Below are 54,258 nucleotides of genomic sequence, written 5' to 3' on the forward strand. Positions count from 1 at the left end.
CGACGGATACCGGCGCACCCGGTCAGGATGATCGGCCGCGTTGCCGTACACGTGCGCGAGGCAATCACACGATGGTGCAGCCGAGTTGAACTGGACGGGCTCGGACGCGTACAACAACGACACCAGGGCCTCCCGGCACTGCTCGGTCAGATTCGCATCTCCGAGCTACCGAGAGGCCCTGTCTTCATGAGCGCACAACGGGAAGATCACCCCGGCGGGAAACGTGTTCGACCCGCACGTTCCATGATCGGTTGAGATACGGCTTCTCAGGGCTGGTACCACGCTGTTGGCCGTTGTTGTGGGTCCGCCTCGCGTACGCGACTGGGGCTGCCCTGTCCGTAAAACTCCCAGGGTGCCGAGCACCCAGGCGATAGGGTTACGCATGTTGATGGCTCCTTGGTTGGCTGTTGACACTCCGCCCCGCGACGGCCCGCGATGCCGTTTGCGGGGCACTCTGGTCCACTCCCTGAAATCCTTCTCGGACCACACGGTTTTCCCGACCCTCTCGGGTCGCACGCCCCAGTCATCGGACAGCGAATCGACCAGTAAGGGGCCCCTTCCCCCTTCCCCCATCTCCCAGGCCGCCGACGCCGTTTCGGCCGTCCGAATGGCGATCCGTGAACTCGACCGGAGTGTCCGGCGCTGGACGCTCTCCGCGCAGCTCTCTGAGGCCCCGCACGGTGATAGACACTTCTCACTGGACTGGACCTTCAGCGAGTGGAGCCCAGGAGAACAGGACACGGACGCCGTTCTCCTGGAGCGCGGCGATCTCGGTGTAGCGGGTCTCGTGGTCGGGGCTGATCGCCGAGGGCCAGCGCACGATCACGGTGCAGATTTCCCTGCGTACGGCCATGCGCCGTACCTTCTGCCAACCCATGCGCGCCTGCGGGTCCACTTCGCCGTACGGGTCGCGGATCGTCTCGACGACGCCCAGGTTCCGGGCCTCGGCGAACTCCTTGCCCTCCTGCTCCGCACGCTCTGCGGCGACGCCGGGGTTGCCCGGGGACCGTTCGGCGCAGACGTACAGCACTGCCGTGTCCCGGGCGGTGCTCATCGGGCGCTCCGGTGGTGGGGGCAGCGGCACACGGGCCAGACCGAGGAGGTTTCCGGTACGTCGACCGGGGCGACGGGGTGTTTGTCGCGGAGAGTCGTGCGGGTGCCGTCGGTTGCGATGCGGTAGACGCCGAGGGGCATACGGGAAGTGCTCTGTGCCGCTTGTGTGGTCATGGCTGCCGCCCTAGGCCTGAGGTCCGTGGGAGGAGCCGCGGGCATCCCCGCTAGGCAGGGATACGGCCGCAGCCCGAACAGGCATGTAACTACGCTCAGTTGATCATTAACTGACATCGCGTTACTGCCTCTCGCAGGATGGCTGATTGCAGGAGAGGTGACAAGTCGTGGCACCTAAATCGCAGAAAGCCGCACCTCTGTGCCCATCGACGCGGCACCCAAGGTGCGGCACACTGCACCTCACGCACCAAAACCGCACCCTGGGTGCTCACTTGGACCCCTGCGAGACGGAGGCCGACCATGCCGAATGTGCGAGCAAAACCGACCTTGCGCAGACGGCGCCTCGGAGGAGCGCTCAAGGGGTTCCGGGCAGCCTCCGGGCTCACCCTCGAAGCGGCAGCCGTCGAAATGGGTTGGGACAGCGGCAAGCTCAGCCGAATCGAAAACGCCAAGGCTCACATCTGGCCGAAGGAGATCCCGAAGCTTCTGGGCCTGTACGGCATCGAAGACCTGAAGGTCATCAGCGCCCTCGAAGAACTCGCCCGAGACGCAGGGAAACAGGGCTGGTGGCAGACCTACGGCAACATCATCGGCGGCGGGTACCAGGACTACATGTTCTTGGAGTCCGACGCTGTTGGCATCCGTGTCTACTGCCCCGGTCTCGTCCATGGACTCTTGCAGACAGTTGCCTACGCACGCGAGGTCATCGCAGCCACAGCGATCACACGCAGTTCCGACGAGGTGGCGGCCCTCACCGAGGTACGGCAGGCCCGTCAGGCCGTCCTCACTCGCCCAGGAAGGCCCCTGAAGATCTGGGCGGTCATCCATGAGGCGGCACTACGCCAGCAGTTCCCCACGCAGCCGAACGTGATGACGCACCAGCTTCAACGTCTGCTCGATCTCAGCGAGATGCCCACCATCGACGTCCAGGTCATGCCGATCGGCGCCAGCCCTCACCCCGGCATGACCGGCCCGTTCGACATCGTCTCCTTCGGCGGCCCTTGGCCGACCGTCGTAAATCTGGAGAACCTTCGGGGCGGGTTCTTCATGGAAGGAGAAGATGTCGCGGTGTTCGAGGCGGCCTTTGAACGCACGGTCGCCGCAGCGCTTCCCGTGGACGTGTCCCGGGAGGCCATTAAGAAAATCATGGATGAAGGAGCACACCAGTGACCAACACCAGCCACAGGGCTGAAGTCCGCGCATCCGAGCTGACCGACGCGTGGTTCAAGTCCTCGTACTCAAGCGGAGGAGAGCAGTGCTTCGAGGTCGCCGACCTCCGCCGTACGGCGTACGCATCCATTGCTGTGAGGGACAGCAAGGCCCCCGACGGCCCCGCGCTCCTCTTCGGGCCCGAACAGTTCGCTACATTCGCAGAGTTCGCCGCCCGCTTCGAGGTCTGACCCGCACCTACGGCATACAACGGCGCCCGCCCCTCGGGCAGTTGTGGCGGGCGCCTACCCCGTCACGTCCTCGCGTCCGCGATGTGGCGCATCGAAGGGGGAGCAGCTCGGCGGCGGGGGAGCTGCCGAAGGTCGACGCTGTGAACAGCTCCGTACAGCTGGCGGGAGGCGCCACAAGAGCTTCGGACGTCAAGGGCGCACAGTCCTCGGACGGTGGCTATGTGACCGGCCTGAACCAGGCCGGTGCTTCGATCACCTGGACCTTCGACGGTATCCCCAAGGCCGGCAAATACAGCGTTTACGTCGGCTACAGCGTGCCGGGCAAGGACGGTAATGCCACCCTCACGTTCAACGGCACGCCCTCCACGTATCCGGTCAAACTGAAGAACTGGACAGGGGCCACCGCGGGCGACTACGAGAAGGGCTGGACGACGACCTACAACTACGTCGAGCTCAAGCAGGGCCCGAACACCGTCTCTGTCTCCTGTGGGCAGGGGAACCAATGTGACGCCCTCATCGACCGGCTGTGGCTGGTGGAGGGATGGGCCGGGCGGAGCTGAGCCGGGCCAGGCTTGCGGTGACTCGCCGAGTCACCGCAAGCCGACCCCCCAGTGCTCGCTAAGCGACGCGGCCGAAGTCCACACACTCGTCAGCGACCCACACCTTGCGCCCGCCCCAGTCGAGTGGTGTCCAGGTGTTGTGCTGGGCTCCCCCGCTGGTGCACCGGTACGTGCCCCCCTTCTTCTTGCCCTCGCAAAGTTCTCCCCAGCAAATTATGCGGTCAGGCGTACCCTTGTCGAGCGCGTGGACGTGAACGACGACGGCCGAGGTGACCGAAGCGGACGCGCGTGCGTTCCAATCGTGACCGGCATATGCACCGGCGCTATCGGCATACGCTGCAGGTGCAGCCGCAAGGATCAAACCGGTCACCAACGCACCCGAGAGCGATGCGATACGTGCGGCGCGCTTTGCCATGAGTTCCCTCCGTTTTGTATGTCTCGCCACTGGTCATTGAGGCGAGAGCTATGGCCGCGCCAGTATATGTAAGATAAAAGCCTTATCCTAGCTCGCCGTTGGATGCATCACAGTTGCAGACTGATGCGCCTGATGTGGCCCTGGCGCTGGGAAGCATGAACTACTCACGCAGCAGTCTTTAACCCCGGTCACCGCCACCCGTTCCACCAGCTTCTCGTACGCGCCCCGCTCGAACTGCCCCGCCGCAGCCGCCAACCACGCGATCGCGCAAGCCAGCGCTCCGGCCAGGGCAGCCGATCCACCAGCCCCGAAAGCAGGCCCGAGACCGCCGAGTCGCCTGCGCCTGTCGGGTTGCCGTAGACGCAGGCCGGAGGGTGACGCTCCAGTGGCCCTCGGGGGCATGGCGAGCGTGCCCTCTGCGCCTAGCGAGGCCATCACCGCTTGGCGCCACGCTCGTCCTGCCATGGCCGTTGCGACGCGTGTCGCCCCTCGTCATCGGGTCCTAGCCTCGGCGTTTCAGTTGAGGCTGCCGGGTTGTTGAACAGAGTCGTTTGGGGCGGTGCTACACGATCTCGGGTGAACTCTTTGATCGCGTTGGTCCTGGCGGATCGTAAGCCTTTCACAAAGAGATCACGCCGCGCTGACCTCCCCGGTCACCGCCACCCGCCCCGCCAGCTCCTCGTAGGCCACGCGGTCGAACTCCCCCGCCGCCGGCGCCAGTACGGTCGCCGCCGACAACGCCACCGCCCGGGACAGCCGTTCCGGCCACGGGAGTTGTTCCGCGAGCCCCGACAGCAGGCCCGCCGCCGCCGAGTCGCCCGCGCCTGTCGGGTTGCCGTGGAAGCGGGCCGGCGGGGTGGCGCGCCAGCGGCCCTCGGGGGTGACCGCCAGGAGGCCGTCCGTTCCGAGGGAGACGACGACCGCCTGGGCGCCCCGGCGGCGGGCGTCCTGGGCGCCGCGCAGGGGCTCGTGGGAGCCGGTGAGTTCGGCCAGTTCTTCGGCGTTCGGTTTGACGAGGTCCGGGCGGGCGGCGACCCCGCGGCGCAGGGGTTCGCCGCTCGTGTCGAGGAGTACGGGGACCCCGGCGGCCTTCGCGAGTCGTATCAGCCCGGCGTACGCGCCCACCGGCACGCCCGGTGGCAGGCTGCCGCACAGCGCCACCGCGGACGCGGGGGCGAGCAGGCCCTCGTAGGCGTCCTGGAAGGCGGACCACTCGGCGGGCGTGATGGTGGGGCCGGGTTCGTTGAGCTGTGTGGTGTCGCCTGTCTGATCGTCCACCAGCGCGATCGTGCGCCGTGTCGGACCGGCTATCGGGACGAGGGCGTCCACCAGGCCGGGAGCGGCGGTCAGCCGGTCCTGGACGATGCGGCCCGTGGCGCCGCCCGTGAAGCCGGTGACCGTCACCTCGTGGCCGAGGGCCGCGAGTACGCGCGCCACGTTCACGCCCTTGCCGCCGGCCCGTTCGGTCACCTCGCTGATCCGGTGCGAGGCGTGCGGCTTGAGCGCCGGTACGCGGTACGTGAGGTCGAGAGCGGTGTTCAGCGTGACCGTGAGGATCACCTGGGCCGACCTCCCCCGAAGACGAATGCTGTGCGCGCGCCGAAACGGACGGCGGTCGTCCCAGTTTCGCAGGACAACCGCCGCCTCCAACAGCGGGACACTTCAGCCCAGTTGGGGATCGACCACCCATTCACCGCGGCGCATCACACCCTTGAGGGCGAATTGATGGTCAAGAACCACCAGGTCGGCGTCCTTTCCGGGCTCCAGGGAGCCGACCCTGTCGTACATGCCGAGCAGCTTGGCGGGGTTGGCCGATACCGCGGCCACGACGTCCTCCACGGGCAGCCGGTCCACCGTCACCGCCCGCTGGAACGCGCGGTCGAGCGTGAGCGTCGACCCCGCGATCGAGCCGCCCTCCACCAGCCGCGCCACACCCCCGGTGACCTCGACCTCCAGGGGGCCCAGCAGGTAGCGGCCGTCGCCGAAGCCGGCCGCGTCCATCGCGTCCGTGATGAAGGCGACGCGGGCCGCGCCGGCGTGATGGAACGCCAGCTGGAGGGCGGCCGGGTGCAGATGCGTGCCGTCGTTGATGAGCTCGACGGTGATGCGGTCGTCTTCGAGGAGGGCGGTGATCGGGCCGGGGGACCGGTGGCCGATCTGCGGCATCGCGTTGAACAGGTGGGTCGCGACCGTCGCGCCCGCGTCGATCGCCTCCACCGTCTGCTCGTACGTCGCGTCGGTGTGGCCGATCGCCGCGATGACGCCGTGCTCGGCGAGGAGGCGTACGGAGTCGAGGCCGCCCGGCAGTTCGGTGGCGAGGGTGACCATCTTGGCCTTGCCGCGCGCCGCGTCGATCAGTTTGCGGACCTCCGCGGGGTCCGGGTCGTGCAGCAGCTTCTCGGAGTGCGCGCCCTTGCGGCACGGGGAGATGAACGGGCCCTCGAAGTGGATGCCGGCGACGTCGCCCTGCTCGGCGAGTTCGCTCAGCAGGCCCGCCCGCTGGGCGAGGAGGTCCATGTCGTCGGTGACCGTCGAGGCGACCAGGGTGGTCGTGCCGTGCAGACGGTGGGTGTGGATGCCCTTGAGGACGTCCTCGACCGTGCCCGAGGTGAAGGAGGCTCCGCCGCCGCCGTGGTTGTGGATGTCGACGAAGCCGGGCACCACGTGGTGCCCGGTGAGGTCGATCAACCGGGCGGTGCCCTGCGGGGCTCCGGCGCTGATTCGGGTGCCGTCGATGGTGAGGGTGCCGTTGGGCACGGGGCCGGTGGGGAGGACCACGGTTGCGCCGGTGAGCACCAGGGGGGTGCCGGTCGTCGCGGGCTGCGGGTGCGTTGTGGCCGGTCGCGCCCACGCGGCGGTAGCCGCAGATTCAATGGGGTCCCGCGCCCCTGAGGGGGGTGTCATCAGGGCGTTACCTCCGTGCCGTCAGTTGTAGTGAGGAGATCCCAGGCCAGCAGCCCGGCACCGAGACAACCCGCCGTGTCCCCCAGCGCCGCGGGGACGATCGACGGCAGTTTCTGGAAGGTGACCCGGCGCCGGACGGCCTCCCGCAGCGGTGTGAACAGGGCTTCCCCGGCCTCTGCCAGGCCGCCGCCGATGATCAGGGTGCGGGGGTCCAGCAGGGTGAGGGCGGTGACCAGGCCGTCGGCCAGGGCGTCGACCGCGTTCTGCCACACCCGGACGGCGTTCGGGTCGCCGGACGCGACGGACTTGGCGCAGTCGGCGGCGTCCGCGTCGGGGTCGCCCGTGGCCGCCGCCCATGCCTCGCTGACCGCCGCCGCGGAGGCGTAGCGCTCCAGGCAGCCTTGCTGCCCGCAGGGACAGGGGCTGCCCCCAGGCCGTACGACGATGTGGCCGATCTCGCCCGCGAAGCCGTGCGCGCCCGCCTCCACCCGGCCCGCGATGCCGATCGCGCCCGCGATACCGGTGCCGAGGGGGACGAAGAGGAAGCGGTCGGCGCCCTGGCCGGCGCCGATGCGGCCCTCCGCAAGACCGCCGGTGCGTACGTCGTGGCCGAGGGCGACCGGGATGCCCAGTCGCTTTGCGAGCAGGTCGCGCAGGGGTACGTCGCGCCAGCCGAGGTTGGCCGCGTAGCAGGCGATGCCCCGGTCGGCGTCGACGATGCCGGGGACGGCGACGCCGGCGGCGGACGCGGGCTCGCCGAAGTGCTCGGCGCCGTGGGCGCTGAGCACGGCGGCGAAGTCGAGGATGCCCTCGACGACCGCGTCCGGCCCGCGTTCACGGCCGGTCGCCAGGCGGGCCTGGTGGAGAAGGGTGCCGTCCTGCGCGACCAGCGCGGCCTTCATCCCGGTGCCGCCCACATCCAGGGCGATGACATGTCTCACGGGGGACAGTGTGGCCCCAGGACCCGCAAGAGGTCTAGTCCACTTACGTGGTGTAGACCTATCGTGTCCACATGTTGAACAGCGAGACAGTAGGGTTGGGGTCGGAAGCAGTGCAGCGGCGGGGTAGGACAGGAACGATCGCGGCGGTGTCCGCACTGGGCATGACGGCGGTCCTCGGCGGCTGCGGACTGACCGGCGGCGGCTCGGGGGACGTCACCCTGAAGCTCGTCGCCGCGGACTACGGCGACTCCGCCGACAACAGCTCCCGCAAGTACTGGGACCAGCTGGTCAAGGAGTACGAGAGCAAGCACTCCGGCGTGAAGGTCGACGTCACCGTCTACTCCTGGAACGACGTGGACCGCAAGGTCAAGGAACTCGTCGACGCCGGCAAGGCGCCCGACATGGCGCAGATAGGCGCGTACGCCGACTACGCGAACAAGGGCCTGCTCTACTCGGCCGACGACATGCTCTCCATCAGCACCCAGGCCGACTTCGCCTCGCAGCTGGCCACCGCCGGGCAGGTGAAGGGCGTGCAGTACGGGCTGCCGTTCGCAGCCTCCACGCGGCTGCTCTTCTACAACAAGACCCTCTTCAAGGACGCCGGTCTCACCCCGCCGAAGACCTGGAACCAGCTCGCCGCCGACGCCAGGGCGCTCAAGGCGCGCGGCGTGAAGTACCCGTACGCGCTGCCGCTCGGCCCGGAGGAGGCGCAGGCCGAGACCATGCAGTGGCTGCTCAGCGGCGGCGGCGGATACACCGACACCGTCGGCACCTACGGCTTCGACTCCGCGCAGAACGTCAACACCTTCACCTGGCTCAAGGACGACCTGGTCGGCAAGGGCCTCACCGGTCCCGTCGCGCCCGGCAGCCTCAACCGCGCCGCCGCCTTCGCCGCGTTCGCCAAGGGCGACGTCGGCATGCTCAACGGGCACCCCTCGCTGATGAAGATCGCCGCGAAGCAGGGCGTGAAGTACGGCATGGTGCCGATGCCCGGCGTGGACGGCGCGAGCAAGAGCGCCATGGGCGTCGCGGACTGGATGATGGCCTTCAAGAAGAACGGCCACGCCGAGCAGGTCGGCAAGTTCCTCGACTACGTCTACAGCGAGAAGAACGTGCTCGCCTTCTCCCGCCAGTACGACCTGCTGCCGGTCACCACCTCCGCCTCCGACGTCATGAGCACGGACAGGCGGGACGCCGCCCTGGAGCCGTTCCTGAAGCAGCTGCCGCTGTCCGAGCTCTACCCGGTCGACAAGACCTCCTGGGCCTCGGTCGCCGCCGCCGTCAAGAAGCGCATAGGCAACGCCGTGTCCGCCGACGGCAACCCCGCGGCCACCCTCGCGCAGCTGGAGTCGACGGCGTCCATGGCGGAGAACGCCCAGTAGGCATCGCAGGCCGGATGTGACTGTCGGTGGCGGGCGCTACGGTTCGCCACATGGATCAGGAACAGCAGCTGGGCGACCGTGAGCAGGCCATCCTCGCTCTCGAACGCCGGGGCTTCCCGGGCCCCGGCGCCAAGGAGCGCGCCATACGCGAGGAGCTGGGCCTGGCCCCCGTCCGCTACTACCAGCTGCTGAACGCCCTGCTGGACGACGAGCGGGCCCTCGCCCACGACCCGGTGACGGTGAACAGGTTGCGCAGGGTGCGGGAGACACGGCGAGCGGAACGCTGACGGCCGGCGCTCCCCTGAGCCATGGGTGCGCCCTGCCTCCCGCGGTTATGGTCACCGTATGGGCACCCATACGGACACGGACTCGACGCACTCCACGGACCCCCTGCCGACGCCCGCCACGCAGGCAGGCCGGGACGGGCTGGCCGCGATCCTCGCGAACCCCGCGAAATCGGTGGTCGGCCTGGACTTCGACGGCACCCTCGCCCCGATCGTGCCGGACCCCGAGCAGGCCCGCGCCCACCCGGAGGCGGTGCCCGCGCTGGCCGCCCTCGCCCCGAGGATCGCCTCCGTCGCGGTGGTCACCGGCCGCCCGGCCGGCGTCGCCGTCCGGCACGGCGGCTTCGCGGGCGTCCCCGGCCTGGAGCACCTGGTCGTCCTCGGCCACTACGGCGCCGAACGCTGGGACGCGGTCAGCGGCAACGTCAGCGCGCCCGCCCCCCACCCCGGTGTCGCCGCCGTCCGCGCCGAACTACCCGGCTTCCTCGACCGCATCGGCGCCTGGCAGGGAACCTGGATCGAGGAGAAGGGCCGCGCCCTCGCGGTCCACACCCGGCGCGCCCGCGACCCCCAGGCCGCCTTCGAGGCCCTGCGCGCACCCCTCACCGACCTCGCCGGCCGCCACGGCCTGATCGTCGAACCCGGCCGCCTGGTCCTCGAACTGCGCCCACCGGGCATGGACAAGGGCGTGGCCCTCCTGGAGTACGTACGCGAGATCGACGCCGCAGCGGTCCTCTACGCCGGCGACGACCTCGGCGACCTCCCCGCCTTCGCCGCCGTCGACAAACTCCGCTCGGACGGCGTCCCCGGCCTCCTGGTCTGCAGCGGCAGCGACGAGGTGACGGAACTGCGGGAGCGGGCGGACGTGGTCGTGGACGGGCCGGAGGGCGTTGTGCGGCTGCTGCGGGGCCTGGCGGAACAACTTGGCTGACGTCAGCATCATCAGCCCGTCCGGCGTTTGAGGACGAAGCCCCTCAAGGGCCGAAAGAGGGGGTCTGGGGCGGCAGCCCCCAGACCCCACCCCCACACCTCAGCCCCGCAAAGCCTCCAGCTGGTCGACAAACCACTGCGCCGGCGGCAACGCCGTGGCCGCTGCAGCAAGCCGCTTACTGCGCTCGGCCCGCTCAGCCGCCGGCAGGCACAACGCGGCGTGCAGCGCGTCCGCCGTCCCGATCACGTCGTACGGGTTCACCGTGATCGCGTCGTCGCCCAGCTCGGCGTGGGCACCTGCCTCCCGCGACAGCACCAGCACGCACCCGTCGTCGGAGACGACCGGCACCTCCTTCGCGACCAGGTTCATGCCGTCCCGGATCGGGTTGACGAGGGCCACGTCGGCCAGCCGGTAGGCGGCCAGCGAGCGCGCGAAGTCGTCCTTGACGTGCAGGACGACCGGGGTCCAACCCGGCGTCCCGAAGCGGGAGTTGATCTCCTGAGCCACCCGCTGCACCTCGGCCGTGTAGTCGCGGTACACGGCGAGGTCCTGCCGGGAGGGGTAGGCGAACGCGACGTGCACGACCCGCTCCCGCCACTCGGGGCGGCCCTCCAGCAGCTGCCGGTACGCCAGCAGCCCGCGCACGATGTTCTTCGACAGCTCGGTGCGGTCGACCCGCACGACCGTCCTGCGGCCGGCGCCGATCTCCTCCCGCAGCGCGGCCATCCGCTCGGCCACATCGGCCTCGTGCGACCGCTTGCGCAGGAAGTCCGCGTCCGCGCCGAGGCCGTGCACGCCGATCTCCGTGCCTCCGGGGCCGCCCACCACCGCCGTACAGCACGCCGTGAAGGCGTCCGCCCAGCGCCGGGTCAGGAAGCCCAGCCGGTCGGCGCCCAGCATGCCGTGCAGAAGCTGCTCGGCGATGTCGTCCGGCAGCATCCGGAAATAGTCCACCGGCGCCCACGGCGTGTGCGAGAAGTGCCCGATGCGCAGGTCGGGACGGAGCTCGCGGAGCATGCCGGGCACCAGACACAGGTGGTAGTCCTGCACCAGCACCGCCGCGCCCTCGGCCGCCTCCTGGGCCAGCGCCTCGGCGAAGGCGCGGTTGTAGGTCTCGTACGACGCCCACTGCCGCCGGAACTCCGCGTCGAAGACCGGCTCCAGGGGCGTCTGGTACAGCATGTGGTGCACGAACCAGAGCACGGAGTTCGCGATGCCGTTGTACGCGTCGGCGTGCACGTCGGCCGGGATGTCCAGCATCCGCACGCCGTCCTCGCCGACTCCGCGCCGGACCGCCTCGCGGTCGCCGTCGGACAGCGCCGAGCACACCCACAGGGCGTCCGAGTCGGGCCCGATCGCGGACAGGCCGGAGACCAGCCCGCCGCCGCCGCGCCTGGCGGCCAGCGAGCCGTCCTCCTGCACCTCGTACGAGACCGGGCCGCGGTTGGACGCGACGAGCACCTGATGACCAGCGTGATGACCTGCGCCGTGCGTGGAAGCCATACGCCTCAACCTAGCCCGGCCCGGAAACGCTCAAACGTACGTCTGCGCTCTGCGGGTGGACCGTATACACCGCGCGGACCGCGTAACGCGCCGCCTCAGGCGACCTTGCGCGAGGCGTACTCGGCGATCTCCGCCATCGGCGGCCGCTCCTCCGTGTCCACGGAGTAGGTGCGCGGCTCGAAGCCGTCCTCGCCCCGTTCGAACTGGGTGAGGGAGGGACGGATGAGGTGGCCGCGGGCCAGCCTCAGCTGTGCCGTGCGGTAGATCGCGGCGGACATCCGGCCCAGCGCCTGCCCGTCCTGGTGCCGGTGCTTGCGCACCCCGACGTCGACCTGGGCCAGCGCGTCGAGGCCCACCAGGTGCAGGGCGTCGACCAGCATGCCCAGCTCGACGCCGTACCCCACGGGGAACGGCAGCTGTTCCAGCAGGCTGCGCCGGGCCGCGTACTCGCCGCCGAGCGGCTGCACGAAGCCCGCCAGTTGCGGCCAGTGCATGTTCAGCAGCGGGCGCGCCATCAGCTCGGTGACCCGGCCGCCCTGGCCCTGGGCGCCGCCCAGCGGACGGTCGTACATCCCCTTGACCAGGTCGATCCCCGGGTCGGTGAGCAGCGGGCCGACGATCCCGGAGACGAAGTCGGAGGAGAACTCCTTCAGGTCGGCGTCGATGAAGCAGACGATGTCCCCGCCGGTGACGAGGAGCGAGCGCCACAGCACCTCGCCCTTGCCGGGGACGGTCGGGATGCGGGGCAGGATCTCGTCACGGTGGACGACCCTGGCCCCGGCCGCCGAGGCGACCTCGGACGTGCGGTCGGTGGACCCGGAGTCGACGACGACGATCTCGTCGACGAGCGGGACCTGCTGCATGAGGTCGTGACGGATGATCGCGACGATGTCGCCGACCGTCTCCTCCTCGTTCAGCGCGGGCAGCACGACACTGACCGACTGGCCCGTGCGCTGCTTGGCGGCGAGTATCTGGTGGAGAGGGCGGTCGGTCAGGGACCAGGAGCGGGTGCTCAGCCAGCGCTCGACTTCTTCCAGCACGTAGGCGGCTCCTCACTTGTGTCTCGCGGTTCGGACGACTCTCTCAACTGTCCTGGCCTTCGGTTACAGTCTTGAACAACGTCAATGACCATCGCATGTCCGAGGTCGTCGACCGACAACCGAATACCGCTCATCCAGAGGGGCAGAGGGATACGGCCCGATGAAGCCCCGGCAACCCTCCAGCCGGTCTCGTAGATCAATGTTGATCATTCCGCGAGGCTCCCGGCTAGGGAAGGTGCCAAATCCGTCTCACGGCGAGATGCGTCGTGAGGAAGATGAGGAGAAAGGGCCTCGCCTCACATGGCTGCGCAGACTGTTGCAAGCACCACCGACTCCACGACCGTCGACCTCGGTCCCGCCACGGCGTTGAGCTGCCGCGAGTGCGGTCACCGGGTACCCCTCGGTCCGGTCTTCGCCTGCGAGGAGTGTTTCGGCCCGCTCGAGATCGCGTACGACTTCTCGGCCTACGACACCGAGGAGCTCCGCAAGCAGATCGAGGCGGGTCCCGCGAACATCTGGCGTTACGCGCCCCTGCTGCCCGTCCCGGCGGACGTGGCGGACAAGCCCAACATCAACCCCGGCTGGACCAAGCTCGTCAAGGCCGACAACCTCGCCGGCGAGCTGGGCGTCGACGCCGGCAAGCTCTTCGTGAAGGACGACTCCGGCAACCCGACGCACTCCTTCAAGGACCGGGTCGTCGCGCAGGCCATCGAGGCCGCGCGCGCCTTCGACTTCACCACCCTGTCCTGCTCGTCCACCGGCAACCTGGCCGGTGCGGTGGGTGCCGCGGCCGCCCGCGCCGGCTTCCGTTCCTGCGTGTTCATCCCGCACGACCTGGAGCAGGGCAAGGTCGTCATGGCCGCGGTCTACGGCGGCGAGCTCGTCGGCATCGACGGCAACTACGACGACGTGAACCGGTTCTGCTCCGAGCTGATCGGCGACCCGGCCGGCGAGGGCTGGGGCTTCGTCAACGTCAACCTGCGGCCCTACTACGCGGAGGGCTCCAAGACCCTGGCGTACGAGATCTGCGAGCAGCTCGGCTGGCAGCTGCCGGACCAGCTGGTCGTGCCGATCGCCTCCGGCTCGCAGCTCACGAAGATCGACAAGGGTCTGCAGGAGCTGATCAAGCTCGGGCTCGTCGAGGACAAGCCGTACAAGATCTTCGGCGCGCAGGCCGAGGGGTGTTCGCCGGTCTCGGTGGCCTACAAGGCCGGGCACGACGTGGTGCGGCCGCAGAAGCCGAACACGATCGCCAAGTCGCTGGCGATCGGTAACCCGGCGGACGGTCCCTATGTCCTCGACATCGCTCGCCGTACCGGCGGGGCGGTGGAGGACGTGAACGACGAGCAGGTCGTCGACGCGATTCGGCTGCTCGCCCGGACCGAGGGCATCTTCGCCGAGACGGCGGGTGGTGTGACCGTCGGCGTGACGAAGAAGCTGATCGAGAACGGGCTGCTGGATCCGACGAAGTCGACCGTTGTGCTCAACACCGGTGACGGTCTCAAGACGTTGGACGCGGTGGCGGGTACGGGTCTTACGGCGACGATCCGTCCCAACCTCGAGTCGTTCCGCGAGGCCGGGCTCGGCTGAGAGGCAGTTGTTCAGCTGCGGGCCGGTGGGGGCTGGTCGTGCCCCGCGGCGGAGCCGCAAATGGACACAGCCCCGCGCCCCTGAAGACAAAGCCCCGTTTCCCTGACCGGAGGTTTCACCGTGAGCGTCAACGTTCGTATCCCTACCATCCTGCGTACCTACACCGGCGGGCAGGCCGAGGTCACCGCTGAAGGTGGGACCCTCGGCGAGGTCATCGCCGATCTGGAGAAGAACCACACCGGGATCGCCGCGCGTGTTCTCGACGACCAGGGCAAGCTGCGGCGGTTCGTCAACGTGTACGTGAACGACGACGACGTGCGGTTCGAGCAGGGGCTGGAGACGGCGACTCCGGACGGTGCGGGCGTCTCGATCATCCCGGCCGTGGCCGGAGGCTGACCGAAACAGGTCGGACGGCCGATTATTACCGTCGGTAACGTCGGTTACGAAGAGTTCATCGAATTGCCCCCTCCGCGAGAGAAACGGAGGGGGCAATTCTGCATGGTTGAGCACGGTACAGTTGGGGAACCTGCTCGACTCCGCATGCCGGATGCATATGAGTTCTCGCTTCTCGGGCAGCGAGAAGCAGCCAAAGTGTGCAGGTTTTTTGCGTCTTATGTTCCATTTATGGGGCCCGACTTGCCCTGAATTCAGGCGAATTCTCCGTAAATTCCCGACCGGTCGTGCCCGGAATTCTCGTCCGATTGACCTGTTGCAGACGGCAGTTGGACAGATACATTCAGCCGCGGTCGACGCGTTCCGGCGCACGCCCCCAAGCGTGGGGGGTGAGGTCTGACCCGGATCCGCGAAGTGTGGATCTGTGCAAGGGCCAGTAATAGGGGAGTTAGGCATGGCTCAGGGCACCGTCAAGTGGTTCAACGCGGAGAAGGGGTACGGCTTCATCGCGGTCGACGGTGGTGCGGATGTTTTCGTCCACTACAGTGCGATTCAGATGGACGGCTACCGCACCCTGGAAGAGGGTCAGCGGGTCGATTTCGAGATCTCGCAGGGCCAGAAGGGGCCGCAGGCGGACATGGTCCGACTGGCGGCCGGCTGAAGCACGCGCCGGGTTAACTGCAGCGACGTTCTTCTTTTCTTGATCGAAGGGTCCGCACCTGAGGGGGCGGGCCCTTCGGCATGTCCGGGAGCGGCCACGAGATGGGGCCCGCCTCCGAGAGGCGCTCGCGCCCACCCGTCACCCGACCACCACCCCTCAACGAGCCCGCTGCGCGGGCGCACCTTGCGCCCACCCGTCACCCGACCACCACCCCTCAACGAGCCCGCTGCGCGGGCGCACCTTGCGCCCACCCGTCACCCGACCACCACCCCTCAACGAGCCCGCTGCGCGGGCGCACCTTGCACTCGACGGGGGCGAGTGCTAATCATTGGCGTTAGCACTCTGAAGGTGAGAGTGACAACGAAGGACCGGGTCGGTGAGGCCCGCAGGCCGGGTGGGGAAGGACCCGCAAGGCAGGCGAGCCGTCCGTCGCGGGCGCGGGCGCGGTCCGAAGGAATCACCCCCAGTCCTGGAGGGACCACTTCACATGGCCAAGATCATCGCGTTCGACGAGGAGGCGCGGCGCGGCCTCGAGCGCGGCATGAACCAGCTCGCGGACGCCGTGAAGGTGACGCTCGGCCCCAAGGGCCGCAACGTCGTCCTCGAGAAGAAGTGGGGCGCCCCCACGATCACCAACGATGGTGTCTCCATCGCCAAGGAGATCGAGCTCGAGGACCCGTACGAGAAGATCGGCGCCGAGCTGGTCAAGGAAGTCGCCAAGAAGACGGACGACGTCGCCGGTGACGGTACGACCACCGCGACCGTTCTCGCCCAGGCCCTCGTCAAGGAAGGCCTGCGCAACGTAGCCGCCGGCGCCAACCCGATGGCCCTCAAGCGCGGTATCGAGAAGGCCGTCGAGGCCGTCTCCGGCGCCCTCCTTGAGCAGGCGAAGGATGTCGAGACCAAGGAGCAGATCGCTTCGACGGCCTCCATCTCCGCCGCCGACACCCAGATCGGCGAGCTCATCGCCGAGGCCATGGACAAGGTCGGCAAGGAAGGCGTCATCACCGTCGAGGAGTCCCAGACCTTCGGTCTGGAGCTGGAGCTCACCGAGGGTATGCGCTTCGACAAGGGCTACATCTCGGCGTACTTCGCCACCGACATGGAGCGGATGGAGGCGTCGCTCGACGACCCGTACATCCTGATCGCCAACTCCAAGATCGGCTCCGTCAAGGACCTGCTCCCGCTCCTGGAGAAGGTCATGCAGTCGGGCAAGCCGCTGCTGATCATCGCCGAGGACGTCGAGGGCGAGGCCCTGTCGACCCTGGTCGTCAACAAGATCCGCGGCACGTTCAAGTCCGTCGCCGTCAAGGCCCCGGGCTTCGGTGACCGCCGCAAGGCGATGCTGAACGACATCGCCATCCTCACCGGTGGCGAGGTCATCTCCGAGGAGGTCGGTCTCAAGCTCGAGAACACCTCCCTCGACCTGCTGGGCCGTGCCCGCAAGGTGGTCATCACCAAGGACGAGACCACCATCGTCGACGGCGCCGGCTCCACGGAGCAGGTGCAGGGCCGGGTCAACCAGATCCGCGCCGAGATCGAGAACAGCGACTCGGACTACGACCGCGAGAAGCTGCAGGAGCGCCTGGCGAAGCTCGCCGGCGGTGTCGCGGTCATCAAGGCCGGTGCCGCCACCGAGGTGGAGCTCAAGGAGCGCAAGCACCGCATCGAGGACGCCGTCCGCAACGCCAAGGCCGCCGTCGAGGAGGGCATCGTCGCCGGTGGTGGCGTGGCCCTCATCCAGGCCTCCTCGGTCTTCGAGAAGCTGGACCTCGAGGGTGACGAGCTGACCGGCGCCAACGCCGTGAAGCTCGCGCTGGAGGCCCCGCTCAAGCAGATCGCCGTCAACGGTGGTCTCGAGGGTGGCGTCATCGTCGAGAAGGTGCGCAACCTGCCCGTCGGCCACGGCCTGAACGCCGCGACCGGTGAGTACGTCGACATGATCAAGGAAGGCATCATCGACCCGGCGAAGGTCACGCGCTCTGCCCTGCAGAACGCCGCCTCCATCGCCGCGCTCTTCCTCACCACCGAGGCTGTCATCGCCGACAAGCCGGAGAAGTCCGCCGCGCCTGCCGGTGGCGGTATGCCGGGCGGTGACATGGACTTCTGATCCGCCTCGGGGCTTCGGCCCCCGGTTGGTCAACGTCCTTACGGAGGGCGGCACTTCCTGCTCCGGCAGGGGGTGCCGCCCTTCGGCGTGTCAGGGAGTGTGAGGCAGCACATAGGCGATTGCTTAAGGTGGTGCAACAATGCGTGTGCACATACCCAGTGGTTGACCCAGCCCCGTTCTGCACCGTTCCGAGGAGTCCCCCGCGTGACTGCCCCCGCCACATCCCGCGCCGCCGAGATTCTTTCCCGCCCCACCACGATCAACGGACTGACCGTCCCCAACCGGATCGTGATGGCGCCGATGACCCGCATGTTCTCCCCGGGCGGCATCCCCGGCGAGGACGTGGTGTCGTACTACGCCCGCCGGGCCGCCGCCGGTGTCGGGCTGATCGTCACCGAGGGCACCTACGTCGGCCACGAGTCGGCCGGAAACAGCGCCCGCGTCCCCCGGTTCCACGGCGAGGACCAGCTCGCGGGCTGGCAGAAGGTCGCCGAGGCGGTGCACGCGGCGGGCGGCACGATCGTCCCGCAGCTGTGGCACATCGGCACGGTCCGCAACCAGGGCGACGCCCCCTACCCGGACGCGCCCTCGCACGGTCCCTCCGGTCTGCGTGTCACCGGCGTCGAGGACGCGACCCCCATGACCCAGGCCGACATCGACGCCGTCATCGGCGCGTTCGTCGAGTCCGCGGTCGCCGCCGAGCGCATCGGCTTCGACGGCATCGAGCTGCACGGCGCGCACGGCTACCTCCTCGACCAGTTCCTGTGGGCCGGCACCAACCGTCGTACGGACGCGTACGGCGGCGACCCGGTGGCCCGTACGCAGTTCGCGGCGGAGATCGTGGCGGCCGTACGGGAGGCTGTCTCGCCCGAGTTCCCGGTGCTGTTCCGGTACTCGCAGTGGAAGCAGGAGGCGTACGACGCGCGTCTCGCCGAGACGCCGGAGGAGTTGGAGGCCATCCTCGCGCCGCTGGCTGCCGCCGGCGTGGATGCGTTCCATGCCTCCACGCGGCGGTACTGGCTGCCGGAGTTCGACGGCTCCGACCTCAATCTGGCGGGGTGGACGAAGAAGCTGACGGGGCGGCCGACCATCACCGTCGGGTCGGTCGGGCTCGACGGGGACTTCATCCGGGGGTTCGCCGGGGAGGGGTCGCCGATCCGGGGGATCGATGATCTGCTGGATCGGCTGGAGCGGGAGGAGTACGACTTCGTCGCCGTCGGGCGGGCGTTGCTGCAGGATCCCGAGTGGGCGGCGAAGGTGTTGGCTGGGCGGAGCGATGAGCTTGAGCCGTACTCGGCCAGTGCGTTGAAGACGCTGAGCTGAGCTGAGCGGTTCGGTGGGGGGCGGTGCGGGTGTGCGGCCCTGGGGGGCCGCGCACCCAGACCCCCATCGGCCCTCTCGGCCTCGTCCTCGAACGCCGGACGGGCTGAAAACAGCGGCCCGGCGGCCGGCATCGGTGATCGGACGGGCTGAAAAAACAGTGAGCCGAGCCGCCGGGCGGGCTGAAGATAGGCGTATGACGCACACCCCGGCCCGTCTCGCCACGCCCGCCGATATCGACGCCGTCGTCTCCGTCTTCACCTCCGCCTTCTTCCGTGACCCGGTGTGGGGGCCCGCCTTTCCCGACGAGGGGCGGCGGGCCGGGCAGGCCGCGGTCATGTGGCGGGTCTATGCGGCCTCCGCTTTGCGCTACCCGTGGACGCTGGTGACGCCGGGCGTCGAGGCCGCCGCCGTGTGGATTCCGCCGGGCGGGGTCGAGCTCACGCCCGAGGAGGCGGAGGGGCTGGAGGGGCGGCTTGCCCGGGTCACGGGTCGTGTCGCGGCTCGGGCGATCATGAGGGTGGGGGAGCAGTTCGAGGCGGCTCGCCCCAGCGAGCCGTTCTTCTACCTGACCGTCCTCGGCACGCACACCGATCACCGCGGCAAGGGGCTCGGCATGGCTCTGCTCGCCGAGAGTCTCGCCCGGATCGACGCCGTCGGCGCCCCCGCCTACCTGGAGTCGACCAACCCTGCCAACCTCAAGCGGTACGAGAGCGTCGGATTTACGGTTAGGGACGAGATCACCGTTGCCACCGGCCAGGTCGTGACGACCATGTGGCGGCCCGCAGCAATCCAGACCAGGAGTTGATGATGACGACCACTGTCGTGCGTACGGTCGCCGGAGCGGTGCGTGGGCGCCGTGAGGACGGGCTGACCGTGTTCCGGGGCATCCCGTTCGCCGAACCGCCCGTCGGGGAGGCCCGGTTCGGGGCGCCGCGCCCGGTGCAGGCCTGGGAGGGGACCCGGGACGCGTACGACTTCGGGCCGCCGCCCCCACAGGAGTCCGGGTTCCAGGGACGCAGGGCTGTGCTGAACGCTCCCGAGGGCGACGACTGGCTGACCGTCAATGTCTGGACCCCGGAGCCGGATTCCGCCGGGCTGCGGCCGGTGATGGTCTGGATCTACGGCGGGGCCTACAAGCTCGGTCACTCCGGCAGTCCCGGCTACGACGCCCAACACATCGCGCGCGACGGTGACGTGGTCGTCGTGACACTCAACTACCGGGTGGGGATAGAGGGTTTCGCGCTCATCGAGGGTGCGCCGGCCAACCGGGGACTGCTCGATCAGGTGGCCGCCCTGGAGTGGGTGCGGGACAACATCACGGAGTTCGGCGGGGATCCCGGGCAGGTGACCGTCTTCGGTGAGTCGGCGGGTGCGGGGTCGGTGGCTTCTCTGCTGGCCATGCCGAGCGCGCGGGGGCTCTTCCGGCGGGCGGTCGCGCAGAGCGTGCCGGGGACCTACTTCTCCGGCGAGCTGGCCCGTGACATCGCGTCCGCCATCGCGGCGGAGGCGGGGCTGCGGCCGACGGTGGCCGACCTCGCGACCGTCGATCCCCGCCAACTGACCTCGGTGGGCGAGGCGTTGAGCGCGAAGATGACGGCGTACGCGGATCGCTGGGGGCAGGTGGTCCCCACGGCCACGCCCTTCTCCCCGGTGGTCGACGGCGAGGTACTGCCGTGCACGCCCTGGCAGGCGCTGAAGGAGGGTGCGGGGAGGGACGTCGACCTGCTCGTCGGGCACAACCGGGACGAGTTCCGGCTGTTCCTCGCCATCGGCGGGATGCTGGGCAAGATCGGGGAGGAGCAGGCCGACTGGGCACTGCGGACGTTCGGGCCGGGGCCGGACGGGGACCGGGCGTACCGCGCGGCCTTCCCGGAGGCCACGCCGGGTGAGCTGTTCGAGCGGGTGCAGACGGACTGGCTGTTCAACATGCCTTCCCTGCGCCTGGCCGAGGCACAGGTCGCGGGCGGCGGTCGCGCTCACCTCTACGAGCTGACCTGGGCGGCCCCGGGAGGCGGGGGCGGTCTCGGCGCGTGCCACGGACTGGACATCCCGCTGCTGTTCGGCACGTTCGAGGCGGACCTGGGGCAGCTGCTGTTCGCGGGTACGGGCGCCACCGCGGAGGGGGAGGGGCTGTCCTCCCGTTTCCGGGAGTCCTGGACGGCGTTCGCGCGCACGGGGGATCCGGGCTGGCCGGCGTTCGAGACGGAGGAGCGCCTGGTCCAGGTGCTGGATGCGGAGCCGAAGGCGCAGGCGGGGCCGTATCCGGAGGAGGCGTCGCGGCGGCTGTGGGAGGGGTACGAGTTCGTGCCGCTCCCGCTGCTCAAGTAGTTCCGCGGGCAGGAGGCGCTACAGGTTGCCCAACGGCTCGATGTCGACCTTCACCGGTGTGCCCCAGACGCGCAGCACCTCGTAGTCGGTGAACTCGTGCACCAGCCGGTACGCCATCGCGGGGCGGGGCCCGCGGCGCTGAGCGGCCAGATACAGCTCGGCCTCGCGCCGGTCCCGCCTCGGCGTCCCGCACAGGTGCCAGGTCTGGCCGTTCCACGCCTCCGCCAGCCAGCGCTGCTGGGGCTGCGGGCGGTCGGCGCTGACGCCGTAGCGGGAGGGGGCGGACTCGGTGGCGTGCGCGGGCACGGGACCGCCGTTGAACTCGACGCGGCGGGCCGCCCTGCGCCGGGTCTCGCAGAGCAGGCAGAGGTCGTGGGCGTTCTCGTCGACCGGGCCGTTCGGGTGCTCGGGGCAGCGGGTGGTGGGCGCTGCGCCCGTGACGCTCTCGTCGAGGAGGTCCAGGGCACGGCGGAGGTCGGCCTTGACCTCGTGGAGCTTGGCGTCCTGGGTGTCGCCGGTGAGGGATTCGCCGTGTTCGCCCAGGAGGCGGAGGGCGCGGCCGAGGGCGGTGAGCTGGGCGTGGTTCATGGGGCGGCCCTCCGGGGTGGTCAGTCGGCGTAGTCCTTGAGTGCTTCGGTTTCGAGCGTGAAGCCGACGGGGTCGGGGAGCTCTACGGACGCTCCCCAAGGATAGGAGAGGGACTGCTGGTAGCGGCCGTCCTTCGGCTCGCTGTGGACGGTGACGGTGCTGTTGTCGCGGTCGATGCGGAGGTGGACGGGGATGTCGGCCCCGGCGTGACCGATGGGCTTGTCGATGCGGTCGCGCTGGTCGGGGTGGTGACGTCGGACCGTGGGAGCTGTCATGCGGGTGTCCCTTCGCGTCGTCGTTGATCCATTGCGGCACGGATCTCTGCCGCGCGGGTCTGGACTGCGGAGGCCGGAAGAGGCGTGTGGTGGCGACCGGGGGCGCGTTCGCCCCGGCAGGTGCCGCACACGCCGCCCGGCAGGGCTTCCGGGCGGCCCGGGGCGCCGCACTTCGCGCACTCCAGGACGCGGAGGGGCGGCCGTGTCTCTCGTACGGGTTCGGGTGGGAGCTTGTCGGTCAGGCGGCGGTGCAGCAGGGCCGCCGCATGGTGGACCGGGGTGGGCAGGCCGTTGGTCAGGGCGTGGAGTACGGCCTGGTCCGTGGCCCCTCGCGCGAACCACTCCGTCAGCAGCGGAGCGAGCGTCGCGCACTCTGCCTGCGAGAGCGACAGGGCGGGGGCCGTGCGGCCGAGGGCGGCGAGGAGGATGTGGGCGCGGCTGCGGGCGGGGCGGGCTCGTTCCGGTGGTTCCTGCGGTACGTCGCCTCGGGTGAAGGTCGCCCACCAGACGTCGTCGCGTGCGGTTCGGGTGAACCACGTTCGGGTGATCCAACGGGGGCTCTTCGAGTCCGTCAGGTGTTCGCGGCCTCGGCGCAAGTGGCCTGCGCGTTGGAGGTTGTTGAGGGCCGTGCGGAGGGCGCACTGTCCGTACGGCAGCGTCTTGGCCAGGGTCTTTACGGAGATGTCGGCGCCGTCGGAGAGGCGGTCGATGTACGCGGCGACTGCGGCTTCGCGGGGTGGAAGGTGGGCGAAGTCGTGAGCGGTGCGGGGTTGTTGGTCGGGCGCCGACCGTTTGCCGTAACCCGGATTGGCCATCGGGTGCGGGGTCGCGTGCGCGGACAGGGAGACAGCACTAAACTCGGCGGCAGCCATGGGATCGAACTCTTCCTTCGATCTTGTAGGTCAAGCCCCCGCAGGTGTTGGTAGCACCTGGCGGGGGCTGTTCGTTATGCGGGCACGCTAGACGATCGTCACTGTGCGTGGCAAGTCGAACGCGTCAAGTCAACTCGCCGGGTGGGAGGGTGGGTTGAGGCCCTCCAACCATTCCTTGAAAAGAGGGCTCGGAGCGCGGGGCTTGAGCTTCGGGGGGCTGCTGAGTCAGCCGTGCTTGAGGTTTTCGACGAACGCGGACCAGGGCTCCGCCCGGAACACGAGCTTCGGGCCGTGGGGGTTCTTGGAGTCGCGGACGGGGACGATGGCGGGGTGTCCGTCGGCGACTTCGAGGCAGTTGTCGCCACCGCCCGCGCTGTAGCTGGACTTGTGCCAGGTGGCCGTGCTCAGGTCGTAGTCAGGGATGTTCCTCATGGGCGTAATCCTGCGCCAACGCCTCGATCAGAGCCAGGGACTTCTCTGGCGAGAGTGCGGAGGCCGTGAGGAGTTCGAAGGTGAACCGCAGGTGGGCGACGGTGGCTGGGTCGTCCTCCAGTCGTCCGGTGCGGGCCCCCTCGAAGTAGACCAGCGGAGGGGCGTCCTCGAAGGCCATCAGCTTCAGTGAGCCTCCCATCGCCGTGTGCGCTCCGGCACTGAACGGCAGTACCTGCACGATGACCCGGCTCCGACGGGCCAGGTCCGCGACGTGGCGCAGAGCCTCCGCCATCACCTCCCGCCCGCCGGTCTCCCGGCGCAGTGCCGCCTCGTCAAGCACCACCCACAACATGGGTTTTGTTGGGTGGTCGAGTAGACGAGTCCGAGCCATCCGGCCGTCCACCCATCCGTCGATGGTTTCCTTGGGTGCCGTCGGGTCGTGGGCGCGGTTCACGGCCCGTGCGTACGCGGGTGTCTGGAGAAGTCCGGGGATCAGCATCGGCGCGTACTCCCGGATCGCCGTAGCAATCGCTTCTGCCTCCGCCGCCTCCGCGAAGTGCTCGGGATAGCGGGACTTCGCCGCCGCCCCGCAGTTCCGCCGGAAGAAGTCGCCCGTGTCCAGCGCCTCGTCCAGCAGTCGAGCGATCTCCGGCAGCATCCGCCGTGTCGCCGACTCCAACTGCCCGACGAACGAGCCGCTCACGAACAGCCGCGCCCCCAACTCGTCCTGGCTCAACCCGGCTTTCTCTCTGGCGTGACGCAACTCCGCCCCGAGCAGCGCGCGCGGCGACGAGGACGGATCGAGGTCCTTCGGTACTGCCATGGCGGCTCCCGGTCTCACATCAGAGGTGTTGGGATGTCTCGTATGGCCAGGCTAGGGAATTAGCGGCCACGCTGTGTTGCGAACAGCAAACTCAGCGTGGAGGTGCGAGCGACGTGCGGTCGACCGAAGAAGTCGTCGAAACCCTGCGGGAGGCCCTGACAGGCGTCGGGGTGGCCCTGCCGTCCCTGTGCGTCGATCCTGTGACCGGGGCGAGCGAGGAGCCGTTCGCCCTGGTCGACCTCGGCCGCTGCAATGTCCGTACGGCGGAGAAGCTGGCGTCCGTGCTGCGTGGGGAGCGGCCTGCGGTCGGTGCGTACGCAACCGATGGGCGGGACGGGCGGGTCGGCGAGGTCATGGGGCATGCCGGCGGGCGGGTGCAGCTGCGGCCGGTCGCCGGCGGACGGGAGTGGGAGTGCCCGCCGGAGGCGGTGGGGGCCGCGCCGCCGGAGGAGGTGCTGCGGGCGCGAGTCCGCAAAGCCAACCAAGAAGGCCGCCTGCCCTGCTGAACTGCCCTCATGAAGATTCTCACGCCCAGAGTCCTGCGAGCCCTGGAACGCTTCAACTCCGCCCACCCCTGGGACCACAACGCCCACTACCATCCGTGGTTGCTACGGCAGCTGCCCCGCAGCTTCGGCCGTGCGCTCGACGTGGGCTGCGGCACCGGTGACCTGGTGCGGCTGCTGGCGGGGCGGGCGAAGGAGGTGCACGGGGTCGACTCGGATCCGGGGATCGTGGCGAAGGCAAGGGAGCTGACCGGCGATGGGTACGCCCACGTCACCTACTCCGTCGCCGACGCGCCGGACGGGCTGCCTCCGGGGTCGTACGACGTCATCACCTGTGTCGCCGTGCTTCATCACCTGCCGCTCGCCGGGACGCTCACGCGCTTGTGGCAGCAACTCGCGCCCGGCGGCAGGCTGTTGATCGTCGGGCTCGCCCGGGACGAGACGTTCGTCGGTCAACTGCTGGGGTACGCGTCGATTCCGCTCAACGCCGCCACCGGGTGGGTGAAGCACCGCGGCCGTACGGCGCCCCGGCCCGCCTCCATGACGGCCGTGACGCGGCCCGCGGACGTCACGTACGCCGAGATCGTGCGGGAAGCGCGCCGCGTTCTCCCCGGTGCCCGCCTGCGCCGCCGTCTCTTCTGGCGGTACACGCTGGTGGCGCGCGCCCCGGGGACCGGTGTGGTCCGCGGGGCGCGCGTCGGGCCGGGAAGGGTCAGTTCTGCGGGAGGCTCAGGAGCGTGATGATGCTGGAGAAGACACAGACGTCGTTCTGTACGGCGGTGATCAGGACCCGGTGCTGACCGGGCTGGTCCGTCGGGAACGGGTCGGTGTGGATCCAGCAGGGGGCGTCGAGCTCGGCGTAGCGGGCGAAGACCACATCCATGGAGAGCATCGCGGCCGGCGGCTGCGCCGCCGTGTGGCTGGCCTGGCGTGCCGCTTCGAGGAGCAGCATGCCGGGGGCGTGGTCGACGGGGTGGTCGAAGAGCACGGGGTGGTTGAGGTCGACGCGCATCTGGTGGCGGCGCGGTGAGTCGGTCGGTGAGAGGACGACGTCGGCGAAGTCCTTGCGGGCGACCTGGGCGGGCGCGGCCGGCGGGGGCAGCGGCAGCGCGCGGGCGATCGAGGCGTCGAGGTCGGCGTAGGTGCCGCGCAGCCGCTGGTAGAGCGCGGGGGCGGTGTTGGCGAACCGGGTCTGGGCCGTGCCCACCTGGACCCCGTCCCGGATCACGTCGACCTTCATCAGCATGGAGGCGAGACGGCCCATGCGGCGGACCACGTCGTGGCAGCTGACGCGGAGTTCGACCGAGGTCGCACCGGCGGTGGTGGCCAGTGCGGCGGGCGTCAGCGCGAAGCTGAAGTGGCTCCATGACTGGCGGTGGCCCGCCGGGGCGTCGTAGGCGGCGTGGCTGAGCAGCGGTATGCACTGGCGGATCGACTCGGCCAGCAGCATGGGGTCGTGCAGACCGTGCTGCGGTCCGTAGAAGGCGTGGTCCTGCGGCCAGTCGGCATGGACGGTGAAGACGTCGTTCCCGTTCTGGCACCACTGAGTCAGCAGTACTTCCGAGGCGGTGAGCTTGTGCACCTGCTCCTGGGTCACCGGCACCCAGGTCGGGGCGGTGGCGTCGATGTGCTGGACGGTGCTGGACACGGTGCTGGACATACGGAATCCCCCTGAGACGTATGTGAGCGCTGCGGCTGCCAGCCGCGACCCCATAAACATAAAGAGTGCTCTGTTTGTTTGGCTCAAGGGCTGGTAAAGGGTCACTCATGGACCGATCAAGCCATGTGGGGCAATGGCTTCCGGATCGAGGGGGTTTCGTGTGTGAGTGGAGGGGCTGTTCGGTGCACTGGACACCCTTGAAGGCCCGTGCGTAACCTGGTGCGTGTCCTAACCAAGAGAGTGCTCTGTTTATTTAGCAAGGAGGTCCAGTGGCGCAGCCTCAGCAGGAGCGTGCCGTGCGGACGAGGGCGGCTCTCATCAAGGCGGCCGCCGAGGAGTTCGACCTCGCGGGGTATGCCGGCACGAGCACCACGAAGATCATCAAGCGGGCCGGGTCCACCATGGGAGCCCTGTACTTCCACTTCGGCTCCAAGGAGGGCGTGGCCAAGGCCGTCATGGCCGAACAGGCCGCCGACCTGCCGGAGCGGGTCGGCCGCAGCGGACTCCAGCGGCTCGTCGACCTCACCCTCGAACTGGCCCAGGAGCTGCGGAGCAACGTACTGCTGCGGGCCGGTGTGCGGCTGGCCGTCGAGCAGGGCGCCTTCGGCATCCAGGACGACACCGCCTACCAGCTGTGGATCACCCGGTTCAAGGAGGAGCTGATCGTCGCCGACGCGCTCGGCGAGCTGCGCGAGGGCGTGGACCCCGCCGGGTTCGCCCGCGTGCTGGTGGCCGCCTACAGCGGAACCCAGCTGCTGTCCCGGATCAGCACCGGCCACGAGGACCTCCGGGAGAGGATCGTCGAACTGTGGCGGTACTTCCTGCCCGCGATCGCCACGCCCGAGGTGATCGGCAAGCTCGACTTCGGGATGCGGGGACCGGAGGCGGCGCAGTGACCTCGGACGGTGCACCGGCCCCGGACGGCGGGGTGAGGCCCTGGACCGTCGCGGTGACCGGCTCCACGGGCTTCATCGGCTCCGCGGTGGTGCGCCGGCTGGCCGTCTGCACGGCTCCCGGCGGCGGGCCGCTGCGGGTGCGTGCGCTGGCCCGCGGCGCGAGTGCCGAAGCGGCGGGCGGCGGCACGGTGGAGCGGGTCCGGGCCGACGTCACTGACGCGGCGTCACTGCGCGCCGCGTTCAAGGGCGTCGACGCCGTCGTGCATGCCGTCTCCTACGTCGGAGGCGATGCCAGGCAGGCATGGTCGGTGAACCTGGAGGGAACCACCGCCGTCATGGCGGCCGCCCGGGAGGCCGGTGTCGACCGGATCGTCCACTTCTCCACGGCCGCCGTCTACGGCGCCGGCCCGCACCACGGGATCGACGTCGACGGGGTCGACGCGGAGCCCGTGTCCGAGGCCAGCCGCAGCCGCCTCGCCGCAGAAGGGCCGGCCCTGGCGGCCGGTGCGCTCGTGCTGCGGCCGGGTCTGGTGCTCGGCGAGGGGGACCGCTGGGTGGGTCCGGCCTTCGCCGAACTCACCCGGCGCGTTCCGCCCGAGTGGGACGGTGGCGCGGGGCTGCTGTCCCTCGTGGACGTGGACGACCTGGCGCGGCTGGCCGCGGCCGCAGTCACCGTGGGCACGCCGGTGCGGGGGGTGCATCACGCCGCTCATCCCGTCCCGGTGGCCAGCGGTCGCCTCAGACGGGTCCTGGCCGAACTCGGTCTCGCCGAGCCCGCGCGCGGCCACGCCGACTGGGCGCGGTGCACCGCGCTGCTCGCGAAGACGCAAGGGCAGTGGGGGCAACGGCAGTTGGAGCTGCTGGGCCGGGACCACTACTACCGCAGCGACCTCATCTGGGAACTGCTGGCCACCGACCCGGGTCCGGGCCCGCTCAAGCGACTGGGTGCCCCCTAGGGCGGACCCGGGCGCAAGGGAGACCCCCTCAGGCCCCCCTGCCTCGGTGAGGCAGGGGGGCCTGTTCTCGGTTCTGGTTCCGCGTCGTGCGGCCGATGGCGGAGTGGCTCATTCCGCCTGCTTGCGAAGCAGTGGCGACTGTCAGAATAATATAGAGAGATCTCTTTTCTTTACGTCCGGGTCCGGCCGCGGCGCCGACCGCGGGGCGGCCGGTCGGCCTCGGAACTTTGGAGGATGAATGGCAGTGCAGGCCAGGGCGGAGCGCACGCGCGAAGCTCTTATCAGGGCCGCGGCCGATGTCGTGGACGACAAGGGCTACAACGGGGCCACCCTGGTCGCGATCAGCAGGTCCGCGCGGGTCTCCATGGGGGCACTGACCTTCCATTTCGCCAGCAAGAGCGAACTTGCCGAAGCCGTGGTCGAACGCGCCGCGACCGTCGCCGGCAAGCAGACCGCGTCCGCCGCGGGGCAGACGTCCCCGCTGCGGGCCGTCGGGGCTCTGCTGCAGGCGCTCGCCCGGCTCCTGGACGAGGATGTCGTCGTGCGTGCCGCCTCGCTGCTGGCGCGGGAGCGGCCGGACATCGTCCCGGCCTGGCACTCCTCCTGGATGCCGATGTTGTCCCAGTTGCTGGACGAGGCGGAAGCGGCGGGGGAGTTGCGGCACGGTGTCCGGCCGTCCGCGGTGGCGGGGCTGGTGATGTACCTGCTCACCGCTGTCGAGGTGCATCCGCGCACCGCGCCGGGGCAGGAGCGGTTCAGGGGTGCGGCGGGCGCCATGTCGCGCCTGTGGCCCTTCGTGTGTCACGGCATCGCCGCGACCGCCCCCTAAAGCAAAGAGAGCACTCTTTTTTCTTTGCCATCTGTGTACTCGATCGGGCTCGATCGGGCTGGAAAAAAAGAGAGCTCTCTATATTCTTCTGGTGTAGGGCCTACTCGGCCAGGAGACCGTACGGGGGAGAGCGAGGACCCGGTGAGGGATACAGAGACAGCAGCGACAGCGCAGTCGGCGCAGACGGATGTCTGCAGGATGCTCGCACGAGAAGTGCACGACCGGATCGGCAGCGGACTGGCGCTGGCACTGCGCCGTCTGGACATGCTGGAGACCACGGCGGCGGGGTCCGACCCGGACGCCGCCGCCCGTCTGCAGCAGGTACGGGCGGCCGTGGTGGACGTGCTGTGCGCGACCCGTCAGGTGACCTCGGCGCTGCGGGACTCGCCGCCGGCGGTCACTCCCTTCTCGATCGAGGACGCACTGCGCGGCTTCGTGCAGGCCATGGAGATCAGCGAGCCGATCGTGGACCTGCGGGTCGACGGCGTGGACGGGCTGCTGCCGGCCGCCGTCGCGGACGCCGTGTTCCTCGCGGTCCGCGAGGCGATGCGCAACGCCGTGGCCCACGCGCACGCACGGCACGTCGCCGTCCACATCACCTGGGACGCCGAAGAACTGCACGCCTCGGTGGCCGACGACGGGGACGGCTTCGACCCCGCCAGGGCCGCCGAACACGGTTCGACCAACGGACTGCTCGGCATGCAGGAGCGGATCCAGGCAGCCGGCGGTGTCACCACGGTCACCAGCGCACCCAGGCGCGGCACCCGGATCACGCTCTGGGTTCCGGTCAAGGAGAGGAACACCCGCCATGTCTGACACCCCGACCCGCATACTCGTGGCCGACGATCACACCCTCCTGCGCGAGGCGATGGTCGAACTCCTGCAGAGCGAGCCCGACATCGAGGTGGTCGCGGAGGTCGGCGACGCCCGCGCGGCCGTGCGGGCCGCCGCGGAGCTGCGGCCCGACGTCGCCCTGATCGACGTGCAGATGCCGTACAACGAGGACCCGGGAGCCACCGTGCGCCGGCTTCTGGAGCGCCGGCCGGGGCTGCGGATCATCGTCCTGAGCATGGACGACCATCCGGCGCTCGTCCGCCGGCTGCTCGCGCTCGGGGTGCGCGGTTATCTCCACAAGAGCGCCAGCCGCCAGTCCCTGCTCGCGGCCATCCGGGAGCGGCCCGGCAGCGGGCGCACCGTGGTCACGGTGTCGATGCCGCCGCTCGCCGCCGCCGAAGGAGCCGACCGGCGGGCCGCCGTGATCTCCGAACGTGAGACGGAGGTGCTCACCCTGGTCGCCGAGGCTCTGAGCAACCGGCAGATCGGCGCCCGCCTCGGTATCACCGAGGGCACCGTCAAGCGCCATCTGAGGAAGATCTTCGACAAGCTCGACGCGGTCTCCCGGCTCGACGCTGTGAACAAGGCGGCCGCACTCCAGCTCATCCGTCCGCACAGCAAACACTCCCTGCCGATGGCCGGGTGACTCTTCGACACACTGCGTGCTGCGGCCCCTGCCGGTTGTGAGGCGGGGGCCGTCGGTGTCCGCCGGTGGGGCGAAGTCCCGTGCGGCCCTTGCCCGTTGCCGGCAAGGGCCGTTTGCGTGTCGCTGTCGACCTGTGCGGCGTGAGGGTGCCGGCGGGGCCGGGCCACGGCCCGGGGGCGTGGGCGATGTGAGGGGTCGTCGGGTGGCGAGCCGGCGGCGCTTCGGGGTGGTGCGGGTCAGGCGGGGCCGGTGGTGGGCAGGGGTGCCTGGCGGGCTTGGGCGAGGGTGGTTCGGACCGTGGTGGGGGTCGGGTCGGTCAGGACGGTGTGGAGGTGGCCGTCGGGGCGGACGATCGCCGCGACCGGGTGGCGGCCGAGTGCCGTGGCCAGCGGGCCCTGAGGGCGGCTGGGGGCCTCGACCACCTCGGCCTCGTCGCCGACGGCCGCGCCGATCGCCGCGCAGGTCCTGCGCCAGTCGGCCGGCCTGGTGCGGCCGGCGTGCAGCAGTACGGCGTACGAGCGGCCGGTGATCCGGGTCCAGGGCGCCCCGGTGCGGACCGGTTCCTCGCCGAGCAGGAGGGGCAGCCGGTCCCCGGGGACGGCCTTCGGCCCTCCGAGGGAGATCCTCCGTGCGGTCGGGCCGCGGTAGCCCGACGTGAGCTGGCCGATGGCCGGCGCCAGGGTCCGCTGCAGGACACCGGTGCGGCCCGCGGCCCGTACCGCCGTGTCCCGCAGCGCGAGTTGGGCGGGCCTGGTCAGCGCTCCCCAGCGGGTCTGCAGGGAGGTGGACCGGGTCACCGTGTGCACCGCTGGGCGCCGCTCGGCGTCGTAACTGTCGAGAATCGCCTCGTCGAGGGTGCCGCGCAGGACGCCCGCCAGCTTCCAGCCCAGGTTCGCGGCGTCCAGCAGGCCCGTGTTCATGCCCTGCCCGCCCGCGGGACTCATGAGGTGGGCGGCGTCGCCCGCGAGGAAGGCCCGGCCGCGGCGGAAGCTCGGCGCGCTGCGGACGTGGACCTGGAAGACCGTGCTGAACCGCAGCTCCCCCACAGCGACGCCACCGGGCGCGCGGTCGGACACCACCTGCTGGAAGAACGCGCGGGTGGGCGTGGTGCCGGCCATCTCGGGCGGCACCGCGACGGCGATGCGGTGGACGCCGGGGGAGACCGGGGCGAGCCCGAGGCCGCCCTGTGCCGTGTAGCAGTAGCTCACCAGGTCCGCCGGTATCTCTCCGGACAGCTCGGCGTCGGTGATGGCGAAGTTGATCGGCAGTTTGGACCCCTCGAAGCCGAGGCCCAGCTCCTTGCGCACCGTGCTGTGCGCGCCGTCGGCGCCGACGACCCAGTCCGCCTCGACCTCCTCCGTGAGGCCGCCGGGCAGGGCGAGCAGTGCCCGGGCGCACGGCCCGGTGGCGTCCAGCGTCTCAAGCCGCACCCCGCGCTCGACCTTGCCGCCGAGCTCCGACAGGCGCTGCTCCAGCAGTTCCTCGGTGCGGTCCTGGGGCAGGCCGACGGCGAAGGGGTACGGGGTGTCCTCCAGGCGGTTCAGCCAGGCCGTCGCGAGATGACGGCGGTCCGAGTAGTACGCCACGCCCTGGATGCGGTGCCCGCTGTCGACCAGGCGGTCCGCGACGCCGATCCTGCGCAGGAGTTCGAGCGGGCGTGGCCAGACGGTGGTGGCCCGGGAGTGGGCCGAGTGGTCGCGTTCGGCGTCGACGATCCGGACGGGGACGCCCTGACCGAGCAGTTCACAGGCGATCACCAGGCCGATGGGCCCGGCGCCGACCACCAGCACGGGGTTGACCTTGGACATGTGCGCTCTCCCAGCATTTCGGATACTCGCACCGGCCGATGGGCGCGGGCAATTCCGGACGCTAGCTCTGCCGTGCCGGATAAAGTGCGGATATTGTCCGAACGTGCCTCCGTCAGGAAACGAAAGTAACACTCTGACCTGGGCGGACGCTCAGGCGTGCCTCTAAGGAAACACGCACCGGACCACAAGGGGAATATACGGACCCGGTTCCCGTTCCCTAGCGTGGAATTGCCATGGACACCGGCAGTTTTCCTGGAGGAAGAGAATCATGAGGGATCCGTCCCCGAACACGTCCCGCAATCCCGTCGTAAGTCTCGTCACCGTCGTGCTCGCATCGCTGTTGCTGCCGATCTCGCTGACCGGCGCGTCCGTGGCCATACCCGGTGTCGCCGCCGACTTCCACAGCAGCCTGGCCGCCGACGAGTGGATCGTGAACGGCTACGACCTGACCTTCGCGGGCTTCATGCTCGCCTCCGGCGCGTTCGCCGACCGGTTCGGACGCCGCAAGGTCTTCGTCCTGGGCACCGCCGTCTTCACGCTCTGCTCGCTGGTCTCCGCGCTGGCCGGCAACATCGCGCTGCTGGACGCCTCGCGGGTCGTCGCCGGTGTCGGCGCGGCCGCCGTGCTGACGTCCGGCAGCGCCACGCTCGCCCAGGTCTTCGACGGGCCCGCGCGGGCGAAGGCGTTCGGCGTCTTCGGCACCACCGTGGGCGTGGGCATGGCCTTCGGGCCGTTCATCGCCGGCACCCTGTCCACCAACTTCGGCTGGCGGTCCGTCTTCCTGGTCCCGGCGATCGCGGGCGCGCTGGTGCTCGTCCTCGCGACCCGGCTGCCGGAGTCCCGCGACCCGCAGGCGGGCCGCGTCGACTGGGCCGGCACCATCACCTTCAGCGGGGCGCTGACCGCGCTGATCGCCGCCCTGATCGAGGGCTCCGCGCTCGGCTGGACCTCCGCCTTCAACGTGGCCATGTACGTCGCCTGCGCCGTGCTCTTCACCCTGTTCGTCGTGGTGGAGAAGCGGCAGGAGCGGCCGATGTTCGACCTGGGCCTGTTCCGGCAGCCGCAGTTCGTGTCGCTGTGCGTCGGCGTGGTGGCCCTGGTCCTGGCCTTCACCCCGCTGCTGGTCTACCTGCCCAGCTACCTCACCGCCGTCAACGGCCAGACCACGATGCACGCCGGCGTCGACATGCTGATGCTCACCGTGCCGACCATCTTCTTCCCGCTGATCACCGGATACCTGCTGCGCTGGATCCCGGTACGGCACATGGTCACCGCCTCGGTGGGCCTGACCGCGATCGGCACGGCGTGGCTGACGGTGGTGCACCCCGGCATCGGCAACTGGGCCGCGCTGGGTCCGTACGCGGTGATCGGCATCGGGATCGGCGTCTCCTTCGGCGTGATGGACGGCGCGGCCGTCTCCAGCGTCGAGCCGGAGCGGGCGGGGATGGCCGCCGGCATGTTCAACACCATGCGGCTGGCGGGCGAGGCCACCGGCATCGCCGTGGTCGGCTCACTGCTCGTCAACTTCACCCGGGTGGAACTCGGCAACAAGCTCGACGCCTTCGGCGGCCCGTACGGCGGTAAGCCGGGCGAGCTGGCCAACGCGCTGAACCAGGGGCAGCTGTCCGGGCCGGAGTCCACCGTGCCGGCGAGCGCTCGCACCGCCTTCCACCAGATCGCCACGTCGGCCTACACCGGCGGTCTGCACACCGCGCTGTGGATCATGGCGGGTTTCTGCGCCGTCGCGACCGTGCTCGTCGCGGCCGTCGGCGCCAAGTCCCGTCAGACGGCGGCACCCGTGGCCGAGGCCGCGCCGCAGGCCGAGCCGGACAAGGTCGCGGCCTGACGCACCGACAGGTTGCCGGGGCGGTTGCCGGGACAGCCGGCCGCCCCGGCAACCGCCTGTCCCCACACATCTGACACACCCGCAGAAAGACGAACGAGGGAGAACATCATGAGCGAGCTGACCGTCGAACGAGTCCGTGAGGCCTTCGGGGCCCTGGCGTCCGGAGACCGCCGGGCCATGCTGGAGTACTGGGACGAGGACGTCACCTTCGAGATACCCGGCAACCACGCGCACGCCGGCCGGCACGAGGGGCTGGACAGCTTCCTCGGGTTCCTCAAGACCGTGGGCGAGCTGTCCGGGGGCACCTACACCGCCGAGAACGTGACCATCATGGTCAACGCCGAGGACGGGTACTCGGTCGACGTCAACACCAACCGGGCGCTGCGGGCGGGAGCGCCCTCGGACAGCACCTCGCCGTACGACCTGCTCGACGTGACGGCGCTGCACTTCCTGCGCTGGCGGGACGGCCGCATCGTGGAGGGCCGCGGGGTCATCCTCGGCGACGGCGGCTCGACCTCGGCCCTGTGGTGGTCCCCGATCAACCAGGACGGCTCCCGCCGCGGGATCTGACCCCCGCTCGCATACGACTTCGGGCCCTTCCCCAGGTGGGAAGGGCCCGAAGGCGTATGCACGCAGGACCGGTTCAGATGCCGCCGCCCACCGTGGTCAGTCCGCCGTCGACGACCAGGGTCTGGCCGGTCACCCAGGAGGCGTCGTCCGAGGCCAGGTACGCGACCGCCGCCGCGATGTCCTCGGGGGTGCCGAGGCGTCGTAGCGCGTACTCCGCGGTGAGCTGCTGCTCGCGGTCCTCGTAGAGCTTCGACGCGAAGCGGGTCTTCACCACGGCGGGAGCCACCGAGTTGACACGGATGTGCGGGCCGAGCTCCTGGCCCAGCTGCTCGGTGAGGTGGATCAGCGCGGCCTTGCTGGCGCCGTAGACGCCGATCCCGGTCGCGGGCTTCAGCCCGGCCACGGCCGTCATGTTCACCACGCTGCCGCCGTGCTCGCCCATCCACGCCTCGCGGGCGCGGCGCAGCCAGCCCAGCGCCGCCAGCACATTGACGTCGAACACCTTGCGCCAGGCGGACTCCGTCAGATCGAGGACCGGGCCGAACACCGGGTTGATGCCCGTGTTGTTGACCAGGACGTCCAGCCGCCCGAAGGCCGCCAGCGTCCGCTCGACGGCCTCGGCCCGGTGGGCGTCGTCGTCCGCCTTGCCGGCCACGGCCACGGCGTGGCGGGGACCGCCGAGGCGCTCGACGGCCTCCGCCAGCGGTCCGGCCGAGCGGGCGGTGACGCAGACTCGGGCGCCCTCGGCGACCAGGCGCTCGGCGACGGCGTACCCGATGCCCCGGCTCGCCCCGGTGACCAGGGCGACCCGGCCTCGGAAACGAGTGGGGGAGACAGCTGTGCTCACGATGGTGCCCTCCAGGGACTGCGACGTGGGTGGTGACTTGGGTGGTGACATGGGTTGCGAACAGACGGGCGACGACCGCGCGGCAGTGGCCGGCGGTCGTCGTCGTGAGGCGCGGGGAGGGAGGCGGCCGGCCGCGGCCGCCCGGGCGGGGGATGGACGGGCGGTGGCGCGTTTCCGGAAGCAGAACCGGGTGCCGGGTCCTGATGAGCAGAACCGGGTCCCGGGTCTTGACGCCTCCCCTCCCCGCGCTCTGCCGATGCTATGAATACATGCGCTGACCTGGCCATTCCCTCTTCGAGGAGGGGCTCTGTGCCTCCGAAGCGGCACGGGGTGCGGCCGGTCTGTCGTGGCGCTGAGGTCACAGGGCCAGATAGCCCCCGTCCACGGGCACGGCCGCTCCGGTGACATACGAGCCGGCGTCCGAGGCGAGCAGCAGCAGCACCCCGTTCAGTTCGCTGAGCCGGCCGGCCCGGCGCATCGGGGTCCGGCGCTCCACCCAGGCCCGCCCCTTGTCGCTGCCGAGCATCGACTCGGTCATCTCCGACCAGAACCAGCCCGGGCACACCGCGTTGACGCGGACGCCCCGCGCGCTCCACTCGGCGGCCAGCTCCCGGGTCAGGTTCACCACCCCGCCCTTCGAGGCGGTGTACGCGGCCTGCGGAAGGCTGCCGCTGGCCACCAGCCCGTAGATGGAGGCGATGTTGACGACGGAGCCCCGGCCGCGCTCCAGCATGCCCACGCCGACCGCCTGGCTCAGCGCGAACACCGCCGTCAGGTTCAGCGCCACGATGGAGCTGAAGCTCTCCACGGTCTGCGTCTCCGCGGGCACGGTCTCGGACAGCCCCGCGTTGTTGACCAGGATGTCGATCGGGCCGAGTTCCCCGGTGACCGTGCGCACCAGGCGCTCGCGGTCGTCGGCCGAGGTCACGTCGCACGGCACGGCGAGCGAGCCGGGCAGCTCGGCGGCGAGCTCCTTCAACGGGCCCTCGCGGCGCGCGGCCAGGGCCACCCTGGCGCCCGCCGCGGTGAGCAGCCGGGCCACATGCGCGCCGATGCCGCTGGAGGCGCCGGTGACCACGGCCACCCGGCCGTCCAGCCGGAACAGCGCGGTCGGATCCTCGGCGGGGGCCGTCGGCACCTCGACGGGGGCGGTCGGGTTCGTCACGGGCGGTTCACCTCCACGATCGCGGCGGACCAGGTGAACCCGGCGCCGGCACTGAGCAGGACGAGCAGGTCTCCGGGGCGTACGTCGTCCCGGTCGAGCAGGTCGGACAGGTTGGCGACGGTGTCGCCGGCCCCCAAGTGGCCGGTGTCCGCGCCCAGTTGGACGATCGGTGCGGCGCACACCTCGCGGAACGCGGGCTCGTACGCCTCGGCCATGACGTGCCGGGCGAGCCGGGGCAGCGCTGCCGCGCGCAGCCGCTCGTCGTCCGCGGTGACCCCGGCGTCGCGCAGGGCCCGCGCCACGACGGAGGTGACCGCGTCGTGCGCGATGGGGCCGAACGGCAGCGTCGGGTTGGCCGTGAGGAACTCCTTCTTGGCGAGCTTCGGCAGCAGCGTCTTGGAGCCGCTGGTGGGGGCCGGGCTGAAGGGTGCGTCGCCGCGGTGCATGCCCTCCAGGACCGGGGCCGCCACGGTCGTCGCCGACAGCAGGCGCACGGAGCGGCCGTGCGGGGCCCGGTCGACCAGGACCGAGGTGGCGCCGTCGCCGTAGCAGACCCCGTAGTCGCCGCCCCAGCGGTCGAAGCCGGGCTGCGGGAAACAGTCGGCGGTGGTCACCAGGGCGGGGCCGGCCGCGGGGGCGGCGAGCAGCCGGCAGGCGGCCTGCACGATCGCGGCCGACCCGCCGTTGCACATCTGCTGGATGCCGACGGGCTCCGCGGCCACCGCGCCGACCTGCCGGGCGAGGTAGTGGGCCGGGGACCAGAACTCGTGGCCCTGGTGGTACGTCCACGCGTGCAGCAGTTGGCCGATCCGTTCAGGTGGAACACCGGACGACTCAAGGGACCTGGCGGCGGCGAGCGCGGCGAGCCGGACCGGCGCGAGGGTGCTGGTACGCAGTGCCGTATAGGCGTACCGCTCGGCGTTCTCCTGGTCGATCAGCAGGCCGGCGACCGCGTCCGACACCGGCTGGGCGTGCTCGCCGAGGACGTGGACGGGGGCGTTCAGATGGACGGGTGCGTCAAACCGCATGACCGGCTCCGGTGGTGTCGGCCGCTGCCAGCCGGACCCGCATCCGGGCGACGGTCTCGTCCTGCTGGACGAAGGCGGTCTCGGTCCGCAGGCCGCCGGCCACCGGGTCGGGCACGCGCCGGGTGACGACGGTGATGTCGCTGTCCAGCTCCGCGAAGCGCAGGTACTCGGCGTCCATGTACTGCGGGTAGCACCCGGCCGGGGACGGGCCCTGCCCGTCGGCGGCGAGCAGCAGCGCGGCCTGCCGGGCGGCCTCCATCATCACCGGTCCCGGCACATGGTCCTGGGCGTGCTCGAACATGCTGGGATGCGCGGTCGGCACCCGCAGTCGCGCGCTTACGGCGCCGTCCGTGACGTCGGCGTTCTCCAGGACCACGTTCTCCGCCTGCTCGCGGCCCACCAGACGGGGCGGCGGGGCGGCGCCGTCGGTGCGTACGGGCATGGCACTGGACATCGGCGGCGGTGTGGCGCGATGGCTCATGCGCAGCTTCTCGTACACGGCGTCGGGGCGCTGCGCGGTGTCGACGGTGACGACGCCCACCTGACGCCCGCCGGCCATGACCCGCACCTTGTGCACCACGCGGGAGATGGCGTCCTGGTAGTTCCTGGCGAGTTTCACGCTGCCGAGCAGGAGCAGGTCCAGCGCGCCGCGGTCCCTGAGCGGGCCGGGGTCGGTGATCTCCAGGGAGGCGGTCGCGGTGATGGACTTGGTGTCGTGGCCCGCGTCGTGCTGCAGGTGCATCGCGCACAGCAGCATCTGGCGCACGCTCTCGAACACCGCGAGCGGGTCGTGCATCGCCGGCCGGGCGGTGTGGTCGCCGTAGTAGAAGTGGCGCGGCGGGAGTTGGGCCGCCGCCCGGAAGGTGTTCTCGTCGACGGACTGGAAGTCGGTGAGGAACACCTCGGAGATCGCCGAACGGTGCACCAGCCGGCGGGACAGCGTGCGCTGGGTGGACAGGATCTGGGCCGCTTCGGCGGCCTGGACCGGCTCGACCTGGCTCAGTACGGACATGACGGGCTCCTGTGCGGTGCGTCGGGGACGGGTGGCGGGGCTCAGACGGCGACCGGGGCGGCCGTGTCGAGGAGGCGGGAGACCTGGTGGGCGGCCTGGTCGGCGTCGTGGAAGTGCACGGCCTGCCAGCCGACGGCGATCGCACCCGCCACGTTCTTCTCCAGGTCGTCCACGAGCACGCACTGGTGCGGTTCGAGCCCGGCCCGCTTCGCGGCCAGTTCGAAGATCGCGGGCTCGGGCTTGCGGCTGCCCACGGCGTGCGAGAGGACGATGTCGTCGAAGTGCGAGTCGTCGATCATGAAACGGCGGTGGCGGTCCCACGACGGCGGCAGGTTGGAGAGCAGTCCGACGAACGCGCCCCGGGCCCGGAACGTCTCCAGATGCGCCGCCCAGGCCTGGTTGGCGGGGCGACCGGCGAACCAGCGGTCGCCGAAGTGCTGCAGGTCGGCGACGATCCCGAAGGTGCCGCCGAGGACGTCCTCCAGTTCGTCGGACCAGGTCGCCTCGTCGATCAGCGGGATGTCGATGGCGCCCATCGAGTCGGTGCCGTACTTCTCCCCGACCAGGCGCATCGACTCCTTCAGTGCCCACAGCGGGACGCCGACGCGGTCCGCGAACTCGTTGAAGGTGACGCCGACCGGCGGGGTGAGCACACCGCCGAAGTCGGTCCATACGGCCAGGGGGGAGGAGGCGGGGGTGGGGTCGGTGAGGCTCATGAAGGGTCCTTGAGGTGAGTGGGGTGGGCGGCAGAGGGCGGGTCCGGGTCACATGCGGTACAGGAGCCCGCCGTAGTACCAGCCGGAGCCGACCGCCGTGGACAGCACCAGGTCGCCGCTCCTGACGACGCCCTTCTCGGCGTACTCGGACAGGGCGATCGGGATCGAGGCACAGCCCGTGTTGCCGCGCTCGGCGAAGTTGGTGAGGAACCTGGCCGGCTCCAGGTCGAGGCCGTCGCGTACGCCGGCGTGGATGGCGTTGTTGCCGGGGTGCGGGACGAGCCAGTCGATGTCGGAGGTCTTGAGGTCGTTGCGGGTGAGCAGGTTGTCGGCGACCTTCAGGCTGGAGCGCACCGCCAGGTCGATGAGCTCCGGCTTCGGGCGCAGGAAGCCCTCGGGGGCGCGGGCGGCGACGGTGTCGGCCTCGGCGGCGTCGCAGTCCAGGACCGAGTCGATCAGACCGCTCGGGTCGTCCGGGTCGCCCTTCTCCAGAACCACCGCGCCGGCCGCGTCCCCGAAGACCAGTTGGCCGCGGGTGCCGGGGCGGGCGCGGCGGGTGAAGCGGTCTGCCGCCACCACGATGGCGCGCTTCCAGCCGGGGTGGGCGGTGAGCATCGAGGCGGCGGTCTGGACGCCGTGTACGAAGCCGGTGCAGGCGCCGCAGACGTCGAAGGCGAGGGCGCCGTGCGCGCCGAGGGCCGCGGCTACGCCGGGGGCTATCTCCGGTATCCACTGGCGGTCGGTCCAGTTGGCGAGGACGACGAGGTCGAGGTCGCCGGGGTCGCGGTCGGCGTTGGTCAGTGCGGAGTTCGCGGCCTGGACCGCCATGAACTCCACGGTCTCGTCCTCGTCGGCGACGTGGAGGGCGCGGACGCCGAGTTCCTGCGCGGTCTTTGGGGGGTAGGTGCGGCCGTCGAGGGTGACTTCGCCGTCGTGGGTGCGGTGGGTTCGGGGGTAGTAGTGGCCGAGGCCGGTGAACTTGAGGGTGGAGTTGGTCCAGGTGCGGGCTTCTGCGCGGCGGTGCATTTTGCTGGCTCCTCGTGTGGTGGGTGGTTTCAGGGGGTGCCACGGGATGTTGTGGGGTTGGTGCGGGTTCGATGTGGCTTGTCGCGCCCCGCGGCGAGGCCGCTGATGTCACAGCCCCGCGCCCCTTGGAGGGCGGTTGCGCCAGGCGCGCTGCGATGGGCCCTCAGCGGAAGCGGCCGTCTGGGTCAAGGGTGCGCAGGAGGGTCAACTCCTCTGGCGTCACCGGCTTTTCGGGCACGATCCCGGAGGTGTCGGACTTCCAGGAGGTGCGGGTTGTGATCGCCTCGGCGGCCTGGCGGGCCAGTTCCTCGGGGCCGTCGGGTGCATCGTCCGTGGGGAGGTAGGTCGACAGACGGAAGCCGGAGTCGGCTCGGGTGAAGCGGCCGAAGTCGCTCACCACCTCGCGGACCCGGTGGCCGGGGCTGGTGCGGTAGGTGACCTCGGTGACGTAGCGGCGGCGGGAGGACGGGGCGATCACCACGCAGTCCGTGCTGGAGGCGATGTCGTTGGCGCCGCCCGAGCCGGTCAGCCAGCGGCCGTCCGCGCCGCGGCTGGTGTTGATCGTGCCGCTCTCGTCGATCTCGGCGGCGGCCAGGACTCCCAGCGCGCGGGGGTTGGCCGCGACCATGCCGCCCAGGATCTCCGGGATGCCGGCCAGCATCTCGCTGCTGCTCGCGTGCAGCAGGCTGAACAGGAAGGTGTCCCCGCCTTCGGGCCGGAAGCCGTACATGCCCAGCTCGGCGACGACCTTGACGTCCTCGCCGCCGGTCCGCAGCAGCTCGGCCGCGAGCCAGGCCGCCATGTGCGAGGTGCCGATCCCGGCGAGCAGGGTGTCGTAGCCGTGCGCGCGGACCTGTTCGGCGACGGCCCGGGCACCGAGCACGATCAGGCGTTCCTGGCGGGTGGGGGGTGCCGGGGTGACCGGATCCTGCTCGGCGGGCGTGGGGGGTGCGGGGTGGGGTGCCGTGGTCGGCGTGGGGCTGACCTTGGCGACCGCCTCCTTCTCGCAGCGGTAGATCTCGGCCCAGGTCTCGGTTTCGGCGTCGTAGTCGTCGTCCGCCCGGGTGGGGTCCGGGATGCGTAGGGCGGTGCGGCGCCGGGGGCCCAGGCGGTGGACGTACTCCTTGTGCGAGCCGGGGGCGGTGACCCACGTGCGGTACCAGTCCTGGCCGCGTTCCTCGCCGTGGCAGGAGGCGACTATCTCCTCCAGGAAGGCGTAGTCGTCCAAGTAGCCGTCCACGCCCAGGAGTTGGTCGGTGCGCAGGGCCTGGGGGTGGGCTCCCAGGTGGGCCTCGGTCAGGCCCAGGACGCGTTGGCCGGGGATGACCACGCGGTCGTTGACGGCGCGCAGTTCGTCACGGCTGACGATCTTCTCCACCGAGGCGATCACACCGCGCCCGGCGGCGTACGCGGCCCAGGCGCCCTCGCCGAGCGGTGGCACCAGGGCGATGTTGCCGTCCTCGTCGGCGGCCACGCCGTGGACGAGTGTCACGTCGGGGCGGAGCGGGGCGAGCAGGGTGATCTCCTCGCCCGGGCGGGCGGGGTCGGGCACCCGGTGGAGCACGTCCGCCTTGCCCGCGGCGAGATCCGTGCCGGCCAGCGAACCGGTGACCGCGTACGGGGCTCCCTGCGCGCCGGCGATGAGCCGCTGTACGTAACTGAGCAGCGACCAGGCCTCGAAGGTGAACGGTTCGCCCCTCTCCAGGTCCGTGTAGAGGGGGTTGGGGCGGGGCGAGGGATAGGTGTCCCCGGCGAAACCGGCGATGACCTTGTCGGCGACACCGGAGAGCGCGAGCGCGTGGGCCGAGGAGTGCACGGCGGTCGTGGAGACCGTCAGACGGCCGTCGGCGCCGAAGACCCGGCACAGGGCGTAGGTGAGGGCGTTGGGGCGGGACGGGGTGCCGGCCAGATGGACGTGGTCGCCGGGCCGGACCAGGGCGCGGACCAGTTCGTCCACGTCGGCGGCGATCAGGGGCCGGCTCATGCCGGGGCTCCCAGTGCGACGACCGCCGTCTGGCTGCCGAAGGCGAACGACATGGACACCGCGAGGCCGAGCTCGGCAGGGCGCGGTCCCTCGAAGACGTGGTCGTGGTCGCACTCCGGGTCCGGCGTGGTGAAGTTGATGGTGGGCGCGAGCGTCTGGTGGTGGATCATCAGGCTGGTCGCGGCGACGTTGATGATGCCCGCCAGGCCGAAGGTGTGGCCGTAGATGGGCTTGTTGGAGCTCAGCGGCGGAAGGGCGGCGGTCGTGCGCTCGGGGTAGAGGGCGCGCAGCGCACGCGACTCGGCGATGTCGTTGTACCGGGTGGCGGTGCCGTGCGCGCAGAAGTAGTCGACGTCGTCCGCGCGGCGGCCCGCGCTCGCCAGGGCGTCCTCGATGACCGAGGCGGTGACCTTGCCGGTCAGGTCCATGGTGGTGGGGTGGGCGGCCTCGTTCAGGGAGGCCGCCGAGAGGATCTCGGAGTAGACGCGGGCGCCGCGGCGGCGGGCGACCGACTCCCGCTCCAGGCACAGCACGACGGAGCCCTCGCCGAGTGCGAAGCCCTCGCGGTCGTTGCTGTAGGGGCGCACCGCGCGGCTCGGGTCCTCGCGCTCGGAGGAGAGCACCCCGTGGCCCATCGCCCGGTAGCAGGCGGCGACCTCGGGCACGATCGGGAACTCGTGGCCGCCGACCAGCATCGCGTCGGCGGCACCGGAGCGCAGCTCCCGCAGCGCGAGCTGGATGGCCTGGTGGCCGCCGACGCAGGCGTTGCTGACCGTGGTGACGAGGCCCTGGGCCCCGGTGTAGACGGCGGACAGCGAGGCCGGGCAGCCGGGCAGGCCGCGGAACATCGCGCCCTTGTCGCCGAAGGCGTCCGGGTCGGCGCCGGTGAGCACGTCGCGCCACCAGCCGAACGGGCCGCGGGAGGAGGACATCACGATGCCCAGCCGGCGCGGGTCCAGGGCGCCCGGACCGAGCCCGGCGTCCCGGCGGGCCTCGGCGAGGGCCGACATGGTGATGAGGATCTCCCGGGAGTACTTGGCCGCGTGCGCGTCCGTCAGCTCCGGGAGGAAGGGGTGATGGTCGAAGTCGTCGATCTCGGCCGCCGCGTACACCGGAAGGCCCGCCTGCTCCGCGTCGAACCGGGTGAGCCGGCCCACCTGGGACCTGCCGCCCGAGATGTTCGCCCAGAACCGGTCGACGGAGAGGGTGCCCGGGAGGACGACGCCGATTCCGGTGACGACCACGCGTTCTTCGGGTATCTCGAATTCACTGTTCGTCATGAATAAAACGGTAGGCGAGGCCGGGACTTCGGCCATGGGCCGCCGGGTACCCTTTCAGGGGGAAATCAGTACTCGCGGTACCGGATTTCCGGCTTTCAATTCCGGCTGGGAAATCGCCGTAGAAAACAAAAAGGCCGCCCTTCCGGAATGGAAGGGCGGCCTTTTGGTGAACGGTCGTCAGGTGTTCTGGTAGCGGCGCAGTTCGCGGCGGGCCAGTGAGGCGCGGTGCACCTCGTCGGGGCCGTCGGCCAGGCGCAGGGTGCGGGCGTGGGCCCACAGTTCGGCCAGCGGGAAGTCCTGGGAGACCCCGCCGCCGCCGTGCGTCTGGATGGCCTTGTCGATGACCCACTCGGCCATCGCCGGCACCGCGATCTTGATGGCCTGGATCTCGGTGTGGGCGCCCTTGTTGCCGATCGTGTCCATCAGATAGGCGGTCTTCAGCACCAGCAGTCGGGCCTGTTCGATGCGGACGCGCGCCTCGGCGATCCACTCGCGGACCACGCCCTGCTCGGCGAGGGGCCGGCCGAAGGCGACCCGGCTGCCGGCCCGCTCGCACATCAGGTCGAAGGCGCGCTCGGCCATGCCGATCAGCCGCATGCAGTGGTGGATCCGGCCGGGGCCGAGGCGGGCCTGAGCGATGGCGAAGCCCTCGCCCTCGCCCGCGATGATGTTCTCGGCCGGTACCCGGACGTCGTCGAAGACGACCTCGCCGTGCCCGCCGTGCGGACCGTCGGTGTAGCCGAAGACGTGCACACCGCGCTCGACCCGCACCCCCGGGGTGTCCCGCGGCACCAGGATCATCGACTGCTGCCGGTGGCGCGGCCCCTCCGGGTCGGTCTTGCCCATCACGATCAGCAGCTCGCACTCCGGCGCCAGCGCCCCTGACGACCACCACTTGCGGCCGTTGACGACATAGCTGTCGCCGTCCCGTTCGATCCGGGTGGTGATGTTCGCGGCGTCCGAGGAGGCGACCTCCGGCTCGGTCATGCAGAAGGCCGAGCGGATCGCCCCGTCGAGCAGCGGTTTGAGCCAGCGGTCCTGCTGCCCGGGGGTGCCGAACAGGGAGAGGACCTCCATGTTGCCGGTGTCGGGGGCCGCGCAGTTCACGGCCTCCGGTGCGATGAAGGGGCTGCGTCCGGTGATCTCGGCGAGCGGGGCGTACTGCAGGTTGGTCAGCCCCGCGCCGAACCGGTCGTCCGGCAGGAACAGGTTCCACAGGCCCCGGCGACGCGCCTCGGTCTTGAGTTCCTGCAGCACCGGGGGACGCCCCCAGGGGTGGCCTGCGGCGTGCTGGGCGTGGAAGACGGGCTCGGCGGGCAGCACCTGCTCGTCCAGGAAGGCGAGCATCCTGGTGCGCAGGTCTTCGGTCCGGGCGTCGTAGGAAAAGTCCATGGAGGCAACTCCGTTGCAGACAGGGCGGGTTCTGGGCGCACAGGCTCTCAGCCGGCGGTGCGCAGGGCGTCGTGGCCGCGGGCCACGAGCAGCGGTACGGCGTCGGCGAGGTTCGCGGACTCCTCGCCGACGGTGAGGCCCTGCACGGTGCGGCAGTGGATGCCCTCGAGGATCGCGGCGAGCTTGTAGAACGCGAACGCGGTGTACCAGCCCAGCCGTTCGAGGCCGGCCGTGCCGTGCGCGGCGTACCGCTCCACCAGCGCCTCGCGGCCGGGCCAGCCGGGCAGGGTGCCGGGGGAGGCGACCGGTGGGCGGTCGACACCGGCGAAGCCGTCCCAGTACATGCAGAGCATGCCGAGGTCGGCCAGGGGGTCGCCGAGCGTGGACATCTCCCAGTCGAGCACCGCGGTGACCCGGCCCGGGTCCGCCCGGTCGAGCAGCACGTTGTCCAGCTTGTAGTCGCCGTGCACCACCGCCACCGCCCCGGAGGGAGGACAGGTCGCCGCCAGGCGGTCGTTGAGCTGGTCGGCGCCGTCCACCTCCCGGGTGCGCGAGTGGTCCCACTGGCGGCGCCAGCGCCGCACCTGCCGGGCCATGAAGCCCTCGGGGCGGCCGAAGTCGGCCAGCCCCACCGACTCCGGGTCCACGGAGTGCAGCAGGGCCAGGGTGTCGACCAGCGCATGGGTGGTGCGCTGCGCCGAGTGCTCTCCCAGTGGTGCGAGTTCCGCGTCGCTGCGGTAGGTGACGCCCTCGGCGAACCCCATGACGTAGAAGGGCGCGCCCAGCACGTCCGCGTCCCGGCACAGCGCATACGTACGCGGCACGGGCACGCCGGCCGGACCGAGCGCGCTCAGCACCCGGTACTCGCGCGCCATGTCGTGGGCGGTGGCCAGCACATGCCCCAGCGGCGGCCGGCGCAGCACGAAAGTGCGGCCGCCCCAGGAGAGCCGGTACGTCAGGTTGGACCGCCCGCCCGCCAGGGGGGTCACCCCGGCCAGCGGACCGCGGCCCGGCAGGCTGCTCTCCAGCCAGTGTGCGAGGCGCCCGGTGTCGATGCCGTCGAGGGCACCGGGCGCCGTCGTGGTGGTCGGTGTCGTCACGGTGCTCTCCGTTTCCGGCGGTACGGGACTGCGGCGGTGAAGGTCCCCGGCGAGACGGCACGGCCCCGGCCGCCGACGAGGGGCGGCCGGGACCGTGCCGGGGGAAGGGGAACGGGAAGGAAAGGGCAGGTGTCAGCTGTCGGCGATGAGCTTGCCCGCGGCGCCCCAGCTGTCCGCCGGAACCTCCTGGATCCACACCTGGACCGTCTCCGCCGGGATCTTGTACGCGTCGACGAAGGCGTCCGTGATACGGGCGACCAGGTCGCGCTTGAGCTCGACGTCGCGCGGGCCCTGCTGAACGGTGACGATGGGCATTTCAACCTCCTGGGGGGAATTCTGAATTTCGGGCCGCCGCCTTTTCGGTGACGGCCTCGGTATGACCAGAACGCTAGGCGGGGCCCGGGAAGGCTTTCAAGGAGAATGACTCCTAGGGTGCCGCGCCGTGTTTCGTAGGAGACATCGCCCCGCTGTACAGCGTGCGGGCCGAATAAATTCGCCGGCATGACATCGACAACCAAGCGGCGCATCGCCGTGGTGACCGGAGCGGCCCGCGGCATCGGAGCGGCCACCGCCGAGCGCCTCGCCGCCGACGGACACGCGGTCGCCGTCCTCGACCTGGACGCGGCGGCCGCCGCCGAGACCGCACGACGCATCGCCGACAACGGCGGCCGGGCCCTTGCCGTCGCGGCGGACGTCGGCGACGAGGCGCAGGTGACGGCCGCCGTCGCGCGCGTGACCGAGGAACTCGGGGCGCCCACCGTGCTGGTCAACAACGCGGGCGTGCTGCGCGACAACCTGCTGTTCAAGATGAGCGCCTCGGACTGGGACACCGTCATGGACGTCCATCTGCGCGGCGCCTTCCTGATGTCGAAGGCCTGCCAGAAGCACATGGTCGACGCGGGCTTCGGCCGCATCGTCAACCTGTCCTCGTCCTCGGCGCTCGGCAACCGCGGCCAGGCCAACTACGCGGCCGCCAAGGCCGGTCTGCAGGGCTTCACCAAGACCCTGGCCCTGGAACTCGGCAAATTCGGCATCACCGCGAACGCCGTCGCCCCCGGCTTCGTCGCCACCGACATGACCGCTGCGACGGCCGCGCGGATGGGCATCGCCTTCGAGCAGTTCAAGGAGGACTGCGCCGCCGGGATCCCGGTGCGGCGGGTGGGCGTGCCCGAGGACGTGGCCGAGGCGGTCTCGTTCTTCGTCGGCGAGCGGACGAGCTTCGTCTCCGGCCAGGTGCTGTACGTGGCCGGCGGACCGCTGTGCTGAACTCATAGCCTTTGCATAAAAGGGGAATGAGCAGGACGTTCACCGTCCTGCTCATTCCCCTTGTGCCAGGCGCCTTTCAGGAAGCGGTCGCTAGAGGGTCCCGACGGGCCAGCAATTCACGCCGGTTCGCCACGCCGAGTTTGGCGAGCACGTTGCTGACATGGTTCTTGACGGTCTGCCGGGCCAGATGGAGTTCGGCCGCGATCTCGTCGTTCGAGTACCGGCCCAGCAGCAGCCCCAGTATCTGCTGTTCGCGTGCGGTCATTCCGGGCACACGCGGCTGCGCTCCCGATTCGGGGGCAAGGCCGGCGTGCTCGCGCAGATACCAGACGTGCCGTCCCGCCGCGAGAGCCTCCACGGCCCGTACCAGCCGCTCGGGCGACGCCGTGCGGTGGACGAAACCGTCGGCTCCGCCGGCCAGGCACGCGGCGACCACCGCGGGGTCGTCGGCGCCGGTGAACATCAGGACGGTCGGTGGCCGGGCGAGCCCCTTGACCTGCCGACACAGCTGCACCCCGTCGCCCCGGCCCGCCAGATCGACCTCGGTGACCAGCATGTCGGCCCGAAGCCGGCGCACCAGATCCAGGGCATCCTGCCGGGTCTTCGCCTCCTGAGCCTCGTCGACCGCTCCGGAGCGGCGCAGCAGTGAGGCCACCGCGGCGCGGGATATCGGGAACGGGTCGGCGATCACGGCGATATGACGGGCCGAGAGTGTTTTCTCCTCGCTCATGTTCTGTCTCCAGGTAGAGAGGGCCGGTGAATGCGCGACTCCTTCCGGCGGGTGGGGGAAACGGGCCGGGGGAAACCGAACCTAACGGCAGGAGAGAGGGGTTGAACCGGAAATGCCACCAGAGTGCCCGTGCACCTTGCCACCTAGGAATCCCCCCGCCGCCCTTTCGGAGCGCTTTCTGTCCGACCCGGGGCGCGGCCGCCTAGCGTGGGCGGACAGCTGATTTCCGGCGCGCAGAAAAGGAGTTCTCCATGCGTGAACGCCTGGGCGCACTTGCCGCTCTTCAGGGCGAGTTGCTGACAGGACCCGATCCGGCGGCCACCGAGCGACAGCACGCCCGGGGCAAGCTCACCGTCCGCGAGCGCCTCGCGCTCCTCCTGGACAAGGGCTCGTTCACCGAGGTCGAGGGGTTGCGGCGGCACCGGGCCACCGGCTTCGGCCTGGAGGCGAAAAAACCGCACGGCGACGGCGTCGTCACCGGCTGGGGCACCATCGACGGACGGCAGGTGTTCGTCTACGGACACGACTTCAGGATCTTCGGCGGAGCGCTCGGCGAGGCCCACGCCCAGAAGATCCACAAGATCATGGACCTGGCCGAAGCCGCCGGAGCACCTCTGGTCGCCCTCAGTGACGGGGCGGGCGCCCGGATCCAGGAAGGGGTGACCGCGCTCGCCGGATACGGCGGCATCTTCACCCGCAACGTGCGCTGCTCCGGGGTGATCCCGCAGATCAGCGTGATCCTCGGACCGTGCGCCGGCGGCGCGGCGTACTCGCCGGCCCTCACCGACTTCGTGTTCATGGTGCGCGGCACCGCGCAGATGTACATCACCGGACCCGACGTGGTGCACGCCGTCACCGGCGAGCGGGTCGGCCACGACGAACTCGGCGGCGCCGACGTCCACTCGGCGCGCTCCGGCGTCTCCGCCTTCCTGTACGACGACGAGGAGTCCTGCCTCCAGGACGTACGGCATCTGCTGTCGATGCTGCCGGCCAACAACCGCGAGCTGCCGCCCGACGCGGTGAGCGACGACCCCACGGACCGAAGCGGGGACGCCCTGCTCGACCTGGTGCCGGCCGACCCGCAGCAGGTCTACGACATACGCCGGGTCATCGAGGAAGTCGTCGACGACGGCGACCTGTTCGAAGTGCACGAGCTGTGGGCGCCCAACCTGGTCGTGGCCCTGGCCCGGCTCGGCGGCCAGGTCGTCGGCATCGTCGCCAACCAGCCGATGGCGGGCGCCGGCGCCCTGGACATCGCGGCCTCCGAGAAGGGCGCCCGGTTCGTGCAGTTCTGCGACTCCTTCAACATCCCCCTGGTGACCCTGGTCGACGTGCCCGGCTTCCTGCCCGGCACCGGCCAGGAGCACGACGGCATCATCCGGCGCGGCGCCAAACTGCTCTACGCCTACTGCAACGCCACCGTGCCACGGGTCCAGGTCATCCTGCGCAAGGCGTACGGCGGCGCCTACATCGTCATGGACTCCCGCTCCATCGGCTGCGACCTGTCGTTCGCCTGGCCCACCAACGAGATCGCCGTGATGGGTGCGGAGGGCGCGGCAAACGTCGTCTTCCGCCGTGAGATCGCCGCGGCCGACGACCCGGAACACACCCGGGCCCGGCGCGTGGCCGAGTACAGGGAGGAACTCATGCATCCGTACTACGCGGCCGAGCGCGGCCTCGTCGACGACGTCATCGATCCCCGGCGCACCCGGGAGGTACTGATCAGGTCGCTGCGGATGCTGCGCGCCAAACACGCGCAGCTGCCCGAGCGCAAGCACGGGAACCAGCCGGTATGAGCGCCGCGCACCCCGACCTGACCCCCGCTCCGACGGTACGCCTGGTGCGCGGCAGCGCCGACGCCGACGAACTCGCCGCGGTCCTCGCGGTGCTGCAGGCCGTGGCCGCCCGCCGCGCCGCCCCCCTCGGCCACCGGTCCGCCGCACCGGCCAGAGCGGACTGGAACGGACCGGCCCGGCATCAGGCAGCCGGCACCTGGCGCGCACACGGCCCGCGCCCACGCGGATGAGCAGCGCACCCGACCCGGGAGTGTCACTTCCGGGACACCGCGAACGCACTTGCGGAGCACATGCGTTGAGCAGCGCCGAAGAGTGCCCCTAGCGTGCTGAGAACCACCCGACACAGAACACAGGAGTCAGTCATGCCCGCAGCCGCGCCCGCAGGAGGTCACCCGATGAAGGCCCTGCTGCCCACCGGGCGACCCGAGGAGATGGTCGAACTCGGCGAGGCCGAGGTGCCGCAGCCGGCGCCGGACGAGGCCCTCGTCGAAGTACGGGCGTTCTCCATCAACCGCGGCGAGGTCTTCCAGCTCCACGGGCCGCTGGGGCTGCGCGGCCGGCCCGGCAAGGACATCGCCGGAGTCGTGGTGCGGGCGGCCGCGGACGGCACCGGACCCGCCGTCGGCACCCGCGTCGTCGGCCACCCGCCGGCGAACGGCTGGGCCCAGTACGCCGCCGTACCCACCCACTCCCTGGCCGCACTCCCCGACGGCGTCTCCTTCGAGACGGCGGCCGCGCTGCCGCTGGCCGGGCTCACCGCCCTGCGACTGCTGCGCGTGGCGGGCTCCGTCGCCGGTCGGCGGATCCTGCTCACCGGGGCGTCCGGAGGGGTCGGCCACTACGTCACCGAACTCGCCCTCGGTGAGGGCGCCGAGGTCACCGCGGTCACCGCGACCCCCGAACGGGGCAAGCTGCTCGCCGAGTTCGGGGCCACCGTAGTGCACGACCTCGACGACGCCATCGGCCCCTTCGACGTCGTCCTCGAGTCCGTCGGCGACACCTCCACGCCGCGTGCGCTCGCCCTGCTGCGTGAGCGCGGACAACTGATCTGGTTCGGGCAGGCCTCCCGGCAGCCCGCGGAGCTCAGCTTCTTCGCGTTCTTCAAGGGCCCCCGCTCGGCCACCGTGCGCCACTTCCACTACGAGCACTTCGACGAGCCGTTCGGCACCGACCTGGCCGCTCTGGTCCGGCTCGTCGACAGCGGCCGGCTGCACCCGCAGATCGGCCGTCTGGAGGACTGGCGACACACCGCGACCGCCCTCGGCGACCTCCGTGACCGGCGCATCACGGCGAACGCCGTGCTCACCGTGGCGTCGTAGCGACACCCGGTTCCCGACGGGGCGTCAGCGGGCTGCCGCCAGTGCCGCCCGCAGATGCCCGTCCGAGTCCTCCAGCAGACGCGCCGCCGTCGGGCCGTCCACGCCGGCCACCAGGGTGAGGATCGCGTTCTTCACCTCGCCGTCGGTGGCCGCGAGGGCGCGCTCGATCTCGTCGTCCGAAGCGCCCGTGGCGAGCGCGACGATCCGCCGTGAGCGGGCGCGCAGCTTCTCGTTCGAGGCGCGTACGTCGACCATCAGGTTCCCGTACGTCTTGCCGAGCCTGATCATCGTGATCGTGGAGAGCATGTTGAGGACGAGCTTCTGCGCCGTGCCCGCCTTGAGACGGGTGGAACCGGTCAGCAGCTCCGGGCCGACGACGACCTCGATGCCGTGCTCGGCCGCCGCCGCGAGCGCACTGCCCGCGTTGCAGGCCAGGCCGATGGTCAACGCCCCCAGCCCACGGGCGTGCCGCACGGCGGCGATCGCGTACGGGGTGCGCCCGGAGGCGGAGATGCCGACCACGGTGTCGGCGGCCAGGAGACGCAGGGCGTCGAGGTCGCTGCGGGCGAGCTCCACGGAGTCCTCGGCGCCCTCGACGGAGGTGACCATGGCGTCGGGGCCGCCCGCGATCAGGCCCACGACCTGCTCGGGGTCGGTGTCGAAGGTGGGAGGGCACTCGGAGGCGTCCAGGACGCCGAGCCGGCCGGCGGTGCCCGCACCGGCGTAGATCAGCCGCCCGCCCCGCGCCATCCGCGCGGCGACGGCGTCGATGGCTGCGGCGATGGACGGCAGCTGCCGGGAGACGGCCGTAGGGACGGTCGCGTCCTCGCCGTTCATGAGCCGGGCGATGTCGAGCGTGGACAGCCGGTCGATCTCGGCGAGCTCGGGCCGGAAGGCCTCGGTGGTCAGCGATTCCAACTCGGCGCGGAGATCACGGGGGTTGGAGGTGGAGGTCATGGGTGCGGCTCTTTCGACTCACGGTTCCGGTAGGTGTCTTTGAGGGGCGCGGGGCTGCGCCGACATGCGGCTCCGCCGCGCGGGCGCGACCAGCCACAACGGACCCGCAGACGTCCGCGATGGGCCGGAGTTGCGGTCTACCGTCGGTGCCGATGGGCGAGTGCCTCGTACGAAGCGGCCAGCGCGGGCGCCGCCGTCTCGTACGTCTTCTGCGCGACCCCCACGAACAGGCAGTCCACGACGAGGAGTTGACTGGTCCGGGAGGACATGGCCGCGGGCCTCAACTCGCTCTCCCGCGCAGTCGACGTCGTCAGCACATGGTCGGCGTACTGGGCGACCGCCCCGTCCGGCCGCCCCGTGATCGCCACCGTCGTGGCCCCGCGCTCGAAGGCGACCCGCAACGGCTCGATGACGTCCCCGGTGGACCCGGAGTGCGTGATCGCGATGGCGACGTCCCCTGCCCGCAACTGCACGGCGTTCGTCACGGCCAGATGCGGATCGCTGTGCGCCTGGGCTATCAGCCCTATCCGCAACAGCTTCTGCGTGAGGTCCTGGGCGACGAGACCGGACGCCCCCACCCCGTACACGTCGATGCGTCGCGCGCCCACCGCCGCGGCGACGGCCGCCCCCAGTTGCACGGTGTCCAGGCCCGCCGCGGTGTCGGCGAGCGTCTGCTGCTCGTCGTACGCGAGTTTCGCCACGACATCGGCGATCGGATCGTCGACCGCGATGTCGGTGGTGATGGCGGGTGCCCGCCCGGACTGCTGCTGCGCCGCCAGTCCGGCGAGGGCGAGCCGCAGGTCCCGGTAGCCCGGATACCCGAGCAGCCGGGCCGTCCGTACGACCGTCGCCTCGCTGGTGCCGGTCAGCTCGGCGAGACCGGTGACCGTGAGGGCCGCGCAGCCGGCCGGATCTGCGGCGACGGCCTCGGCGACGCGCTGCATGGAGCGGGTCATGGAGGGCGCGAGCGTGCGCACCTTCGCGGCGAGGGCGGCGGGAGCGGGAGGCGCACTCGCCCGGCCTGCCGAACCGGAGAAAATTTCCTTCACGTTCTGGGCCACCCGTGAAAGATATTTTCGGCTCGGTCTCCTGGTCAAGAGTGCGCACAATGGGGGCATGCATCCCATCAGTCCCCTGGAGCAGGCCCTGCACGCCGCACGCGCCCTCGTACTCGCCGATCTCGCCGCGGGCGAGGTCGCCGCTGCGGACGTGGTGTCCATGGTCGAGGAGTCCGTCGTGCAGCGGCGGTGGTGGGTGGAGCAGTGGCCGGAGGGCGTCGAGTACGTCGCCGGACTGGTCGCTCAGGACGTCCAGGACGCCCTGCTGGAGACGTACGGCCGCTGGCCGCTGTGCCCGGCCTGCGGCGGCGGTGACCCGCACGCCCTCGACGTCGAGCCGGAGCTCGGCCCCGACCCGCACTGGGTCTGCCACAAGGCAGGCGTGAAGGTCGCCGCGGTCGGGACGCTGGCGTCGGCCACGGGCGGGTCGTCGTCCTCGTGACCGTGTACATCGACCCGCCGACCTGGCCCGGACACGGGCGCATGTGGTCGCACCTCATCAGCGACGTCTCCTACGACGAACTGCACACGTTCGCCGAGAAGCTGGGCGTACCGCCGCGCGCCTTCGAGCGGGACCACTACGACATTCCGTCGCACCGGTATGCGGACGTGGTGGCCGCCGGGGCCGTGGAGGTCAGCAGTCGGGAGGTGGTGCGGCTGCTGACGGGAGCGGGGTTGCGGCGGCCGAAGGGGCGGACTCAGCGCCCCAGTTCGTAGGCGAGCGTCTGCTCGTCCTCGCCCGCCTTCCGGAAGCCGGCGCGGGTGACCACCGCCTGGGACGGGAGGTTGTCCCGTTCGATCGTCGCGAAGAGTGTGCTCACGTCGTCCCTTGCCAGCGCCCAGTCCGACAGTGCGCGCAGTGCCTCGGTCGCGTAACCGGTGCCGCGGGCCGCCTCGGTGAGGTCGTAGCCGATCTCGGCGCGGCCCTCCTCGTCGGGGACGCCGTGGAAGCCGATGCCGCCGATCGCACGGCCGTCCTCGCGGCGGACGAGGGCGAAGACCCCGAACTCCGGGCGGTGCACGCCCCCTTCGTACGCCTTCAGCATGAAGCT

58 protein-coding genes and 1 riboswitch (1 of these 59 only partly in view) are annotated in these 54,258 nt (G+C 70.7%); of the genes, 29 read left to right on the forward strand and 29 right to left on the reverse strand.

The features are described 5' to 3' along the window. Positions 1-694: 694 nt before the first annotated feature. The gene (locus LJ657_RS32075; protein ID WP_232652403.1) at positions 695-1,054 is read right to left on the reverse strand and encodes a hypothetical protein; all 360 of its coding nucleotides are present in this window, start codon (positions 1,052-1,054) and stop codon (positions 695-697) included. Positions 1,055-1,527: 473 nt separating this feature from the next. Here LJ657_RS32075 and LJ657_RS32080 point away from each other — a divergent pair, with 473 nt between their 5' ends. From LJ657_RS32080 to LJ657_RS32090, 3 genes are all read left to right on the forward strand, one after another. Next, on the forward strand, positions 1,528-2,397 hold the full coding sequence (locus tag LJ657_RS32080; protein WP_232652404.1) for a helix-turn-helix domain-containing protein: 870 nt from the start codon (positions 1,528-1,530) through the stop codon (positions 2,395-2,397). Beyond that, positions 2,394-2,627: a DUF397 domain-containing protein gene (locus LJ657_RS32085; protein ID WP_232652405.1), complete on the forward strand. Its 234-nt coding sequence runs from the start codon at positions 2,394-2,396 to the stop codon at positions 2,625-2,627. Before LJ657_RS32080 ends, LJ657_RS32085 begins: the two co-directional genes overlap by 4 nt. Positions 2,628-2,767: 140 nt before the next feature. Further along, positions 2,768-3,187, forward strand: coding sequence for a CBM35 domain-containing protein (locus LJ657_RS32090; protein WP_232652406.1), 420 nt, complete (start codon positions 2,768-2,770; stop codon positions 3,185-3,187). A gap of 58 nt (positions 3,188-3,245) precedes the next feature. On the opposite strand, the gene LJ657_RS32095 is transcribed toward LJ657_RS32090, so the two are convergent. The 4 genes from LJ657_RS32095 to LJ657_RS32115 form a co-directional block, all read right to left on the reverse strand. After that, positions 3,246-3,602 (reverse strand): hypothetical protein, encoded by a 357-nt coding sequence (locus LJ657_RS32095; RefSeq protein WP_232652407.1) that lies wholly within the window; start codon positions 3,600-3,602, stop codon positions 3,246-3,248. 630 nt (positions 3,603-4,232) lie between these two features. Further along, complete coding sequence (locus tag LJ657_RS32105; RefSeq protein WP_232652408.1) at positions 4,233-5,162, reverse strand: 1-phosphofructokinase family hexose kinase; 930 nt, start codon at positions 5,160-5,162, stop codon at positions 4,233-4,235. A gap of 102 nt (positions 5,163-5,264) precedes the next feature. Beyond that, positions 5,265-6,398, reverse strand: coding sequence for an N-acetylglucosamine-6-phosphate deacetylase (gene nagA, locus LJ657_RS32110; RefSeq protein WP_232652571.1), 1,134 nt, complete (start codon positions 6,396-6,398; stop codon positions 5,265-5,267). 107 nt (positions 6,399-6,505) lie between these two features. After that, a complete protein-coding gene (locus LJ657_RS32115; protein WP_232652409.1) occupies positions 6,506-7,447 on the reverse strand; it encodes an ROK family protein in 942 nt (313 codons plus the stop codon). A gap of 71 nt (positions 7,448-7,518) precedes the next feature. Between LJ657_RS32115 and LJ657_RS32120 the strand changes: the two genes are divergently transcribed. Genes LJ657_RS32120 through otsB form a run of 3 tightly spaced genes read left to right on the forward strand, consistent with a single transcriptional unit; the run spans position 7,519 to position 10,044 of the window. After that, a complete protein-coding gene (locus tag LJ657_RS32120; protein ID WP_443735569.1) occupies positions 7,519-8,829 on the forward strand; it encodes an ABC transporter substrate-binding protein in 1,311 nt (436 codons plus the stop codon). Between the two features lie 50 nt (positions 8,830-8,879). Beyond that, positions 8,880-9,116, forward strand: coding sequence for a DUF3263 domain-containing protein (locus tag LJ657_RS32125; protein ID WP_232652410.1), 237 nt, complete (start codon positions 8,880-8,882; stop codon positions 9,114-9,116). A gap of 58 nt (positions 9,117-9,174) precedes the next feature. Then, a complete protein-coding gene (otsB, locus tag LJ657_RS32130) occupies positions 9,175-10,044 on the forward strand; it encodes a trehalose-phosphatase (protein WP_232652411.1) in 870 nt (289 codons plus the stop codon). A 99-nt stretch (positions 10,045-10,143) separates the two neighbouring features. On the opposite strand, the gene LJ657_RS32135 is transcribed toward otsB, so the two are convergent. Together LJ657_RS32135 and LJ657_RS32140 are read right to left on the reverse strand one after the other, a co-directional pair. After that, on the reverse strand, positions 10,144-11,547 hold the full coding sequence (locus LJ657_RS32135; protein ID WP_232652412.1) for an alpha,alpha-trehalose-phosphate synthase (UDP-forming): 1,404 nt from the start codon (positions 11,545-11,547) through the stop codon (positions 10,144-10,146). Between the two features lie 95 nt (positions 11,548-11,642). Next, complete coding sequence (locus tag LJ657_RS32140) at positions 11,643-12,587, reverse strand: glucosyl-3-phosphoglycerate synthase (protein WP_232652413.1); 945 nt, start codon at positions 12,585-12,587, stop codon at positions 11,643-11,645. Positions 12,588-12,714: 127 nt separating this feature from the next. Further along, a riboswitch (SAM riboswitch) is annotated at positions 12,715-12,869 on the forward strand. Positions 12,870-12,887: 18 nt separating this feature from the next. On the opposite strand from LJ657_RS32140, the gene thrC reads away from it, so the two are divergent. From thrC to LJ657_RS32175, 7 genes are all read left to right on the forward strand, one after another. Further along, positions 12,888-14,177: a threonine synthase gene (thrC, locus tag LJ657_RS32145; RefSeq protein ID WP_232652414.1), complete on the forward strand. Its 1,290-nt coding sequence runs from the start codon at positions 12,888-12,890 to the stop codon at positions 14,175-14,177. Between the two features lie 120 nt (positions 14,178-14,297). Then, the gene (locus LJ657_RS32150; RefSeq protein WP_030941262.1) at positions 14,298-14,573 is read left to right on the forward strand and encodes a MoaD/ThiS family protein; all 276 of its coding nucleotides are present in this window, start codon (positions 14,298-14,300) and stop codon (positions 14,571-14,573) included. Between the two features lie 451 nt (positions 14,574-15,024). Then, complete coding sequence (locus LJ657_RS32155) at positions 15,025-15,231, forward strand: cold-shock protein (RefSeq protein ID WP_016436693.1); 207 nt, start codon at positions 15,025-15,027, stop codon at positions 15,229-15,231. Between the two features lie 487 nt (positions 15,232-15,718). Further along, positions 15,719-17,341, forward strand: coding sequence for a chaperonin GroEL (groL, locus tag LJ657_RS32160; RefSeq protein WP_232652415.1), 1,623 nt, complete (start codon positions 15,719-15,721; stop codon positions 17,339-17,341). Between the two features lie 204 nt (positions 17,342-17,545). Further along, positions 17,546-18,664, forward strand: coding sequence for an NADH:flavin oxidoreductase (locus LJ657_RS32165; RefSeq protein ID WP_232652416.1), 1,119 nt, complete (start codon positions 17,546-17,548; stop codon positions 18,662-18,664). 193 nt (positions 18,665-18,857) lie between these two features. Continuing rightward, positions 18,858-19,469: a GNAT family N-acetyltransferase gene (locus LJ657_RS32170; protein WP_232652417.1), complete on the forward strand. Its 612-nt coding sequence runs from the start codon at positions 18,858-18,860 to the stop codon at positions 19,467-19,469. 2 nt (positions 19,470-19,471) lie between these two features. After that, positions 19,472-20,992, forward strand: a complete 1,521-nt coding sequence (locus LJ657_RS32175) for a carboxylesterase/lipase family protein (RefSeq protein ID WP_232652418.1) — start codon at positions 19,472-19,474, stop codon at positions 20,990-20,992. An 18-nt stretch (positions 20,993-21,010) separates the two neighbouring features. Here LJ657_RS32175 and LJ657_RS32180 read toward each other — a convergent pair whose 3' ends face one another. The 5 genes from LJ657_RS32180 to LJ657_RS32200 all read right to left on the reverse strand — a co-directional run bounded on the left by LJ657_RS32180 (position 21,011) and on the right by LJ657_RS32200 (position 23,982). Then, a complete protein-coding gene (locus tag LJ657_RS32180) occupies positions 21,011-21,580 on the reverse strand; it encodes a hypothetical protein (RefSeq protein ID WP_232652419.1) in 570 nt (189 codons plus the stop codon). A 20-nt stretch (positions 21,581-21,600) separates the two neighbouring features. Further along, on the reverse strand, positions 21,601-21,855 hold the full coding sequence (locus tag LJ657_RS32185; RefSeq protein WP_232652420.1) for a PDDEXK family nuclease: 255 nt from the start codon (positions 21,853-21,855) through the stop codon (positions 21,601-21,603). Then, positions 21,852-22,727 carry a hypothetical protein gene (locus tag LJ657_RS32190; RefSeq protein ID WP_372487999.1) on the reverse strand — a complete coding sequence of 292 codons (876 nt, stop codon included), beginning with the start codon at positions 22,725-22,727 and terminating at the stop codon, positions 21,852-21,854. Before LJ657_RS32190 ends, LJ657_RS32185 begins: the two co-directional genes overlap by 4 nt. 225 nt (positions 22,728-22,952) lie before the next feature. Next, a complete protein-coding gene (locus LJ657_RS32195) occupies positions 22,953-23,159 on the reverse strand; it encodes a DUF397 domain-containing protein (protein WP_232652421.1) in 207 nt (68 codons plus the stop codon). After that, positions 23,143-23,982, reverse strand: coding sequence for a helix-turn-helix domain-containing protein (locus LJ657_RS32200; protein WP_232652422.1), 840 nt, complete (start codon positions 23,980-23,982; stop codon positions 23,143-23,145). The genes LJ657_RS32195 and LJ657_RS32200 overlap by 17 nt, the downstream gene beginning before the upstream one ends. A gap of 113 nt (positions 23,983-24,095) precedes the next feature. On the opposite strand from LJ657_RS32200, the gene LJ657_RS32205 reads away from it, so the two are divergent. After that, positions 24,096-24,488 carry a hypothetical protein gene (locus LJ657_RS32205; protein WP_232652423.1) on the forward strand — a complete coding sequence of 131 codons (393 nt, stop codon included), beginning with the start codon at positions 24,096-24,098 and terminating at the stop codon, positions 24,486-24,488. Between the two features lie 9 nt (positions 24,489-24,497). After that, positions 24,498-25,226, forward strand: a complete 729-nt coding sequence (locus LJ657_RS32210) for a class I SAM-dependent methyltransferase (RefSeq protein ID WP_232652424.1) — start codon at positions 24,498-24,500, stop codon at positions 25,224-25,226. On the opposite strand, the gene LJ657_RS32215 is transcribed toward LJ657_RS32210, so the two are convergent. Then, complete coding sequence (locus tag LJ657_RS32215; RefSeq protein WP_232652425.1) at positions 25,198-26,145, reverse strand: ScbA/BarX family gamma-butyrolactone biosynthesis protein; 948 nt, start codon at positions 26,143-26,145, stop codon at positions 25,198-25,200. The genes LJ657_RS32210 and LJ657_RS32215 overlap by 29 nt on opposite strands. Positions 26,146-26,414: 269 nt before the next feature. On the opposite strand from LJ657_RS32215, the gene LJ657_RS32220 reads away from it, so the two are divergent. The 5 genes from LJ657_RS32220 (at position 26,415) to LJ657_RS32240 (ending at position 30,306) form a co-directional block, all read left to right on the forward strand. Continuing rightward, on the forward strand, positions 26,415-27,041 hold the full coding sequence (locus LJ657_RS32220) for a ScbR family autoregulator-binding transcription factor (RefSeq protein ID WP_232652426.1): 627 nt from the start codon (positions 26,415-26,417) through the stop codon (positions 27,039-27,041). After that, entirely contained in the window at positions 27,038-27,997 is a 960-nt protein-coding gene (locus tag LJ657_RS32225) for an NAD-dependent epimerase/dehydratase family protein (RefSeq protein WP_232652427.1), read from the forward strand. Before LJ657_RS32220 ends, LJ657_RS32225 begins: the two co-directional genes overlap by 4 nt. A gap of 238 nt (positions 27,998-28,235) precedes the next feature. Continuing rightward, the gene (locus tag LJ657_RS32230; protein WP_232652428.1) at positions 28,236-28,826 is read left to right on the forward strand and encodes a TetR family transcriptional regulator; all 591 of its coding nucleotides are present in this window, start codon (positions 28,236-28,238) and stop codon (positions 28,824-28,826) included. A 198-nt stretch (positions 28,827-29,024) separates the two neighbouring features. Next, the gene (locus tag LJ657_RS32235; RefSeq protein WP_232652429.1) at positions 29,025-29,642 is read left to right on the forward strand and encodes a sensor histidine kinase; all 618 of its coding nucleotides are present in this window, start codon (positions 29,025-29,027) and stop codon (positions 29,640-29,642) included. Beyond that, a complete protein-coding gene (locus tag LJ657_RS32240) occupies positions 29,635-30,306 on the forward strand; it encodes a response regulator (RefSeq protein WP_232652430.1) in 672 nt (223 codons plus the stop codon). The genes LJ657_RS32235 and LJ657_RS32240 overlap by 8 nt, the downstream gene beginning before the upstream one ends. A 236-nt stretch (positions 30,307-30,542) precedes the next feature. Here LJ657_RS32240 and LJ657_RS32245 read toward each other — a convergent pair whose 3' ends face one another. Next, positions 30,543-32,114 carry an FAD-dependent monooxygenase gene (locus LJ657_RS32245; protein WP_232652431.1) on the reverse strand — a complete coding sequence of 524 codons (1,572 nt, stop codon included), beginning with the start codon at positions 32,112-32,114 and terminating at the stop codon, positions 30,543-30,545. 268 nt (positions 32,115-32,382) lie between these two features. Here LJ657_RS32245 and LJ657_RS32250 point away from each other — a divergent pair, with 268 nt between their 5' ends. Continuing rightward, positions 32,383-33,960, forward strand: a complete 1,578-nt coding sequence (locus LJ657_RS32250) for an MFS transporter (RefSeq protein WP_232652432.1) — start codon at positions 32,383-32,385, stop codon at positions 33,958-33,960. Positions 33,961-34,068: 108 nt separating this feature from the next. After that, the gene (locus LJ657_RS32255; protein ID WP_232652433.1) at positions 34,069-34,530 is read left to right on the forward strand and encodes a nuclear transport factor 2 family protein; all 462 of its coding nucleotides are present in this window, start codon (positions 34,069-34,071) and stop codon (positions 34,528-34,530) included. Between the two features lie 73 nt (positions 34,531-34,603). Here LJ657_RS32255 and LJ657_RS32260 read toward each other — a convergent pair whose 3' ends face one another. From LJ657_RS32260 to LJ657_RS32295, 8 genes are all read right to left on the reverse strand, one after another. Continuing rightward, positions 34,604-35,377, reverse strand: coding sequence for an SDR family oxidoreductase (locus LJ657_RS32260; protein WP_232652434.1), 774 nt, complete (start codon positions 35,375-35,377; stop codon positions 34,604-34,606). A 358-nt stretch (positions 35,378-35,735) separates the two neighbouring features. Beyond that, positions 35,736-36,542: an SDR family NAD(P)-dependent oxidoreductase gene (locus LJ657_RS32265; RefSeq protein WP_232652435.1), complete on the reverse strand. Its 807-nt coding sequence runs from the start codon at positions 36,540-36,542 to the stop codon at positions 35,736-35,738. Then, positions 36,539-37,570 carry a 3-oxoacyl-[acyl-carrier-protein] synthase III C-terminal domain-containing protein gene (locus LJ657_RS32270; RefSeq protein ID WP_232652436.1) on the reverse strand — a complete coding sequence of 344 codons (1,032 nt, stop codon included), beginning with the start codon at positions 37,568-37,570 and terminating at the stop codon, positions 36,539-36,541. Before LJ657_RS32270 ends, LJ657_RS32265 begins: the two co-directional genes overlap by 4 nt. Next, positions 37,560-38,582 carry an AfsA-related hotdog domain-containing protein gene (locus tag LJ657_RS32275; protein ID WP_232652437.1) on the reverse strand — a complete coding sequence of 341 codons (1,023 nt, stop codon included), beginning with the start codon at positions 38,580-38,582 and terminating at the stop codon, positions 37,560-37,562. The genes LJ657_RS32270 and LJ657_RS32275 overlap by 11 nt, the downstream gene beginning before the upstream one ends. A gap of 41 nt (positions 38,583-38,623) precedes the next feature. Further along, the gene (locus LJ657_RS32280) at positions 38,624-39,298 is read right to left on the reverse strand and encodes an HAD-IA family hydrolase (RefSeq protein WP_232652438.1); all 675 of its coding nucleotides are present in this window, start codon (positions 39,296-39,298) and stop codon (positions 38,624-38,626) included. A gap of 48 nt (positions 39,299-39,346) precedes the next feature. Then, the gene (locus LJ657_RS32285; RefSeq protein WP_232652439.1) at positions 39,347-40,324 is read right to left on the reverse strand and encodes a ketoacyl-ACP synthase III; all 978 of its coding nucleotides are present in this window, start codon (positions 40,322-40,324) and stop codon (positions 39,347-39,349) included. A 163-nt stretch (positions 40,325-40,487) separates the two neighbouring features. After that, complete coding sequence (locus LJ657_RS32290) at positions 40,488-42,308, reverse strand: CoA-transferase (RefSeq protein ID WP_232652440.1); 1,821 nt, start codon at positions 42,306-42,308, stop codon at positions 40,488-40,490. Then, entirely contained in the window at positions 42,305-43,588 is a 1,284-nt protein-coding gene (locus LJ657_RS32295; protein ID WP_232652441.1) for a beta-ketoacyl-[acyl-carrier-protein] synthase family protein, read from the reverse strand. The genes LJ657_RS32290 and LJ657_RS32295 overlap by 4 nt, the downstream gene beginning before the upstream one ends. Here LJ657_RS32295 and LJ657_RS32300 point away from each other — a divergent pair. Then, positions 43,587-43,781 carry a hypothetical protein gene (locus LJ657_RS32300; protein WP_232652442.1) on the forward strand — a complete coding sequence of 65 codons (195 nt, stop codon included), beginning with the start codon at positions 43,587-43,589 and terminating at the stop codon, positions 43,779-43,781. The genes LJ657_RS32295 and LJ657_RS32300 overlap by 2 nt on opposite strands. Here LJ657_RS32300 and LJ657_RS32305 read toward each other — a convergent pair. The 3 genes from LJ657_RS32305 to dmpI all read right to left on the reverse strand — a co-directional run bounded on the left by LJ657_RS32305 (position 43,766) and on the right by dmpI (position 46,395). After that, positions 43,766-44,980, reverse strand: coding sequence for an acyl-CoA dehydrogenase family protein (locus LJ657_RS32305; protein WP_232652443.1), 1,215 nt, complete (start codon positions 44,978-44,980; stop codon positions 43,766-43,768). The two genes, LJ657_RS32300 and LJ657_RS32305, sit on opposite strands and share 16 nt — an antisense overlap. A 47-nt stretch (positions 44,981-45,027) precedes the next feature. After that, on the reverse strand, positions 45,028-46,080 hold the full coding sequence (locus LJ657_RS32310; RefSeq protein ID WP_232652444.1) for a phosphotransferase family protein: 1,053 nt from the start codon (positions 46,078-46,080) through the stop codon (positions 45,028-45,030). A gap of 132 nt (positions 46,081-46,212) precedes the next feature. Next, a complete protein-coding gene (gene dmpI, locus LJ657_RS32315) occupies positions 46,213-46,395 on the reverse strand; it encodes a 4-oxalocrotonate tautomerase DmpI (protein ID WP_030941186.1) in 183 nt (60 codons plus the stop codon). Between the two features lie 186 nt (positions 46,396-46,581). On the opposite strand from dmpI, the gene fabG reads away from it, so the two are divergent. Next, positions 46,582-47,346: a 3-oxoacyl-ACP reductase FabG gene (fabG, locus tag LJ657_RS32320; RefSeq protein ID WP_232652445.1), complete on the forward strand. Its 765-nt coding sequence runs from the start codon at positions 46,582-46,584 to the stop codon at positions 47,344-47,346. A gap of 76 nt (positions 47,347-47,422) precedes the next feature. Here the strand turns inward: fabG and LJ657_RS32325 are convergent, their stop codons facing one another. Next, positions 47,423-48,076 carry a LuxR C-terminal-related transcriptional regulator gene (locus LJ657_RS32325; RefSeq protein ID WP_232652446.1) on the reverse strand — a complete coding sequence of 218 codons (654 nt, stop codon included), beginning with the start codon at positions 48,074-48,076 and terminating at the stop codon, positions 47,423-47,425. Positions 48,077-48,327: 251 nt separating this feature from the next. Between LJ657_RS32325 and LJ657_RS32330 the strand changes: the two genes are divergently transcribed. The 3 genes from LJ657_RS32330 to LJ657_RS32340 all read left to right on the forward strand — a co-directional run bounded on the left by LJ657_RS32330 (position 48,328) and on the right by LJ657_RS32340 (position 51,191). Next, the gene (locus tag LJ657_RS32330; protein ID WP_232652447.1) at positions 48,328-49,872 is read left to right on the forward strand and encodes an acyl-CoA carboxylase subunit beta; all 1,545 of its coding nucleotides are present in this window, start codon (positions 48,328-48,330) and stop codon (positions 49,870-49,872) included. Continuing rightward, positions 49,869-50,102 (forward strand): acyl-CoA carboxylase epsilon subunit, encoded by a 234-nt coding sequence (locus LJ657_RS32335; protein ID WP_232652448.1) that lies wholly within the window; start codon positions 49,869-49,871, stop codon positions 50,100-50,102. The genes LJ657_RS32330 and LJ657_RS32335 overlap by 4 nt, the downstream gene beginning before the upstream one ends. Before the next feature lie 165 nt (positions 50,103-50,267). After that, the gene (locus LJ657_RS32340) at positions 50,268-51,191 is read left to right on the forward strand and encodes a zinc-binding dehydrogenase (protein WP_232652574.1); all 924 of its coding nucleotides are present in this window, start codon (positions 50,268-50,270) and stop codon (positions 51,189-51,191) included. Between the two features lie 24 nt (positions 51,192-51,215). Here LJ657_RS32340 and murQ read toward each other — a convergent pair whose 3' ends face one another. Beyond that, positions 51,216-52,148 carry an N-acetylmuramic acid 6-phosphate etherase gene (gene murQ / locus LJ657_RS32345; protein ID WP_232652449.1) on the reverse strand — a complete coding sequence of 311 codons (933 nt, stop codon included), beginning with the start codon at positions 52,146-52,148 and terminating at the stop codon, positions 51,216-51,218. A gap of 137 nt (positions 52,149-52,285) precedes the next feature. Next, on the reverse strand, positions 52,286-53,209 hold the full coding sequence (locus LJ657_RS32350) for a MurR/RpiR family transcriptional regulator (RefSeq protein ID WP_232652450.1): 924 nt from the start codon (positions 53,207-53,209) through the stop codon (positions 52,286-52,288). Positions 53,210-53,264: 55 nt separating this feature from the next. Between LJ657_RS32350 and LJ657_RS32355 the strand changes: the two genes are divergently transcribed. After that, complete coding sequence (locus LJ657_RS32355) at positions 53,265-53,648, forward strand: DUF8819 family protein (protein ID WP_232652451.1); 384 nt, start codon at positions 53,265-53,267, stop codon at positions 53,646-53,648. After that, the gene (locus LJ657_RS32360) at positions 53,645-53,923 is read left to right on the forward strand and encodes a DUF4031 domain-containing protein (RefSeq protein ID WP_232652452.1); all 279 of its coding nucleotides are present in this window, start codon (positions 53,645-53,647) and stop codon (positions 53,921-53,923) included. The genes LJ657_RS32355 and LJ657_RS32360 overlap by 4 nt, the downstream gene beginning before the upstream one ends. Here the strand turns inward: LJ657_RS32360 and LJ657_RS32365 are convergent. Beyond that, a protein-coding gene (locus LJ657_RS32365; protein WP_232652453.1) for a GNAT family N-acetyltransferase crosses the window boundary here: on the reverse strand, positions 53,905-54,258 show its end. Its footprint extends 714 nt past the window's final position; 354 of the gene's 1,068 nt are visible here — the last part of the coding sequence; its start codon lies beyond the right edge, outside the window — the gene reads right to left on this strand; its stop codon occupies positions 53,905-53,907. The two genes, LJ657_RS32360 and LJ657_RS32365, sit on opposite strands and share 19 nt — an antisense overlap.

The sequence above is a fragment of the Streptomyces guryensis genome (genome assembly GCF_021261325.1).
Taxonomy (GTDB): Bacteria; Actinomycetota; Actinomycetes; order Streptomycetales; family Streptomycetaceae; genus Streptomyces; species Streptomyces guryensis.

Bases quoted from the DNA above. Each gene is read 5' to 3' on its own strand.
- LJ657_RS32075 (WP_232652403.1), bottom strand. From the start codon at position 1,054: ATGAGCACCGCCCGGGACACGGCAGTGCTGTACGTCTGCGCCGAACGG.
- LJ657_RS32080 (WP_232652404.1), top strand. From the start codon at position 1,528: ATGCCGAATGTGCGAGCAAAACCGACCTTGCGCAGACGGCGCCTCGGA.
- LJ657_RS32095 (WP_232652407.1), bottom strand. From the start codon at position 3,602: ATGGCAAAGCGCGCCGCACGTATCGCATCGCTCTCGGGTGCGTTGGTG.
- LJ657_RS32120 (WP_443735569.1), top strand. From the start codon at position 7,519: ATGTTGAACAGCGAGACAGTAGGGTTGGGGTCGGAAGCAGTGCAGCGG.
- LJ657_RS32125 (WP_232652410.1), top strand. From the start codon at position 8,880: ATGGATCAGGAACAGCAGCTGGGCGACCGTGAGCAGGCCATCCTCGCT.
- otsB (WP_232652411.1), top strand. From the start codon at position 9,175: ATGGGCACCCATACGGACACGGACTCGACGCACTCCACGGACCCCCTG.
- LJ657_RS32135 (WP_232652412.1), bottom strand. From the start codon at position 11,547: ATGGCTTCCACGCACGGCGCAGGTCATCACGCTGGTCATCAGGTGCTC.
- thrC (WP_232652414.1), top strand. From the start codon at position 12,888: ATGGCTGCGCAGACTGTTGCAAGCACCACCGACTCCACGACCGTCGAC.
- LJ657_RS32155 (WP_016436693.1), top strand. From the start codon at position 15,025: ATGGCTCAGGGCACCGTCAAGTGGTTCAACGCGGAGAAGGGGTACGGC.
- groL (WP_232652415.1), top strand. From the start codon at position 15,719: ATGGCCAAGATCATCGCGTTCGACGAGGAGGCGCGGCGCGGCCTCGAG.
- LJ657_RS32170 (WP_232652417.1), top strand. From the start codon at position 18,858: ATGACGCACACCCCGGCCCGTCTCGCCACGCCCGCCGATATCGACGCC.
- LJ657_RS32175 (WP_232652418.1), top strand. From the start codon at position 19,472: ATGACGACCACTGTCGTGCGTACGGTCGCCGGAGCGGTGCGTGGGCGC.
- LJ657_RS32180 (WP_232652419.1), bottom strand. From the start codon at position 21,580: ATGAACCACGCCCAGCTCACCGCCCTCGGCCGCGCCCTCCGCCTCCTG.
- LJ657_RS32185 (WP_232652420.1), bottom strand. From the start codon at position 21,855: ATGACAGCTCCCACGGTCCGACGTCACCACCCCGACCAGCGCGACCGC.
- LJ657_RS32190 (WP_372487999.1), bottom strand. From the start codon at position 22,727: ATGGCTGCCGCCGAGTTTAGTGCTGTCTCCCTGTCCGCGCACGCGACC.
- LJ657_RS32195 (WP_232652421.1), bottom strand. From the start codon at position 23,159: ATGAGGAACATCCCTGACTACGACCTGAGCACGGCCACCTGGCACAAG.
- LJ657_RS32200 (WP_232652422.1), bottom strand. From the start codon at position 23,982: ATGGCAGTACCGAAGGACCTCGATCCGTCCTCGTCGCCGCGCGCGCTG.
- LJ657_RS32210 (WP_232652424.1), top strand. From the start codon at position 24,498: ATGAAGATTCTCACGCCCAGAGTCCTGCGAGCCCTGGAACGCTTCAAC.
- LJ657_RS32215 (WP_232652425.1), bottom strand. From the start codon at position 26,145: ATGTCCAGCACCGTGTCCAGCACCGTCCAGCACATCGACGCCACCGCC.
- LJ657_RS32230 (WP_232652428.1), top strand. From the start codon at position 28,236: ATGGCAGTGCAGGCCAGGGCGGAGCGCACGCGCGAAGCTCTTATCAGG.
- LJ657_RS32235 (WP_232652429.1), top strand. From the start codon at position 29,025: ATGCTCGCACGAGAAGTGCACGACCGGATCGGCAGCGGACTGGCGCTG.
- LJ657_RS32240 (WP_232652430.1), top strand. From the start codon at position 29,635: ATGTCTGACACCCCGACCCGCATACTCGTGGCCGACGATCACACCCTC.
- LJ657_RS32245 (WP_232652431.1), bottom strand. From the start codon at position 32,114: ATGTCCAAGGTCAACCCCGTGCTGGTGGTCGGCGCCGGGCCCATCGGC.
- LJ657_RS32250 (WP_232652432.1), top strand. From the start codon at position 32,383: ATGAGGGATCCGTCCCCGAACACGTCCCGCAATCCCGTCGTAAGTCTC.
- LJ657_RS32255 (WP_232652433.1), top strand. From the start codon at position 34,069: ATGAGCGAGCTGACCGTCGAACGAGTCCGTGAGGCCTTCGGGGCCCTG.
- LJ657_RS32270 (WP_232652436.1), bottom strand. From the start codon at position 37,570: ATGCGGTTTGACGCACCCGTCCATCTGAACGCCCCCGTCCACGTCCTC.
- LJ657_RS32275 (WP_232652437.1), bottom strand. From the start codon at position 38,582: ATGTCCGTACTGAGCCAGGTCGAGCCGGTCCAGGCCGCCGAAGCGGCC.
- LJ657_RS32280 (WP_232652438.1), bottom strand. From the start codon at position 39,298: ATGAGCCTCACCGACCCCACCCCCGCCTCCTCCCCCCTGGCCGTATGG.
- LJ657_RS32285 (WP_232652439.1), bottom strand. From the start codon at position 40,324: ATGCACCGCCGCGCAGAAGCCCGCACCTGGACCAACTCCACCCTCAAG.
- LJ657_RS32290 (WP_232652440.1), bottom strand. From the start codon at position 42,308: ATGAGCCGGCCCCTGATCGCCGCCGACGTGGACGAACTGGTCCGCGCC.
- LJ657_RS32300 (WP_232652442.1), top strand. From the start codon at position 43,587: ATGAATAAAACGGTAGGCGAGGCCGGGACTTCGGCCATGGGCCGCCGG.
- LJ657_RS32295 (WP_232652441.1), bottom strand. From the start codon at position 43,588: ATGACGAACAGTGAATTCGAGATACCCGAAGAACGCGTGGTCGTCACC.
- LJ657_RS32305 (WP_232652443.1), bottom strand. From the start codon at position 44,980: ATGGACTTTTCCTACGACGCCCGGACCGAAGACCTGCGCACCAGGATG.
- dmpI (WP_030941186.1), bottom strand. From the start codon at position 46,395: ATGCCCATCGTCACCGTTCAGCAGGGCCCGCGCGACGTCGAGCTCAAG.
- fabG (WP_232652445.1), top strand. From the start codon at position 46,582: ATGACATCGACAACCAAGCGGCGCATCGCCGTGGTGACCGGAGCGGCC.
- LJ657_RS32325 (WP_232652446.1), bottom strand. From the start codon at position 48,076: ATGAGCGAGGAGAAAACACTCTCGGCCCGTCATATCGCCGTGATCGCC.
- LJ657_RS32330 (WP_232652447.1), top strand. From the start codon at position 48,328: ATGCGTGAACGCCTGGGCGCACTTGCCGCTCTTCAGGGCGAGTTGCTG.
- LJ657_RS32335 (WP_232652448.1), top strand. From the start codon at position 49,869: ATGAGCGCCGCGCACCCCGACCTGACCCCCGCTCCGACGGTACGCCTG.
- LJ657_RS32340 (WP_232652574.1), top strand. From the start codon at position 50,268: ATGAAGGCCCTGCTGCCCACCGGGCGACCCGAGGAGATGGTCGAACTC.
- murQ (WP_232652449.1), bottom strand. From the start codon at position 52,148: ATGACCTCCACCTCCAACCCCCGTGATCTCCGCGCCGAGTTGGAATCG.
- LJ657_RS32355 (WP_232652451.1), top strand. From the start codon at position 53,265: ATGCATCCCATCAGTCCCCTGGAGCAGGCCCTGCACGCCGCACGCGCC.